General features: G+C 62.8%; 50 protein-coding genes (1 of these 50 cut by a window edge). 28 read left to right on the plus strand and 22 right to left on the minus strand.

Going from position 1 to position 57,671, the window contains the following annotated elements:
- Positions 1-20, plus strand: partial view of a hypothetical protein gene (locus I2H31_RS06035; RefSeq protein ID WP_196292099.1) — the 3' portion only. It extends 559 nt beyond the left edge of the window; the window shows 20 of its 579 coding nt (coding positions 560-579); its start codon lies off the left edge, out of view; it ends in the stop codon at positions 18-20.
- A gap of 123 nt (positions 21-143) precedes the next feature.
- Here the strand turns inward: I2H31_RS06035 and I2H31_RS06040 are convergent, their stop codons facing one another.
- Positions 144-2,333 carry a glutamine synthetase III family protein gene (locus tag I2H31_RS06040; RefSeq protein ID WP_196292100.1) on the minus strand — a complete coding sequence of 730 codons (2,190 nt, stop codon included), beginning with the start codon at positions 2,331-2,333 and terminating at the stop codon, positions 144-146.
- A 244-nt stretch (positions 2,334-2,577) separates the two neighbouring features.
- On the opposite strand from I2H31_RS06040, the gene I2H31_RS25620 reads away from it, so the two are divergent.
- On the plus strand, positions 2,578-4,437 hold the full coding sequence (locus tag I2H31_RS25620) for an LTA synthase family protein (RefSeq protein ID WP_196292101.1): 1,860 nt from the start codon (positions 2,578-2,580) through the stop codon (positions 4,435-4,437).
- Positions 4,438-4,589: 152 nt separating this feature from the next.
- Positions 4,590-5,924, plus strand: coding sequence for a tRNA (N(6)-L-threonylcarbamoyladenosine(37)-C(2))-methylthiotransferase MtaB (gene mtaB / locus I2H31_RS06050; RefSeq protein ID WP_196292102.1), 1,335 nt, complete (start codon positions 4,590-4,592; stop codon positions 5,922-5,924).
- Between the two features lie 3 nt (positions 5,925-5,927).
- Here the strand turns inward: mtaB and I2H31_RS06055 are convergent, their stop codons facing one another.
- The 4 genes from I2H31_RS06055 to I2H31_RS06070 all read right to left on the minus strand — a co-directional run bounded on the left by I2H31_RS06055 (position 5,928) and on the right by I2H31_RS06070 (position 8,922).
- Positions 5,928-6,698 (minus strand): helix-turn-helix transcriptional regulator, encoded by a 771-nt coding sequence (locus I2H31_RS06055; protein WP_196292103.1) that lies wholly within the window; start codon positions 6,696-6,698, stop codon positions 5,928-5,930.
- Positions 6,699-6,947: 249 nt separating this feature from the next.
- Complete coding sequence (locus tag I2H31_RS06060) at positions 6,948-7,187, minus strand: hypothetical protein (protein ID WP_196292104.1); 240 nt, start codon at positions 7,185-7,187, stop codon at positions 6,948-6,950.
- A gap of 48 nt (positions 7,188-7,235) precedes the next feature.
- Positions 7,236-8,474 carry an ABC transporter permease gene (locus I2H31_RS06065; protein WP_196292105.1) on the minus strand — a complete coding sequence of 413 codons (1,239 nt, stop codon included), beginning with the start codon at positions 8,472-8,474 and terminating at the stop codon, positions 7,236-7,238.
- Positions 8,475-8,520: 46 nt separating this feature from the next.
- The gene (locus I2H31_RS06070; RefSeq protein ID WP_196292106.1) at positions 8,521-8,922 is read right to left on the minus strand and encodes a hypothetical protein; all 402 of its coding nucleotides are present in this window, start codon (positions 8,920-8,922) and stop codon (positions 8,521-8,523) included.
- A gap of 138 nt (positions 8,923-9,060) precedes the next feature.
- Between I2H31_RS06070 and I2H31_RS06075 the strand changes: the two genes are divergently transcribed.
- The 3 genes from I2H31_RS06075 to I2H31_RS06085 all read left to right on the plus strand — a co-directional run bounded on the left by I2H31_RS06075 (position 9,061) and on the right by I2H31_RS06085 (position 13,379).
- Entirely contained in the window at positions 9,061-10,338 is a 1,278-nt protein-coding gene (locus I2H31_RS06075; protein WP_230687501.1) for an asparagine synthetase B, read from the plus strand.
- A gap of 179 nt (positions 10,339-10,517) precedes the next feature.
- Positions 10,518-11,288, plus strand: coding sequence for a phosphatase PAP2 family protein (locus I2H31_RS06080; RefSeq protein WP_196292107.1), 771 nt, complete (start codon positions 10,518-10,520; stop codon positions 11,286-11,288).
- A gap of 237 nt (positions 11,289-11,525) precedes the next feature.
- The gene (locus tag I2H31_RS06085; RefSeq protein WP_196292108.1) at positions 11,526-13,379 is read left to right on the plus strand and encodes a glycoside hydrolase family 2 protein; all 1,854 of its coding nucleotides are present in this window, start codon (positions 11,526-11,528) and stop codon (positions 13,377-13,379) included.
- A gap of 23 nt (positions 13,380-13,402) precedes the next feature.
- Here the strand turns inward: I2H31_RS06085 and I2H31_RS06090 are convergent, their stop codons facing one another.
- Positions 13,403-13,687, minus strand: a complete 285-nt coding sequence (locus tag I2H31_RS06090; RefSeq protein ID WP_196292109.1) for a hypothetical protein — start codon at positions 13,685-13,687, stop codon at positions 13,403-13,405.
- A gap of 198 nt (positions 13,688-13,885) precedes the next feature.
- On the opposite strand from I2H31_RS06090, the gene I2H31_RS06095 reads away from it, so the two are divergent.
- The 4 genes from I2H31_RS06095 (at position 13,886) to I2H31_RS06110 (ending at position 17,169) form a co-directional block, all read left to right on the plus strand.
- Positions 13,886-14,989 carry an Mrp/NBP35 family ATP-binding protein gene (locus I2H31_RS06095; protein ID WP_196292110.1) on the plus strand — a complete coding sequence of 368 codons (1,104 nt, stop codon included), beginning with the start codon at positions 13,886-13,888 and terminating at the stop codon, positions 14,987-14,989.
- 47 nt (positions 14,990-15,036) lie between these two features.
- Positions 15,037-15,252, plus strand: coding sequence for a NifU family protein (locus tag I2H31_RS06100; protein WP_305014419.1), 216 nt, complete (start codon positions 15,037-15,039; stop codon positions 15,250-15,252).
- 186 nt (positions 15,253-15,438) lie between these two features.
- Positions 15,439-16,725, plus strand: coding sequence for a fumarylacetoacetase (fahA, locus tag I2H31_RS06105; protein WP_196292112.1), 1,287 nt, complete (start codon positions 15,439-15,441; stop codon positions 16,723-16,725).
- A gap of 51 nt (positions 16,726-16,776) precedes the next feature.
- Positions 16,777-17,169, plus strand: a complete 393-nt coding sequence (locus I2H31_RS06110; RefSeq protein ID WP_196292113.1) for a hypothetical protein — start codon at positions 16,777-16,779, stop codon at positions 17,167-17,169.
- A 37-nt stretch (positions 17,170-17,206) separates the two neighbouring features.
- On the opposite strand, the gene miaE is transcribed toward I2H31_RS06110, so the two are convergent.
- From miaE to lpxK, 3 genes are read right to left on the minus strand one after another with little or no spacing between them, the layout of a single operon-like run.
- Positions 17,207-17,803, minus strand: coding sequence for a tRNA-(ms[2]io[6]A)-hydroxylase (miaE, locus tag I2H31_RS06115; protein ID WP_196292114.1), 597 nt, complete (start codon positions 17,801-17,803; stop codon positions 17,207-17,209).
- Between the two features lie 9 nt (positions 17,804-17,812).
- A complete protein-coding gene (locus I2H31_RS06120) occupies positions 17,813-19,867 on the minus strand; it encodes a putative porin (protein ID WP_196292115.1) in 2,055 nt (684 codons plus the stop codon).
- 55 nt (positions 19,868-19,922) lie between these two features.
- Positions 19,923-21,014, minus strand: coding sequence for a tetraacyldisaccharide 4'-kinase (gene lpxK, locus I2H31_RS06125; RefSeq protein WP_196292116.1), 1,092 nt, complete (start codon positions 21,012-21,014; stop codon positions 19,923-19,925).
- A gap of 54 nt (positions 21,015-21,068) precedes the next feature.
- Here lpxK and I2H31_RS06130 point away from each other — a divergent pair, with 54 nt between their 5' ends.
- The 16 genes from I2H31_RS06130 (at position 21,069) to I2H31_RS06205 (ending at position 39,937) form a co-directional block, all read left to right on the plus strand.
- The gene (locus I2H31_RS06130) at positions 21,069-21,755 is read left to right on the plus strand and encodes a uracil-DNA glycosylase family protein (protein WP_196292117.1); all 687 of its coding nucleotides are present in this window, start codon (positions 21,069-21,071) and stop codon (positions 21,753-21,755) included.
- 51 nt (positions 21,756-21,806) lie between these two features.
- Positions 21,807-22,928, plus strand: a complete 1,122-nt coding sequence (locus I2H31_RS06135) for a Nif3-like dinuclear metal center hexameric protein (RefSeq protein WP_196292118.1) — start codon at positions 21,807-21,809, stop codon at positions 22,926-22,928.
- On the plus strand, positions 22,918-23,679 hold the full coding sequence (locus I2H31_RS06140) for a zinc ribbon domain-containing protein (RefSeq protein ID WP_196292119.1): 762 nt from the start codon (positions 22,918-22,920) through the stop codon (positions 23,677-23,679). Before I2H31_RS06135 ends, I2H31_RS06140 begins: the two co-directional genes overlap by 11 nt.
- Before the next feature lie 92 nt (positions 23,680-23,771).
- Positions 23,772-25,343 carry a DUF3808 domain-containing protein gene (locus I2H31_RS06145; RefSeq protein WP_196292120.1) on the plus strand — a complete coding sequence of 524 codons (1,572 nt, stop codon included), beginning with the start codon at positions 23,772-23,774 and terminating at the stop codon, positions 25,341-25,343.
- A 63-nt stretch (positions 25,344-25,406) separates the two neighbouring features.
- A complete protein-coding gene (locus tag I2H31_RS06150; protein ID WP_317192184.1) occupies positions 25,407-26,705 on the plus strand; it encodes an anthranilate synthase component I family protein in 1,299 nt (432 codons plus the stop codon).
- Between the two features lie 204 nt (positions 26,706-26,909).
- Complete coding sequence (gene miaB, locus I2H31_RS06155) at positions 26,910-28,346, plus strand: tRNA (N6-isopentenyl adenosine(37)-C2)-methylthiotransferase MiaB (protein WP_196292122.1); 1,437 nt, start codon at positions 26,910-26,912, stop codon at positions 28,344-28,346.
- Between the two features lie 53 nt (positions 28,347-28,399).
- On the plus strand, positions 28,400-29,692 hold the full coding sequence (locus I2H31_RS06160) for a sigma-54 interaction domain-containing protein (protein WP_196292123.1): 1,293 nt from the start codon (positions 28,400-28,402) through the stop codon (positions 29,690-29,692).
- On the plus strand, positions 29,673-30,260 hold the full coding sequence (gene lptE, locus I2H31_RS06165) for an LPS assembly lipoprotein LptE (RefSeq protein WP_230687503.1): 588 nt from the start codon (positions 29,673-29,675) through the stop codon (positions 30,258-30,260). Before I2H31_RS06160 ends, lptE begins: the two co-directional genes overlap by 20 nt.
- A gap of 193 nt (positions 30,261-30,453) precedes the next feature.
- A complete protein-coding gene (locus I2H31_RS06170) occupies positions 30,454-31,938 on the plus strand; it encodes a hypothetical protein (RefSeq protein WP_196292124.1) in 1,485 nt (494 codons plus the stop codon).
- A 26-nt stretch (positions 31,939-31,964) separates the two neighbouring features.
- On the plus strand, positions 31,965-32,375 hold the full coding sequence (gene secG / locus I2H31_RS06175; protein WP_196292125.1) for a preprotein translocase subunit SecG: 411 nt from the start codon (positions 31,965-31,967) through the stop codon (positions 32,373-32,375).
- 240 nt (positions 32,376-32,615) lie between these two features.
- Positions 32,616-32,906, plus strand: a complete 291-nt coding sequence (gene groES / locus I2H31_RS06180; RefSeq protein ID WP_035563022.1) for a co-chaperone GroES — start codon at positions 32,616-32,618, stop codon at positions 32,904-32,906.
- A 68-nt stretch (positions 32,907-32,974) separates the two neighbouring features.
- Entirely contained in the window at positions 32,975-34,621 is a 1,647-nt protein-coding gene (gene groL, locus I2H31_RS06185) for a chaperonin GroEL (RefSeq protein ID WP_196292126.1), read from the plus strand.
- A 258-nt stretch (positions 34,622-34,879) separates the two neighbouring features.
- Positions 34,880-36,637 carry a histidine kinase gene (locus I2H31_RS06190; RefSeq protein ID WP_196292127.1) on the plus strand — a complete coding sequence of 586 codons (1,758 nt, stop codon included), beginning with the start codon at positions 34,880-34,882 and terminating at the stop codon, positions 36,635-36,637.
- A 114-nt stretch (positions 36,638-36,751) separates the two neighbouring features.
- A complete protein-coding gene (locus I2H31_RS06195) occupies positions 36,752-38,092 on the plus strand; it encodes a sensor histidine kinase (protein WP_196292128.1) in 1,341 nt (446 codons plus the stop codon).
- The gene (locus I2H31_RS06200) at positions 38,089-38,847 is read left to right on the plus strand and encodes a LytR/AlgR family response regulator transcription factor (RefSeq protein ID WP_196292129.1); all 759 of its coding nucleotides are present in this window, start codon (positions 38,089-38,091) and stop codon (positions 38,845-38,847) included. The genes I2H31_RS06195 and I2H31_RS06200 overlap by 4 nt, the downstream gene beginning before the upstream one ends.
- Before the next feature lie 139 nt (positions 38,848-38,986).
- On the plus strand, positions 38,987-39,937 hold the full coding sequence (locus I2H31_RS06205; RefSeq protein ID WP_196292130.1) for an FG-GAP-like repeat-containing protein: 951 nt from the start codon (positions 38,987-38,989) through the stop codon (positions 39,935-39,937).
- 394 nt (positions 39,938-40,331) lie between these two features.
- Here I2H31_RS06205 and I2H31_RS06210 read toward each other — a convergent pair whose 3' ends face one another.
- From I2H31_RS06210 to I2H31_RS06220, 3 genes are all read right to left on the minus strand, one after another.
- Positions 40,332-43,172, minus strand: coding sequence for a nidogen-like domain-containing protein (locus I2H31_RS06210; protein WP_196292131.1), 2,841 nt, complete (start codon positions 43,170-43,172; stop codon positions 40,332-40,334).
- A 383-nt stretch (positions 43,173-43,555) separates the two neighbouring features.
- Complete coding sequence (locus I2H31_RS06215) at positions 43,556-45,127, minus strand: peptide MFS transporter (RefSeq protein WP_196292132.1); 1,572 nt, start codon at positions 45,125-45,127, stop codon at positions 43,556-43,558.
- 194 nt (positions 45,128-45,321) lie between these two features.
- Positions 45,322-46,215 (minus strand): AraC family transcriptional regulator, encoded by an 894-nt coding sequence (locus tag I2H31_RS06220; RefSeq protein ID WP_196292133.1) that lies wholly within the window; start codon positions 46,213-46,215, stop codon positions 45,322-45,324.
- A 228-nt stretch (positions 46,216-46,443) separates the two neighbouring features.
- Between I2H31_RS06220 and pckA the strand changes: the two genes are divergently transcribed.
- On the plus strand, positions 46,444-48,078 hold the full coding sequence (gene pckA, locus I2H31_RS06225; protein ID WP_196292134.1) for a phosphoenolpyruvate carboxykinase (ATP): 1,635 nt from the start codon (positions 46,444-46,446) through the stop codon (positions 48,076-48,078).
- 91 nt (positions 48,079-48,169) lie between these two features.
- Here the strand turns inward: pckA and I2H31_RS06230 are convergent, their stop codons facing one another.
- The 3 genes from I2H31_RS06230 to I2H31_RS06240 form a co-directional block, all read right to left on the minus strand.
- Complete coding sequence (locus I2H31_RS06230) at positions 48,170-48,760, minus strand: macro domain-containing protein (protein WP_196292135.1); 591 nt, start codon at positions 48,758-48,760, stop codon at positions 48,170-48,172.
- Between the two features lie 101 nt (positions 48,761-48,861).
- A complete protein-coding gene (locus I2H31_RS06235) occupies positions 48,862-49,902 on the minus strand; it encodes an SDR family oxidoreductase (RefSeq protein ID WP_196292136.1) in 1,041 nt (346 codons plus the stop codon).
- Positions 49,903-49,964: 62 nt separating this feature from the next.
- Entirely contained in the window at positions 49,965-50,393 is a 429-nt protein-coding gene (locus I2H31_RS06240; protein WP_196292137.1) for an SPW repeat domain-containing protein, read from the minus strand.
- A 122-nt stretch (positions 50,394-50,515) separates the two neighbouring features.
- On the opposite strand from I2H31_RS06240, the gene I2H31_RS06245 reads away from it, so the two are divergent.
- The gene (locus tag I2H31_RS06245) at positions 50,516-51,220 is read left to right on the plus strand and encodes a 16S rRNA (uracil(1498)-N(3))-methyltransferase (RefSeq protein ID WP_196292138.1); all 705 of its coding nucleotides are present in this window, start codon (positions 50,516-50,518) and stop codon (positions 51,218-51,220) included.
- Positions 51,221-51,229: 9 nt separating this feature from the next.
- Here I2H31_RS06245 and I2H31_RS06250 read toward each other — a convergent pair whose 3' ends face one another.
- The 7 genes from I2H31_RS06250 to I2H31_RS06280 all read right to left on the minus strand — a co-directional run bounded on the left by I2H31_RS06250 (position 51,230) and on the right by I2H31_RS06280 (position 57,668).
- Positions 51,230-52,336: a hypothetical protein gene (locus I2H31_RS06250; RefSeq protein WP_196292139.1), complete on the minus strand. Its 1,107-nt coding sequence runs from the start codon at positions 52,334-52,336 to the stop codon at positions 51,230-51,232.
- A 123-nt stretch (positions 52,337-52,459) separates the two neighbouring features.
- Entirely contained in the window at positions 52,460-53,902 is a 1,443-nt protein-coding gene (locus tag I2H31_RS06255) for an RtcB family protein (RefSeq protein WP_196292140.1), read from the minus strand.
- A 110-nt stretch (positions 53,903-54,012) separates the two neighbouring features.
- Positions 54,013-54,762, minus strand: a complete 750-nt coding sequence (locus I2H31_RS06260) for a hypothetical protein (RefSeq protein ID WP_196292141.1) — start codon at positions 54,760-54,762, stop codon at positions 54,013-54,015.
- 68 nt (positions 54,763-54,830) lie between these two features.
- On the minus strand, positions 54,831-55,700 hold the full coding sequence (locus tag I2H31_RS06265) for a cation diffusion facilitator family transporter (RefSeq protein ID WP_196292142.1): 870 nt from the start codon (positions 55,698-55,700) through the stop codon (positions 54,831-54,833).
- 57 nt (positions 55,701-55,757) lie between these two features.
- On the minus strand, positions 55,758-56,216 hold the full coding sequence (locus I2H31_RS06270; protein ID WP_196292143.1) for a hypothetical protein: 459 nt from the start codon (positions 56,214-56,216) through the stop codon (positions 55,758-55,760).
- 35 nt (positions 56,217-56,251) lie between these two features.
- Positions 56,252-56,980 carry a hypothetical protein gene (locus I2H31_RS06275; protein WP_196292144.1) on the minus strand — a complete coding sequence of 243 codons (729 nt, stop codon included), beginning with the start codon at positions 56,978-56,980 and terminating at the stop codon, positions 56,252-56,254.
- Positions 56,981-57,053: 73 nt separating this feature from the next.
- A complete protein-coding gene (locus I2H31_RS06280; RefSeq protein ID WP_196292145.1) occupies positions 57,054-57,668 on the minus strand; it encodes a Crp/Fnr family transcriptional regulator in 615 nt (204 codons plus the stop codon).
- Positions 57,669-57,671 lie beyond the last annotated feature (3 nt).

Raw genomic sequence — 57,671 nt, forward strand, 5'->3', positions numbered from 1 at the left:
AAGCATCGGAAGAAGATTGAACTTCCCGCAATCGTTTGCGGAGGACCTTCAAAAAAAGGCACCCCACGGAGGCACCTCTTTCCCAATCGGGGCGCGGCGAGAATTCCCACCCAACACCGGACCCGATTCCGTCCCGAGCTGATTTACCGGCTGAACAACAGTTCGCGGTACTTCACCAGGGGCCAGTCCTCGTCGGCCACCATTTGCTCCAGCTTGTCTACGGCGCGGCGAATGGGGTCGAATTTCGGTTTTACTTCTTCGCAGTACGCCACAGCTAGTTCGCGGGCGTCTGCGATTTTATTGGCTTGTTTGCGGGCCGCCGTCATGGCGTCGGCCGTGGTTTTGATGGTTGAAACGTGACGCGAGATGGATTTAATCATCTCCACGGTTACCTGGCTGTGGTCGTCGTCGAGACCAAGTTCGCGCAAACCGCGCACATTATTGATAAGCTTGGTCTGGTATTGTAACGCAGTTGGGATTATGTGGTTGATAGCCAGGTCGCCCAGCACGCGGCTTTCAATCTGGATTTTCTTCATGTACTCCTCCAGTAGGATTTCGTGGCGGGCATGAAGCTCGACTTGGGAGAAGATGCCGTGGCGGGCAAAAAGTTCCTCCGCGTCTTCGCGAATGAGGGCATCCAGCGCCTGCGGCGTGGTGGCGATATTGTTCAGGCCGCGGCGGGCCGCTTCCTCCTTCCACTCGTCGGAATAGCCATTGCCCTCGAAACGGATGTTTTTGGAGGAAATAACGTACTCGCGCAGCACTTCCACGATGGCCACTTCTTTCTTCTTGCCCTGGTCAATCAGCGCGTCCACCGACTCTTTGAAGTCGATGAGCTGGTCGGCGACGATGGTGTTGAGCACCGTCATGGCCGAGGAGCAGTTGGCCGACGAGCCCACGGCGCGCAGCTCGAACTTGTTGCCGGTGAAGGCAAAGGGCGAAGTACGGTTGCGGTCGGTGTTGTCGAGCAGGATGGGCGGAATCTTATCGATACCCAGCTTGAGGTAAATGTTGTCGCCTTTGTCGAGCGGCAGCTTCGCCGTGCGCTCCAGCTCATCGAGCACCGAGTCCAGCATCGAGCCTACGAACACCGACATGATGGCCGGCGGGGCTTCATTGGCACCCAGGCGGTGGTCGTTTGAGGCCGAGGCAATGCTGGCGCGCAGCAAGTCGGCGTAGCGGTGCACCGCTTTAATGGTGGTGATGAAGAAGGCGAGGAATTGTAGGTTTTCCTTGGGCCGGCGGCCGGGGGCGAGCAGGTTCACGCCGGTGTCGGTGCTCATGGCCCAGTTGTTGTGCTTGCCGCTACCATTCACGCCGGCGAAGGGCTTCTCGTGCAGCAGCACCTTGAAGTTGTGTCGCTCGGCCACGCGGTCCATCACGTCCATCAGCAGCTGGTTGTGGTCCACGGCCAGGTTGGCGTCCTCGAAGGTTGGGGCGCACTCAAACTGGTTGGGGGCCACCTCGTTGTGACGAGTGCGCAGCGGAATACCGAGCAGGTTGGCTTCTTCCTCAAACTCCAGCATGAACCCGTGTACCCTGGCCGGAATCGAGCCGAAATAGTGGTCGTCGAGCTGCTGGCCCTTGGCCGGCGTGTGGCCAAAGAGGGTGCGGCCGGTCATCACGAGGTCGGGGCGGGCGTCGTACAAAGCCTTGTCAACCAAGAAGTACTCTTGCTCAATGCCCAGCGTAGTGTTCACGCGGCTCACGTCTTTGTCGAAGTACTGGCACACCTCCACGGCGGCCTTCTCCAGCACGCCCAGCGACTTTAGCAGCGGGGCTTTGTAGTCGAGCGCCTCGCCGGTGTAAGCCACAAAAATGGTGGGGATGCATAGGGTTTTGGCGCCAACGGTTTCGATGATGAACGCGGGCGAAGTGGGGTCCCAAGCGGTGTAGCCGCGGGCCTCGAAGGTGTTGCGAATGCCGCCGTTGGGGAACGACGAAGCATCGGGCTCCTGCTGCACCAGCGCCGAGCCTTTGAAGTTTTCAATTGGCCGACCGTCGGAGTTCAGGTCGAAGAAGGAGTCGTGCTTTTCAGCGGTGGCGCCGGTCAGGGGCTGAAACCAGTGCGTGTAGTGCGTGGCGCCCTTGGCCATGGCCCAGGTTTTCATGGCCGAAGCCACGGCGTCGGCCACGTTGCGCTCCACGGTAGCGCCTTGCTTGATGGCGGCCTGCAGCTTCTTGAAATAGTCGCCGGGCATGGTGGCCCGCATGGCCTCTAGGTTGAACACGCTTTGCCCGTAGCTATCGGAGCGGCGGGCGGCAGCGGGCACCACGGTGATGGGGCGGCGCTGATTAACGAGTTCGAGGGCTTTAAAGCGAAGGGTGGCCATAGACGAAAGTACCGACGGAAGATTTAGGAAGTGAGTAACTAATCTGCAGGCAAAGGTAAAGCAAGAATGAGTTTTGAAGCGAATCGCCCCTAAAATTCAATGCCTTTTTTCGACAAATCCACCAATTCTCTAGCCAGTCCCTCTCTTTTCAAAGGGTCGCCGCACACTTTTGACTCATGAAATTTCAAATCAATAGTCGGTAGATGCTCTGCGGGCCCGCAACTGGCTGGTTTATCTTTGCGAGGTGAAAAACCGCTTTGCGTTCCAGCCGCGCTACTATTTGTTCTGGCTGCTGTTTTTTGGGTTGGGTCGGGCCTTATTTCTGGGGTATCAGCATGCGGCATCGGCGCAACTGCCATTTAGCACCCTGCTCGGCACGTTTGGCTACGGCCTGCGGCTGGACGCCTCGGCGGCGGCCTACGTGGCGCTGATTCCTTTTCTGCTTCTGCTAATTGGCAGCTTGGGGCCGCGGCTGCCGGTTGGGCGCCTGATTGGGGCGTATTCGGCGGCGGTGGGGGCGTTTCTGGCTTTTCTGATGGTGGCCGACTTGGAGCTGTACCGCGCCTGGGGCTTCCGGCTCGATGACACGCCGCTGCAGTACCTGAACTCGCCCAGAGAAATGGCGGCGTCGGCCGGCAGCGCGCCGCTGCTGCTGCTGGCACTGCTGGCCGGGCTGCTGGCGGGCGGCTGGTGGCTCTACCGCAGGGTGGTGGGCCGGCTGGCCCCGCTGCCGGCCTGGTTTGGGCGCGGCCGGGCGGCCCTGGCCAGCCTGCTCTACGCGGCGCTGCTGATAGTGCCGCTGCGGGGCGGCACCCAGCAGATTCCGGTCAACCAAAGCGACGTGTACTTCTCGCCCATTCCCTTCGCCAACCACGCCGCCCTGAACGCGCCCTGGAACCTGATGAGCGCCCTCGTGCTGCGGGCCGCCGAGCAGCCCCTGGCGCCCTTCATGCCCGACAGCACCGCGCGCCGGCTGGTGGCCGGGCTGTACCCGGCGGCCGTGGGCGCGCCCACGCCGCCGGATTCGTCCACTTTCATTCTGGCCGAGCCCCGGCCCAACGTGCTGTTCATCATCCTCGAAAGCTTTACGGCCAAGCTGGTGGGCAGCGTGGGCGGCGAAGCGGGCGTAACGCCTACGCTGGACAGCCTGGCGCGCACGGGCGTCCTCTTCAACCACATCTACGCGGCCGGCGACCGCAGCCAGAAAGGACTGGTGGCCCTGCTCTCGGGCTACCCCAACCAGCCCACCACCAGCATCATCAAGTTTCCGCGCAAAACCGAACGCCTGCCGCACCTGTGCCGCACCCTGAAGTCAGCCGGCTACCACTCGCGCTACTACTACGGCGGCGAGCTGGCCTTCGCCAACATGAAAAGCTACCTGCAAACGGCCGGCTACGAGCACCTCACCGAGCGGGCCGACTTTGCCGCCGCGGAGCAAAACTCTAAGTGGGGCGCCCACGACGGCGCGCTCTTCGGCCGGGTCCTGCGCGATTTGCGGCAGACGCCGTCGCCGTTTTTTGTAACGGCTTTCACGCTCAGCAGCCACGAGCCGTTCGATGTGCCGATGAAAACCCGATTTCCGGGCAAGAATGAGGAAGCCATGTTTCGCAACTCGGTGTATTACACCGACCACGTGCTGGGGCAATTTTTGCGAGCGGCCCGGCAGCAGCCCTGGTACGCCCACACCCTGCTGGTGCTGGTGGCCGACCACGGGCATCCTTTACCGGGCTACTCGTCCAACCAGAGCCCGGGCAAATTTCAGATTCCGCTGCTGCTGGCCGGCGGTGCGCTCCGGCCCGAAAGCCGCGGTCGGGTGGTTTCCACTATTGGCTCCCAAACCGATGTAGTTGCCACGCTTTTGCACCAGTTGCAACTGCCCGCCACGCCTTACGTGTGGAGCCGCAACCTGCTGGCCGCGCACCCGGTGCCGTTTGCCTTTTACACGTTCAACAACGGTTTTGGGGCTGTTTCGCCGGCCGGCGCGGTGGCGTTTGACAACATCAGCCGCCACACCTGGGAGCGTGACCCCACCGTGCCGGACGCTCAGGTGAAGCTGGGCCAGGCCCTGGAACAGGTTTCGCTGGACGACTTTGCCAAACGGTAAAGCAGTAGGCCGGCGGCTGCACAGTGTCCCCGGAACCGCCGGCCCGACAAACTCACGGAGGCAGCAATGGCGCGTGGAACAAAGCCGCCCGCGAGCGGGTGTTAGCTCACGCTGTCTATTCCCAAAACCATCTTTTGTACCTTTGCCGGGCCATGCCTACCCCTCAATCCGTTGCCTTTTATACCCTCGGCTGCAAGCTGAACTTCTCCGAAACGTCGGCCATTGGCCGGCAATTTGAAGAGCGGGGCTTCCAGAAAATCGCCTTTGAAGCCGGGGCCGACTTATACGTTATCAACACCTGCTCCGTGACCGACCACGCCGACCGCAAGTGCCGGAAAGTGGTGCAGCAGGCCCTCAAGCACAACCCCGATGCCTTCGTGGCCATCGTGGGCTGCTACGCCCAGCTCAAGCCCCAGGAAATTGCCACCATCCCCGGCGTGAGCGCCGTGCTGGGCGCGGCCGAGAAATTCCAGCTCGTCGACATTCTGGCTGATTTCCAGAAGCCCGCGGCCGGTCAGCCGGGGGCGGTGCACGCCTCGCCCATTTCCGAAGCCACCGAGTTTGTGGCCGCGCACTCGTTTGGCGACCGCACCCGCACCTTCCTCAAAGTGCAGGACGGCTGCGACTACTCCTGCTCGTTTTGCACCATTCCGCTGGCGCGGGGCGGCAGCCGCTCGGGCAGCGTGGCCAGCGTGGTGGCGCGCGTAGAGCAACTGGCCGAAACCGGCGTGAAGGAAATCGTGCTCACCGGCGTCAACCTCGGCGACTTCGGCCTGCAAGGGCCCGAGCGCGAGCGCCGCGAAGATTTTACCCAACTGGTGAAGGCGCTGGACGAGGTGAGCGGCATTCGTCGCTTCCGCATCAGCAGCTGCGAGCCCAACCTGCTCACCGACGAGATTCTGACCACGGTGGCGGCCTCCGAGCGGTTCATGCCGCACTTCCACATCCCGCTGCAAAGCGGTTCGGACAAGATTCTGGGGTTGATGCGCCGCCGCTACCGCCGGGCACTCTACGCCGGGCGCGTGGCCCGCATCAAGGAACTGATGCCGCACGCCTGCATCGGCGTGGATGTGATAGTGGGCTTTCCGGGCGAAACGGATGCCGACTTTCTCGACACGTACAACTTCCTCAACGAGCTGCCCATCAGCTACCTGCACGTATTCCCCTACTCGGAGCGGCCCGATACGCTGGCACCTACCCTGCCCGGCCGCGTGCAGGACCGGGTGCGGCACGAGCGCACCACCCAGCTGCGCAGCCTTTCGGAAAAGAAAAAGCGGTTTTTCTACGAGCAGCACCTGGGCCTGGAAACCGAAGTGCTGTTTGAAGACGACGTGACCGACGGCCGCATGGAAGGCTTCACGCCCAACTACATCCGCGTGGCCGCCAAGTACGACCCCCTACTGGTGGGCGAAATGAAGACGTTGCGCCTGACGGGCGTAAATGCGCTGGGCCTGATGGAAGCCGAAGAAGTCGGAATTTTCGCCTAAAATTTAAACCATCGCCTGCCGGGCCATGGCCAGCATTTCGCGCAGCATCTGCTGCTGCTCCAGCAGGTGCTGGTTGCGCATTTCGGCCAAGGCCAGCTGGTGCTGCAAATGTTGGGCATGCAACGCCGCCGCAATGTAGCCTTCCGGATTCGCCGGGGCGGCGGCAGCCGGAACCGGGGCTGACTCAGCAACCGGCGCCGGGGTGGGCATTGCCAGGGCGGGCTCGGCCAACTGGCTAGGGCTTGGCGCTGGCGGGGCTTTGGGTTCGGGAGCAGCCGCCACTTCTGCAGCGGCTTGGGGTTGTTCTGACTGTGGGGCGTGCGCAAAGCCGTTGAGCACCGACGCGGCGGCGCGGGCCGGCTGCTGGGCCGCGGCGGCCAGTGCCAGCGTAGCGGCGATTTCCGTGGGCTGGAGCCGCGAACCGGCTACGCCCGGGCTGGCGCGGCGCGGGCTGGGCGCTTCGAACTCTGATAGGTCGATGGGCTCCAGGGGCGGCTCAGGGGCGGCAGTAGCGGGGCGGGGTGCCGGCCGGGCAATGGGCTCGCCGCCCACCAGCATGGGTCCACGGCCGAGGAGCAGCCAATCCCTTGAAACATTTGGGTAGACCTCAAACACCTTGCACAGCAGGTCGTAGCCCGGCTTGTTGCGGCCTTCGATGAGGTGCTGGACCACGCTGGCGGTTTTGCCCAGTGAAATGGCAAAGCTGTTTTTGGTGAGCCCAAACTGCTGAATGAGCTGGGCAAAGCGCTGGTCAATGGTTTCGGAAGCGGGCACGGCCACCATGTTTGCACAAATGAGGTTTGCGCAAATGTATAAGAATTTGCCGCTAGCCCGGCATCAGGCGCCTTTTGCTTGCTCTCGCTTATTCCATTCCCAAACCGCGGCAGCCAATTGTTCTACTGTTTCCGGCGAGGCTGCGGGCGGCCCAAACTACAGGCTTATTTCCTGCTGCAACAGCGCGCTTATCCTCTCAAACGTGTCGACGGACTCGAACTGATAAAGTAAGGTGCGGGCCAGTTCAGGTTAATACGGGCTGCCAGCGGCCAGCTTCTGCAAGTGAGCAGGGTCGTGGGCCACCAGCAGCGCTTGTAATTCTTCGAAACGTGCGCCAAAGGCTGTGCGAGCGGCGTACACGTCGGGAATATTCTGGTGCAGCAACTGACGCCGCCGATGAGCCAGCAATTCGCGGCGCAACTGCGTTTCGTCGGCACGCCCCCGAAAGTAGCGGTTGAGGCCAGCTGTTAATAACGAAAAAAGATTCATCCCAGGTGTCCTTTACTCATTAGTGGTAGCCACGCAGCAACCGCCCGCCTACTCGTAGCGCAAGGAATCAATCGGGTCCAGAGCGGCGGCTTTGCTGGCCGGGTAGTAGCCCGAAGCCAGCCCCACGCCCACGCAGATAATCAGGCCCAGCAGCATCCAGAACCAAGGCACGAAGAACGAGCCCGCCCCGATGAGCGCCGCCACGCCGTTGCCACCGAGCACGCCCAGAATGATGCCCAGCGTGCCGCCCAGCAGGCAAATCACGATGGCTTCGATGAGAAACTGCTGCCGGATTTGCAGGGCCGTGGCCCCCAGCGCCTTGCGAATGCCAATTTCGCGGGTGCGCTCCGTCACCGACACCAGCATGATGTTCATGAGCGCAATGCTGGCGCCCAGCAGCGTGATGAAGGCCATGACGCTGCCGCCAGCCTTCACCTTGCCGGAAATGGCGTCGAGCGTGGAAGCCAGCGACTCGCTGCTTTCCACCGTGAAGCTGTCTTCCTGGCCCAGGCGGTCGTGGCGCACGGCGCGCATCTTGCCGGTGGCCTGGCCCATGAGGAAGGCCAGGGTGCCGGGCTTGTCGGTGGCGGTTTTGATGTCGTAGGTGAGGGCGCGCTGGCGGGGCATCTGGTTGCCGGTTTCCAGGGGCAGCAGGGCCAGGCGGTCGGAGCCGCCGCCGCCCATGCCGCTGCCGCTTTTTTCGAGCAGGCCCACTATCAGAAAACGGCGGCCCAGGGCCGACACGTACTGGCCCACGGGGCTTTGCTTGGGAAACAGCTTCTGCTTGATTTCGTCGCCCACCACCATCACGTTGGCGCCGCTGTTGAGTTCGGTCTGCGAGAACACGCGGCCTTCGGCGAGGTTATAGCCCTGGATTTTCAGGTAGTTTTCGTCGCCGGCGGTCACCTGCATGTTGGGGTTGGTTTTGGTGCCGTTGGCTTTCATTTCGGCCGCGCCGGAGATGAACGCCGACACGCCCACCTGGGCCTCGTCGCCCATGGCTTTTTTGTAGAGCTTGGCCTGCAGAAAGTCGATGGGCGGGTACTGCTTGCCCTGCACGCCGCCGCGCCGCGAGCGGTTGGTGTAGCCCTTGGCGTGCAGCTCAAACGAGTTGGCGCCGAGGCTGGCGAAGGTTTCGGACAGCGAGTTTTTCATCGCGTCGATGCTGGTGAGAATGCCCACCAGCGCAAACAGCCCGATGCTCAGAATCAGGGCCGTGAGGACGGTGCGCAGCAAATTGGCGCGGATGGAGCGGAAAGCTTCGCGGACGTTTTCGAAAGGACTCATTGACTGTTTACTAAACTGTTTTTGCAGAATTCAGGCACGCCGACTTTTACATCACGTGAATATCCTGAAGAATAAGGTGAATTCGTTCGCCGCGCTTTTCCAGGTTGAAGGTGGCGGTTAAGTCTGAACCCAAGCCGTTGATGTTCAAATCGTACCACACGTCGCCCCGGTCCGCGTCCGCCCAGCTCACCTCTTTGCGCTGCCGGGCCGCTTCCACCTTGCCGGCACCGTCTAGCGCCGTCCCGTTGTTGCGCAGCGTTACCCGGTTGTTGGCTTCGTCGCCGTAGGCCTCGATGATTTCCTTGAGTACCTCCGCGGACCAAGAAGGGTCAGTTTCCAGAAACGCGTGGGCGTCCTCGTATCGTTCCTGCTCTAATAAACTGACCCATTGGTCGATAAGGCCAATAATTTCATCATCAGAAGCGGTGGCAGCTACGGTTGCAGACATGGTATTCCGATTTATGAGTTGACCCCGGCCACCACCCTTCGGCGGGCGCCGGCCGCCAAAGTTCGGCGGCCGGCGCCTAACTTGAACCACCGGCGCCGCAACCTCGTTGCGGAGCTGCGTTTCTTTTGCTAAAATCTTATGCTGTTCAAGCGTTTTCTGCTGTTTTGGCTCCTGGCCGCGGCCGGCGTGGCCGCGCCCCTGGCCGCCCGCGCCAACCACGTGTTCATTCCGATGGACAACACCCAAAAAGAGGCCCTGAAGGCCTACGGCGTGGCATTCTGGCTGCTCCAGCGCGAAGTGCCCGTCGACTGGCTGCTGAACTACCGCGGCGGGGCCTTCGCCTTCGAAACCAGCTCGGCGGCCGAGAACGAACTGGCCGTGCGCGGCGTCACGTTCCAGGTCATCAGCGAGGCCCAGTACACCGGTATCCTCCAGGAAATAGCCGACCCCAACGCCAACATGGACGTGATGAAGCTGGAGAAAGTGCCCAAAATTGCGGTGTACACGCCCAAAGGCAAGCAGCCCTGGGACGACGCCGTGACGATGGTGCTCACCTACGCCGAAATCCCTTACACCCAGATTTACGACGACGAAGTGCTGAAGGGCGAGCTGCCGAAATACGACTGGCTGCACCTGCACCACGAAGATTTCACCGGCGAATACGGCAAGTTCTACGCTTCCTACCGCAGCTACCCCTGGTACCAGCAGCAGGTGCGCGACGCCGAAGCCGCCGCCAAGCGCAACGGCTTCGGCAAAGTGAGCCAGATGAAGGGCGCCGTGGCCACCAAAATGCAGGAATTCATCGCCGGCGGCGGCTTTTTGTTCGCCATGTGCTCGGCCACCGACAGCTACGACATCGCCCTAGCCGGCCTGGGCATCGACATGGTGGAAAGCATGTACGACGGCGACGGCGCCGACCCCAACGCGCAGTCCAAGCTGAACTTCAACCGCTGCCTGGCTTTCCAGAACTTCCAGCTCAAGACTAACCCGTTTGAGTACGAGTATTCTAACATTGACATGCAGCCTGGGGAGCGCGGCCTGGGTGAGCAAAACGACTACTTCCAGCTCTTTACCTTCTCGGCCAAGTATGACCCGGTGCCCACCATGCTGTGCCAGAACCACGAGAAAACCATTCACGGCTTCATGGGCCAGACCACGGCCTTCCGCAAAAGCCTCATCAAGCCCGACGTGGTGATAATGGGCGACACCAAGCAAACCGGCGAGGCGCGCTACGTGCACGGCTCCCTTGGCAAAGGCACCTGGACGTTTTACGGCGGTCACGACCCCGAAGACTACCAGCACCTTGTGGGCGAAGAGCCCACCGACCTGGCCCTGCACCCCAACTCCCCCGGCTACCGCCTCATTCTGAACAACATTCTTTTCCCGGCGGCCAAGAAGAAGAAGCAGAAGACCTAAGCCGAACTATGGCAGTCATCGAGCCCCAACCCGCAATGGTTGGGGCTTTTTTATTGCCCTGTTCGCTTCGCCGGACTGGATTCTGCGCTCAGGGGGTGCAGCCTTCCATTCACCGTTTCTTCTGCTTTTCTCTCGGCAAGTCAACATAATTTTAGAACGCACCAGTACGTCCGGCCCTTATGTTGATTCGACTACGCTTGTTTTTACTGCTTTTGGCCGGCGGCCTGGGCCTTCGGGCGCAGGCGCAAACTGTGACCGATTCGCTGCGCACGGCGCGGGTGCGGGCAGCCGTGTGGCGCGTGGCCATTCCGTCGGTGGCCATTGGCGTGGGCGTGCTGGCCCACAAGCCCACCTTCAACGAAACGCTCTGCAAGGCGAAGCAGAACATCCAGGAAGAAACCCAGGAAGTATTCCGCGGCTTCGATTCGCACGGCATCGACGACTACAGCCGCCACGCGCCCCTGGCCCTAGCCTACGGCCTGATGGCCACCGGCCACCGGGGCGAGCGCACGCCGCTGGGCTTCACGCTCATCTACCTGGTGGCGCACGAGCTGGACGGGGCCGTGGTGAGCAACCTCAAGCGCATCACGGCCGAGCCACGGCCCTGCAACGCGCAGGATTTGAGCTCGTTTCCGTCGTCGCACACCTCGCAGGCCTTTCTTACGGCCACGCTGCTGCACGAGCAATACGGCCGCCAGTACCCCTGGGTGAGCGTGAGCGGCTACGCGGTGGCCGCCGCCACGGGCACCATGCGCGTGCTCGGCAACAAGCACTGGGCCACCGATGTGCTGGCCGGCGCGGCCATCGGCTTTCTCTCAGCCGAAACCGTGTGGCACGCCTACCCCGCCCTCACCAAGCTGCTGCCGGAGCGGGTGGCCCACAAGCTGCTGCTGGTGCCCACGTACAGCCCGGCAGGCGGCGCCGGGTTCGCGCTGGGCTTTCAGCCGTAAGCTGGAAGTTTATAGCTACCTGTCATCCTGAGCACCGCGAAGGACCTTCTCCCGTTGGCACACAATTATGCCAGTGTAAGAAGGTCCTTCGCGGTGCTCAGGATGACAGACGAATAAGGCTGGAACCCTCGTTACTTCGCCGTTTGACGGCCTTCCTGCATCATTCTGGCGCCGATGCCCGTTAGCAGGGAAAGTCTGGCTCAGCTTAATGGCGCTGCGCTGCTTACCCCTGCCCGCATGGAGGACCTGAACCAATCCAATTACTCGCTCTCGGCCAGCCGGCCCGCTGAAGAGCAGCCCACCGAAGAATTCTCGAACCCTCTGCCCCGCGCCGTGCTGCGCATGAACAGCCACGTGCTGCTCGACGGCGAATGGAAATTTGCCCACGACGTGGAAGACGTGGGCCTGCGCGATGATTGGGCCCTGGGCCATGCCTACGAGCACCGCGCCCACTGGCCCGGCTCGGTGGAAGAGCACCTGGCCGAGGCCCGCGGGCAACAGGGCGGCGCCACCTGGCACGACAAAGTAGTGGTGTGGTACGAGCGCGAGTTCAACCTGCCCGAAGTGGCCGAGCCCCAGGCCCGCTCCCTCATCCAGCTCACGTTTGGGGCCTGCGGCTACGAAACCCGGGTGTGGCTCAATGGCCAGCTGCTGAAAACCATTGAAGGCGAAGAGGTGCATTTTGGCGAATACACTTCCTTCAGCTACGAGCTGGACGAGGAAAACCTGCACCTCGTCAACCGCCTCACCGTGCGCATCGTGGACACGATGGACGCCGAAACGCCCCGCGGCAAGCAGGAATCGCACGTGTACAAGCGCGGCGGCATCTGGTACCAGACCTACACGGGCGCCGTGCGCAGCGTGTGGCTCGAAACCGTGGAGCGCAACCGCCTGCGTTCCCGCGTGGGCGTGGTGAGCGTGGTGGAAGACCACCTGGTGCGCTTCAACCTGACGCTGCGCATCCACGACGCGGGCGACTACCTCATCCGCTTGCAGATTTTCGACCCGCTCACCACCGACCGCACGGCGCCGCTGGCCACTTCCGATTTTCCGGTGCGCGTGGCGGCCGGGCAGTGGCAGCAGCGCGTGGTGCTGGAGGTGCCCGGCGCCGAGCTGTGGAGCCCCGAAGCCCCGAACCGCTACCGGCTGGTGGCCTGCCTGGTGGACAGCGAAGGCTACGCGGCCCAGATTGAAACGCTGTTTGGGCTGCGCAAAATCGAAGCCCGGGGCCGCTACGTGTACCTCAACAACCAGCCCACCTACCTCGACGGCATCCTTTACCAGCCCGGCCAGGCCACGCTGGAAGAAATGCAGCGCCACATGCACGCCATGAAGGCGCTGGGCTGCAACCTGGTCCGCGTGCACATCGCCGGCGTCGACCCGCGCATCTACAACCTGGCCGACGAGCTGGGCCTGCTGCTGTGGGTGGAAGTGCCGAGCCCGCACAGCTCCACCCCGCGCAGCCGCGAAAACCACCGCGCCGAACTGCTGCGCCTCGTCACGCTGAGCGAAACGCACCCCAGCATCGTCATCTGGAGCCTCTATAATGAGGACTGGGGCGCCCAGGACATCGCCACCAACCCCGAAACGCGCGAGTACATCGTGGAAACCTACCACTTCATGCAGATTGCCTACCCCCAGTTTCTGGTGGTGGACAACGACGGCTGGCACCACATTTCCTACACCGGCCGCTTGAAGTCCGACCTGCTCACGGCCCACCTCTACACGCCCGACCTCACGCGCTGGAAAGAGTTGCTCGACCGGCTGGTGGGTGGCGAGATGGAAGGCACCGCCGCCTTCCCGCTCGTGGTGGGCGACCCGTTCTTTTACCGCCGGCAGGTGCCGCTCATCGTGAGCGAGTGGGGCGGCTTCGGCTTTTCCGACTACGGCGGGCCGCAGGACGCCGAAGCGCGCACCAACAGCATCAAGGCCTTCAAGCAGGAGTTGCGCAGCCGCCCCATCGCGGGCGACGTCTACACCCAGGCCACCAACATCGAAGACGAGCGCAACGGCCTCATCGACCCGCACACCGGCGCCCTGAGCGTGCCGGAAGACCTGCTGGCCTCCCGGCAGCTCGAATACTTGCAGTAGGCCTCTGCGGCGGCGCGGGCCCGCTAGCGGCGCGGGGCCTTGAGCGTGGCGGTGGCGCTCCAGGAAATGCGGCGGGCGGTGTCGCTCACTTGGAGGTCGGCCAGGATTCCGCTTGATACCGTGCTGCTTACCGACGACTTGTGGACGATGAGCGGCGCTATTTCCAGGTACTGGCGAATGGGCGGCACCTTGGACGCGCCGGGCACCAGCAGCTCAAAAACGACTACTTCCTCGGCTTCTTCGGGGCCATCGGGGAAGGCGTGGGCTTCGGCGGTTAAGGAACGAATTGCAGGGTCGAGGTTCAACATAGAAAAGGGCTTGAAAGGCAAAAACGGAATAATCAGGGGTGGGACGTGTTTGTAAATATGTGAGAAAATTGCCGAATAATCACAACCCAAAAAGGCAGATTTTTTGATAGTTACAAGGCCATTCTTGCATCTTCCGAACCGCTCCGGCGCTTCCGGGGTTATCTTTGCAGCCCGCCCTTCCGGCGCCTTGCCCACCCCATGATGATGACCAAAGAAGCCGTTCTCAAAGCCCTGAGCTACGTGGAAGAGCCCGACCTGGGTCAGGACCTCGTCACGCTCAACATGATTGAGAACATTGAGATTGACGGCCTTACCGTCGCCTTTACCGTGGTGCTCACCACGCCCGCCTGCCCGCTCAAGCAGCTCATTCACGACGCCTGCGAGCGCGCCATCCACACGATGGTCGACAAAGACGCCAACGTGGTGATTACGATGACTTCGCGCGTGACCACCGGCCGCCACAACCGCGGCGACCTGCTGCCCGGCGTAAAAAATATTATTGCCATCGCCTCCGGCAAAGGCGGCGTGGGCAAAAGCACCGTGACGGCCAACCTGGCCGTGGCCCTGGCCGCCACCGGCGCCAAAGTGGGCCTGGTGGATGCCGACATTTCGGGCCCCAGCATGCCCGTCATGTTCGACGTGGAGAACGAGGCCCCGCACGTGTTCCAGGGCCCGAACGGCAAAAACCTTATTCAGCCCATCATCAAATACGGCGTTAAGCTAATGAGCATTGGCTTCCTGGCGCCGGCCGAAAGCGCCATTGTGTGGCGCGGGCCCATGGCCTCCTCGGCGCTCAAGCAGTTCATCACCGAAGTGGATTGGGGCGAGCTCGACTACCTGCTGCTCGACCTGCCGCCCGGCACCTCCGACATCCACCTCACGCTGGTGCAAACCGTGCCCGTGACGGGCGCCGTCATCGTGACCACGCCGCAGAAAGTGGCCCTGGCCGATGCCCAGAAGGGTTTGCAGATGTTCCGCCAGCCCCAAATCAACGTGCCGGTGCTGGGCGTGGTGGAGAACATGGCCTGGTTTACGCCGGCCGAGCTGCCCGAAAACAAGTACTTCATTTTTGGCGAAGGCGGCGGCCAGCGTCTGGCCACGCAGCACGACATTCCGCTGCTAGGCCAGCTGCCGCTGGTGCAAAGCATCCGCGAAAACGGCGACCAGGGCCAGCCCGCCGTGCTCGACCCGGAGTCCGAGGTCGGCCAACGCTTTGCGGACCTGGCCGAAGCCGTGGCCCGGCAAGTAAGTATCCGCAACAACGTGGCGCCCAAAACGGCCGTCGTGCAGATGAACTCCTAATGCCCGTGGAAACGACAACTCTTGCCCCCACCTTTGACCACCCGCTGATGCCCCGCATCGAGGCGGCCCTCGACACCCTGCGCCCTTACCTGGCCACCGACGGCGGCAACGTGCGCGTGGCCAACATCACGCCCGAAGGTGTGCTCCAACTGCAGTGGGAAGGCGCCTGCGGGGCCTGCCCCATGTCGCCGATGACCCGCGCCGGGCTGGAAGACACCGTGAAAAAGGCCGTGCCGGAAATTACCGCGGTTGAAGCGCGGTAGGCCTCTTTTTCTGTTATTTGACTCATCACAGCACGTCATGCTGAGCGTAGCCGAAGCATCTCGCGTGGGGTAGTAATCACAATCGTTCTACCGGTTGAGTTTACTATTGCACGCGAGATGCTTCGGCTACGCTCAGCATGACGTTCTTTTTTGACCTGCTTTCCCTAAATCACCCTGCCCTCCGCCATGGCCACCTCGCCCAACTCGCCCGCCCTCCGCTCCTGGATTGACATTGCCCCCGGCTCCGACTTTCCCATCCAAAACCTGCCCTTTGGCGTGTTCGAAACCGAGGAGCGGGGCCCGCGCCTGGCGGTGGCCATCGGCGGCTACGCCCTGGATTTGTACGCGGCCAGCCAGTTCGGCTTTTTCGAGGACCTGACCGAACTGGGCGACGCGCAGCCCAAGGTGTTTCGCCGACGCTCGCTCAACGCGTTTTTGCGGCTGGGACGGCCGGCGTGGCGCGCGGTGCGCCAGCGCGTGAGCGAGTTGCTGCGCCACGATGAGCCCCGCCTGCGCGACCACGAGGAGGCCGTGCGCACCTGCTTGGTACGCCAGTCCGAAGTGCGCATGCTGCGCCCGGTGAAGCCCGCCAACTACACCGATTTCTACAGCAGCATCGAGCACGCCACCAACGTGGGCACCATGTTCCGGGACCCGGCTAATGCCCTGCTGCCCAACTGGCGCCACCTGCCCATCGGCTACCACGGGCGCACCAGCAGCATCGTGGTGTCGGGCACCGACATTCGCCGGCCCAACGGCCAGCGCAAGGCTCCTGACGAAGCCGCGCCCACCTTCGGGCCCAGCCGCCAGCTCGATTTTGAGCTGGAAATGGCCTTTGTGGTGGGCACCGGCACGGCGCTGGGCTCCACCGTGGACATTGCCGCGGCGGAGGACCACATTTTCGGCCTCTGCCTGTTCAACGACTGGAGCGCCCGCGACCTGCAAAGCTGGGAATATGTACCGCTGGGGCCTTTTCTGGGCAAAAACTTCGGCAGCAGCGTGGCGCCCTGGGTGGTCACGCTGGACGCGCTGGAGCCATTCCGCGTAGCCGGCCCCGCGCAGGAACCCACGCCCCTGCCCTACCTGCAGCACACCGGCGCGCACAACTTCGACGTGCGCCTCGAAGTGGCTCTCACGCCCGCCGGCGGCTCCGAAACCACCATCAGCCGCACCAACTTCGGCCTCATGTACTGGAGCATGGCCCAGCAGCTGGCCCACCACGCCTCCAACGGCTGCAACCTCGAAGCCGGCGACCTCTACGCCTCCGGCACCATCTCGGGCCCCACGCCGGATTCGCTGGGCTCGATGCTGGAGCTGGCCTGGCGCGGCACCCGCCCCGTGCCGCTGCCCGATGGCTCGGAGCGCAAGTTTTTGCTGGACGGCGACACGGTGGTGATGCGCGGCTACGCCGAAAAAGAAGGCGTGCGCATTGGCTTTGGCGAAGTGCGCGGCACCGTGCAGCCGGCCCAGTAACGCTTTAGCTGACTTGATTCAATCTACTTCTCACCCCCACTGCCTGTTTTCGTGAAAAACCTTTTTCTCCTGGCCTTCGGCCTTTTACTCAGCCAAACTGCTTTTTGTCAGGACATTGTTTTCAAGAAGGATATTGTGTCCGTCGACGGCAAAGATTGCCTGAAAGTGAATGACCGGGACCCCAATAATGTGTCCTTCATGGACCTGGAAGGCAACGAAATCTTCTTCCTGAAATTCATTCACAACAGCAAATACGGTCCGCTCTACACCAAAACCACCTTCCTCAACCAGAAGCTGACCATGACGGCGATGTCGTACGGTTTCACGAAGAAGCTGCTGCTGAAAAAGCTGCTGATGGACGGCACCCTGACCAACTGCGCGCTGGTGCCGGCCAGAGTGGAGAACTTCGTGCTGAAATACGACGAGAAAGTGGAAGATAAGTAAGCCAGTTGTCCTGCCCGCTTCGCTCGCTTGTTGAAAATCAGTGCATCCGGTCGTCGCGCACCGGCAGGTTGGTGATGATTTCGCCTTCGATTTTCAGCAGCTCCTGCAGGCGCTCATCCACCAGTTTGGGGTCGCAGTATTCCTTGGCCAGGTCCACGTAGCTCACGAAGTGCGCGGCTTCGGACACCATCAGTTCGTAGTAGAATTTGCTTAGCTCCTGGTCGGCAATGTTTTGCCAGAGCAGCTTGAACCGCTCGCAGCTGCGCGCTTCGATGAGGGCCGACACTAGGAGCTGGTCCATGAGCTGGCGCTCGCGGGCGCCGCCTTTGCGCACGTGGGCCAGCAGCTGCACCACGTACTCGTCTTTGCGCGGGCGGCCCAGCGCGAAGCCGCGCTTGCGCAGCTCCAGCAGCACGCGCTCGAAGTGGCTCCACTCCTCGGCCACCAAGTCGGTGAGCTCGTCCACGAGGCGGGTTTTCTCGGGGTAGTGAATAATCATGCTGATGCCCGTGCTGGCGGCTTTTTGCTCGCACCAGGCGTGGTCGACCAGGATGTCTTCGATGTTTTTTTCGGCGATGTCGACCCAGCGCGGGTCGGTGTTCAGCTTGAGCTTGAGGATGGTTTTCTCTTTCATGCCGGCTTGCTAGTTAAAGAAATTCCACTTCACGCCGAACTGGAAGCGGCGCGGGTAGCCGGTGTAGTACGGCGTGGTGAAATAGCCCGCGGCCAGGATGCCCTGGTTGATGTAAGCCATTTTCAGGAACACCGAAACCGCTTTGATGTCGGCCGTGAAAAACACGTTGGCCACGGCGTAGTTGCGGATGGTGAAGTGGTGTTGCTCGTAGAACTGCTGGGTGCTGGGGCTGTAGTCGAACGCTTGGTAGCGCGACTGGTAATACAGCTCGGCGCCGACCTGGCTGAACAGCGCCCGGCGGAAAATGTAGCTTTCGTAAAACACCCGCGAGTTGGTGACCAGCGCGGGAATGCGCAGGCCGCCCACGTCGCCGCCGCGCGTGTAGGTGGCTTGGTTGTCGAACCCCACGCGGCCCAGATGCACGAGGTGGCGCGCCGCAATTACTTGCAGATTGCGGGCCACGGCGGCCTGCGTGGGCGTGGCCGTGGTGTCGTAATACACCAGATTGCCGACGTTGACCAGGCTGGCGCTGGCCTCGAAGCGCTGGGCGGTGAGGGCGCCCAGGTCGGGCAGCTTCAGCCGCAGGCGGCCGGTGAGTTGCGTGGTGTTGGTGTTCTTGAACTCGGCGGCGGTGCCGGGCAGGTGGTGCCACTCGTAGTTGTTGCCCACCAGCTCCTGCTGCGTGAGCGTGGGCGCGTAGGAAGAGCGCAGTGCCTCGGCCGACAGCGGCCCGGTGCGCACGGCGGCCCGCAGCCAGTATTCTGGCCCGTTTTGGTTGGGGCCGAAAGAAACAGGATGAATTTCGCCGGCGGTTTCGACGGCGTAAATCGTGCGGTAGTTGAACGCCGCCGTGCCCCCAAAAAACACTTCGTTGAAAGCGCGCCGCGGAGCCGCTTCCACCAGGCGCAGGCCCGTATTCGCGGGTGTAGCCGAGAATTGGTTGATTTCGAGCGCCTGCGACACCAGGCTGGCCGTGCGGTAGCGGCCGTAGAGGCGGTATTCCACCACTTTGGTGCGCCCGAGCACGCCAAACGTGTTTTCCACCTGCGCAAACTCCACGCGGTCGAGGATGGCGTTCGTGTTGCGCAGCACGCGTGGGTAAAACCGCACCCGCGGGTAGTAGATTTCGGCCGGGTTGAGGCGCTGCAGGGCCAAATCGGAGTAGCTGTTGTACTGGCGCTTGGCGTCGAAGGTGTGGTACACGGTGAGGCCGCGGCCCAGCAGCCGGTAGGTTTGGGTGAAGTACAGCTCGTCGCGGTCCTCGTTGTTGGCGGCCTGGGTCAGGTACACGCGCTGCTGCTCGTACTTGAACAGCAGCCCGGGCTTGGACTCGCCCTGCGTGACGCTGTCGCCGTTTGCGCCGCGCGCGCGGGTGGTGATGGGCCAGATGCCGCCCTGCTCCACGCCCCGGTGGCGGGCATTGCCGATGTTGAACAGCAGGTGGTAGCGCTCATTCTCGGTTTGGTAGCGGCCGAAGAACAGCAGGTTGGAATGCTCCACCAGGCCCGCGCGCGAGCTGGTGGTGCCCAGAATCTTGTTCGACGCAATGCGCTCGTAGTCGATGCCCACGCTGAAATTTTTCTGCAGGCTGCGGCTGTAGCTGAACTCGAACACCTGCTCGCCGGACCCCGACTGGATGTAGCGGAAAAACGAATAAGGCGAGCGCGAATCGTAGTACGGCACCCGGGAGGCGTCGCGGGCGTATTTGTCGAACACGTTGCGCCCCAGGCGGGCGCCCAGTTGCAAGTTAGGCTGGTACAGCAACGGCCGCGACGCCGTGCCCAGGGCGCCCAAGTCCTGCTGAAACGTGGTGTCGTGCGTCCAGAACCGCTCCTGCGGGAAGCGCGTGAGCGTGGTGTCGAGCAGGGTGCCGGCGGTGGAGTCGCGCAGCACGTCGGCTTCGTAAATGACGCGCGTGGTTTTGGGCCCGTACAGGACTTTGGTGGAGTCGTCGAGCACTTGCGCGCGGGCCGCGGGCGCCCCAGCCAGTACCAGCAGCAAGGCCGCCAAAGCGCCCCGCCAGGGCCCAAGCGCAAGGGTGAGGCGGAAAGTGAGTGAATTCAAACAGCTAGCGAATGGGCCGGACAGGCAACGCCTCCGGCCGGGTCAAAACAAAAAATCAAGCCGCGGGCCCTGGCGGCAACAACCGCCGCAACGCCTCGGCGCCACCGCCCAAAAACGCCACACGCACCGGAATGGTATAGGTTTTCAGACGCATCTGGGGCCGCCCCGCCCACAAATCGGGGCGTTGCAGGCGCGTCGCGTCCTTTTCAGTCGTAAAAATAGGCCAGCCCGGCTGCCAATGCGCCTGCAGGGCTTCCAGGTCGGCCGGCTGGAAGGCGTGGTGGTCGGGCAGTTTTTCGTGATATCGCATCACATAGCCCTGGCTCTCAAGGTACTCCCACAGGGGTTGGGGCTGCGCAATGCCCGTCAGCAGCAGCGCAGGTCCCATATCCAGGGCTTTGGGCGGGCCGTCAATTATTTCGCTGCCCTCGATTTCCAGCTCGGCGGCCAGGGCGCGGGGGGCGCCATACTCATAAACGGAAAACAGCACCGGAACATCGGGCCGGCCGTAGCGCCGAATGCGCCGGGCCACGGCTTCCTGTGCGGCCGGGCCCAGGTCTGGTGGGCACTTGGTCACGATAACGACATCGGCCCGACGAGCGCCGCGGCGGCTTTCGCGCAGGCGGCCGGCGGGCAGCACGTGGTCCTGGTAAAAGGGCCGGGCGTGCTCCGTGAGTAGCACATTGAGCGTGGGGCGCACGGTGCGGTGCTGGTAGGCATCGTCGAGCACGATGACCGTAACGTCCGGGTGCAGCTGCTGCAACAGTCGCACGCCCAGGCGCCGCTTTTCGGCCACGGCCACGGGCACCGCCGGCCCGGCAAACTGCTGGTAATACTGCCAAGGCTCGTCGCCCACCGTGGCGGCCGAATCCTGGGGGCCGGTCAGGCGCGGGCCCTGCGTCTGACGGCCGTAGCCCCGGCTCAGAATGGCCGGCCGGTGGCCCTGGCGCAGCAATTCCTCCACCAGCCAGGTGACGTGGGGCGTTTTGCCGGTGCCGCCCACCCGCAGGTTGCCCACATTGACGAGCGGCACCGCGAAGGCTTCGGAAGTTTTCCACCCGAAGTCGAAGAGCCGGTTGCGCACGGCCATAACGCCAGCGTAGAGCCAGGAAAACGGCAGCAACAGAAAAAGCAGCAAACGGGCCATTAGTGCCCAAAATTACGTCGGGTTTGGCCGGCGGCCGGCGCGTACTTTTGGGCCATGCCCACCCTGGCCGACCAATTGCTCCATTTTCTGACCACCTTTCCGCTGCCTCCAGCCTTGCCGGCGGGCGTGGAGGCCCTCAGTCCGTTCCGGGAGCCGCCCGTGCGGGAGCTGCTTGCCCGCTTCGCCCAAAAATATTACGCCGACAACAAGCCCCGCGTGGCTCTGCTCGGCATCAACCCCGGCCGCCTGGGCATGGGCCGCACCGGCGTGGCCTTCACCGACCCCACCGCGTTGGCCGAACACTGCGGCATTGCCAACGACCTCCCGCGCGGCCGTCCTGAAACCTCTACGCAGTTCGTGTACAAATTCATCACCGCCCTGGGCGGCCCGGCCGAATTTTATCAGCACTTCTATGTAAGCTCGCTCTATCCATTGGTACTGCTGAGAAACGGCTTGAACTACAATTACTATGACTCGCCCGCCCTCATCAAGGCCCTTTGGCCGGACATTCAGCTTTCCTTGCGCCGGCAAGTGGAAGAACTCGGCTTGCGGCGTGATGTGGCCGTGAGCCTGGGCAAGCGCAATGGTGAATTCTTCAAGCGCTTGAACGCTGAGTTGGGTTTGTTCGATAAAATTATTGTCCTCGACCACCCGCGCTACCTCATGCAGTATAAAAGCCGCGACGAAGCCGCCAACGTGGCGAAATACGTGGAAACGTTGGGCAGCCTTTTGTCTGAATAAACTGAACGTCGTGCTTCCCCTCAGCATGACGTTCTCACTCCTCATTAAATAATGCCCACCGTTCAAGACCTCGCCCGCCTGCTCGAAGCCGCCGCGCCCCTCGCCTACCAGGAAAGCTACGACAACGCCGGCCTGCAATGCGGCAACCCGCAGGCCGAAATCACCGGCGTACTCATCACCCTCGACTGCACGCCCGCCGTGGTGGCCGAGGCCCTGCGGCGCGGCTGCAACGTGGTGGTGGCCCATCACCCGGTCATTTTCCGGCCGCTCAAGCGCCTCACCGGGGCCAATGAAGTCGAGCAAACCATCATCGCGGCCCTCAAAAACGACGTGGCCATCTACGCCGCCCATACCAACCTCGACAACGTGCGCGGCGGCGTCAACGACAAGCTGGCCGAAAAGCTGGGCCTGCTGAAAACCCGCGTGCTGGCCCCGCAAAGCGGCATTTTGGGCCGCCTCATCACCTACGTGCCCAACCGGCCCGAGGACCAGCAAGCCGACGTGGCCGGCCGCGTACTGGCCGCACTTTACGCCGCGGGCGCGGGCCAAATCGGCAATTATTCGGCCTGTAGCTTTCAGACTGAAGGCACCGGCACGTTCACACCCGGCGCGGGCACCCAGCCGGCTATTGGTGCTGAAAACCGGCCCGAAACCGTGGCCGAGCGCCGGCTGGAAGTGCTGCTGCCTTTGCATCGGCAGACGGCGGTGCTGCGGGCGCTGCGGGCCGCGCATCCGTACGAAGAGGTGGCGTATGAGCTGATTAAGCTCGAAAATGTGCACCAGGAAGTGGGTGCCGGCATGGTGGGCGAGCTGGCTGAGCCGCTGGCCCCAGCCGCGTTTCGGCAGATGTTGAAGCAGCAACTGCTGGTGCCCATGGTGCGGCACACGGCGTTTGAGAAGCCCATCAAAACGGTGGCCATTTGCGGGGGGGCGGGCGCGTTTCTCATTGGTGCGGCGCGGGCGGCGGGGGCCGATGCCTACGTGACGGGCGACGTGAAATACCACGAGTTTTTTGGGGCCGAGGGCCGGCTTATGCTTTGCGACGTGGGCCATTTTGAAAGCGAGCAGTTCACCGGCGAGGTGTTCCGGGATTTGCTAACGGCCGGATTTGGACGTACTTTTGCGGTCTTAATCGCTGAAACCCCTACGAACCCCGTTCAATATGACTGCTAAAAGTGCCGCCGTGTCGCCTGCCGACGTTCCCGTAGCCGCCAAGCTCGAAGCCCTGCTCACCCTGCAGCACCTCGACTCGCAGCTCGACGAAATCCGGCGCGTGCGGGGCGATTTACCCGAAGAAGTGCGGGATTTGGAAGACGAAATTGCGGGCTACGAAGTGCGCGTGAAGAAATTTGACGAAGAAATTCAGGCCCTGAACGACTTCATCAAGAGCCGCAAGCAAGCCAGCAAAGACGCCGAAAGCCTCATCAAGAAGTACGACGAGCAGCAGCAGAATGTGCGCAACAACCGCGAGTTCGAAGCCATTGCCAAGGAAATTGAGTTGCAGCGCCTGGAAATCCAGATTGCCGACAAGAAAATCAAAGAAGCCCAGTACCAGATTGACGTGAAGAATGCCGAAATCAGCGGCACCAAGTCGAAGCTGGACGAGCGCCGCAAGGACCTCGACAACAAGAAATCGGAGCTCGACACCATCGTGGGCGAGAACGAGGAGGAAGAGCGCACCATCATGGCTCAGCGCGAGGACGCCACCAAGCCGGTGGAAGACCGCCTGCTGACTGCCTACACCCGCATCCGCGGCAACGTGCGCAATGGCCTGGCCGTGGTGCTGGTGCGCCGCGACGCCTGCGGCGGCTGCTTCAACACGGTGCCGCCCCAACGCCAGGCCGACATCATCTCGCACAAGAAAATCATCGTGTGCGAGCACTGCGGCCGCATTCTGGCCGATGTGGAAGCCCGCGCCGTTTAAGCCCGGCTTGTAAGCAGCTCCCCCATCTGACTTGCTGAATGAAATCGTAGAAAGGAACGGCCCGGTGCCGTTCCTTTTTTGTTAAAACGGATATGGCATCATTGGCCGGCATTTTTCTTCGCACTGCGCACTCGGCGCGCCGGGCTGCTCTTCGGTGGGCGGGTGGGGTGGCGGGGTGGCTGCTGGTTTCGGGCTTTGCTGCGCCGGTGCAGGTTGGCTCGCCGGCGGGCCAGCCCAGCGCCAGCGTGGCGGCTACCGGCGAGCTCACGCCGGCCAGCCGCCGGGCCTATGCTGAGGTGCTGAAGCTGCGGCTGGGCCCGGCCCGGGAGTTGTTGCGGGTTGAATTAAGCAGTACGCCGAAGTCGCCCTCGCCCCTGCTGGTGGCCAATTGCATTGACTTTGCTGAATTAATCCTCACGCAGGACGCTACGCGCTACGAAGCGGCGGAAGACGCCCAGGAAGCCCGCCTGGCGGTGCTGGACAAGCTGCCGGCCAGCGCCCTGCGCGACTATGCCCGCGCCGAAATCACGCTGCATCTGGGCCTGAGCCAGCTGCTGTTTAAGCACGTGGTGATGGGCGGCTACCATTTGCGCAGCGGCTACCACCAGATGCAGGACGTGGTGAAGCGCTACCCGAGCTTTCTGCCAGCACGCAAGACGCTGGGCATCTGCCAGTTTGCGGTGGGCTCATTGCCCGAAGGCTACCACTGGCTGCTGAGCTTGCTGGGCCTCACGGCCGATTCCAACGACGGGTTGAAAAACCTGGCCCTGGCCGCGGCCCAGCCCCACGATTTCCAAACCGAAAGCCAGATTTACCTGAGTTTGATTCGGGAAGGCTATTACAAAAAGCCCGAGGAAGCCCTCCGGCTGGCGGAGCACCTGCACGCCCAACAGCCCGATAACCTGCTGTTTTCCTATCTGCTCATCAGCATCAACAAGCGCCAGCACCACGGCGAGGCGGCGCTGGCGGCTTTCCGGGCCCGGCCCACCGGCGCGGGCTACCAGCCGGTGTCCTACCTGCGCCACATGGCCGCCGACCTGCTGCTGTACCAGGGCGACTACGCGGCGTCGGAGCGCGAGAATCTGGCCTTTTTGCGCGAGTACAAAGGGCTGCACTACCGCAAGGATGCCGCCTTTAAGCTCTACCTGGCGGCGTGGCTGGGCGGGGCGCCGCCGGCCGCCGTGGCCCGCTACCGCGCCCAAATCAACGAGCCCGGCCCCACCGACGTGGAGGAAGACAACTACGCCCAGCACTACTACCACGAAGCCCAGGCCCTGAACCCCATTCTCACGCGCGCCCGCCTGCAAACCGACGGCGGCTACAACCAGCAGGCCCTGGCCACGCTGCGCACCTTTCGGGTGACGCCGAACACGCTCTGGCGCGACCGCATTGAGGAGCCCTACCGCCGGGCCCGCGCCTTCCAGGGCCTGGGTCGGCTCGATTCGGCTTGGTTCTATTTCGAGCGCACCCAAAGCGTGGCCGGCCCGAAGGCCCCCTATTATTTTGCGCCCCAGGCCGCGCTGCAGCAAGGCTACCTGGCCCAAGAAGCCGGCAAAAAGGCGCAGGCCCGCTTTTATTTCGAAAAAGCCCTGCACTACCCCTGGCACGAATACAAAAACAGCACCGACGCCAAGGCCACGCTGGCGTTGCGCGAGCTGAAATAATAGCCGACGTATTTGGAGGCTATTGCAGCAGGCCAGTGGCTGGTTATTAATTGAATGTTTCCCGTGGCTATTTCCGCAGTTTCTCCTTGCCTGATTCCTCTTGCCGACCTGCCGGCCGACTTTCGGCAGCGGGCGTTGCAGTGGGCCGCGCAGTTTCCGCATTGCACCTACTTTGAATCCAACGACGCGCAGTACCCGCAAGGCCCTTTCCAGCGCCTGCTGGCCGTGGCCCCCACCGGGGCCCCGGCTGTGGACTCACTGGCGGCGCTCGACCAATTGCGCAACGAGAATTCGATGCCTGAATTTCGTTGCGGGTTCATCACCTACGACGTTAAAAACGACATTGAAGCGCTTTCCAGCCAAAACGCCGACGGCATGGGCTGGCCGGAGCTTCACCTTTTCAGGCCCCAAACCTGGCTGTGCTGGCAAGCTGAAACGGTGGAAATCCACGGGGAAGCTACCGGCGTTTTAACCCAGATTCTGGCCCAGGTGATGCCGTCGGCAGCGGCGCCACTGGTGCCCGTTTTGCGGCCGCGCCTGCCCAAGGCGGACTACATGCGTGCCGTCGACGCCGTTCGGACCGACATCCTCAACGGAGAAGTGTATGAATTGAACCTCTGCCAGGAATTCTACGCCGAAAACGTCTCCCTGAATCCAGTGGACGTGTTTTGGCGGCTCATGGAAGCCTCGCCCGCGCCGTTTGCCGGCTTCGTGCGCTGGCACGACAAATTCCTGCTCTGCGCCTCGCCCGAGCGGTTTCTGGCGCGCCGCGGCCCCCGGCTCTTTTCCCAGCCCATCAAGGGCACCATCCGCCGCGGCGCCACACCGGCGGAGGACGAGCAACAGCGCCAGGCGCTGCTACACGACGAAAAAGAGCGCGCCGAAAACCTGATGATTGTGGATTTGGTGCGCAACGACCTCGCCCGCGTGGCCCAAACCGGCAGTGTGTGCGTGCCCGAGCTTTTCGGCCTCTACCCCTTTCGCCACCTCTGGCAAATGATTTCGACGGTGGAAGCCACTGTTCGGCCCGCAGCCGACCTGGCCGAAATTCTCCGCGCCACCTTCCCCATGGGCTCGATGACGGGTGCGCCAAAAATCCGCGCCATGCAGCTCATCGAGCACTACGAAACTGCCCGGCGCGGCCTCTACAGCGGCAGCATCGGCTGCGTATGGCCCACCGGCGACTTCGATTTCAACGTCGTCATCCGCTCGCTGCAATACCGGCAAGACACTGGCTACCTGAGCTTTCAGGTGGGCTCCGCCATTACATTTGATTCCGAGCCGGAACGCGAGTACGAGGAGTGCTTGTTGAAAGCGAAAGCGCTGCTGGAAGTGTTAGGCACGACAATCGGAGAACGATAATCCCCTGTCATCCTGAGTGTAGCGAAGGACCTTCTCCCGTTCGCATCGGTGGAAACAACCCCAACTGTTCAACGATGACAAGGTGCTTCGCTGCGTTCAGGATGACAGGAAGTTATTCGCAAAAACAGGACGGCCAGCTCTGCCATTCTGTCATTTTATGCGGCAAAGGCGTATCTTTGTATTCCGCCGAAACGCGCTATAATTATGCCCCAGCCCTTATTAACGCTTGATTTTTTAGATACTGCCGCCCCAGCTGCCGAGGCCACGCCCAGCGGCGAGGTGCGCATCACGGCCGCCACCCGCACCGGCCGCCAGCGCAAGCTCTACATCGAGAGCTACGGCTGCCAGATGAATTTCTCGGACTCCGAAATCGTGTCGAGCATTCTCTTCGACGAAGGCTTCGACACCACCGACGACCTCGCCAACGCCGACCTCGTGCTGCTCAACACCTGCTCCATCCGTGAGAAGGCCGAGCAGACGGTGCGCATGCGCCTCAAGCAAATCAACTCGCACAAAAAGCGCAAGCCCGGCATGCTGGTGGGCGTGCTCGGCTGCATGGCCGAGCGCCTGAAAAGCAAGTTTCTGGAAGAAGAAAAGATTGTCGACCTCGTGGTGGGCCCCGACGCCTACCGCGACCTGCCCGGCCTCATCAGCCAGGTGGACAGCGGCCAGAAGGGCGTGAACGTCCTGCTGAGCCGCGAAGAAACCTACGCCGACATCACGCCGGTGCGCCTGAACTCGAACGGCATCACCGCCTTCATCAGCATCATGCGCGGCTGCGACAACATGTGCTCGTTTTGCGTGGTGCCCTTCACCCGCGGCCGCGAGCGCAGCCGCGACGCCCACAGCATCGTGCAGGAAGCCCAGGCCCTGGTGGCCGCTGGCTACAAGGAAGTGACCCTGCTGGGCCAGAACGTGGACTCGTACAAGTGGGCCAGTGCCGACGGCCTGGAGTTCGTCAACTTCGCCCAGCTGCTGGAGCGCGTGGCCCTCATCAGCCCCGAGTTGCGCGTGCGTTTCTCCACATCGCACCCCAAGGACATCACCGACGAGGTGCTGCACACCATGGCGCGCCACGACAACATCTGCAAATACATTCACCTGCCCGCCCAAAGCGGCAACACCCGCGTGCTGGCCCTCATGAACCGCACCTACGACCGGCCCTGGTACGAGGAGCGGGTGCAGGCCATCCGCCGCATTCTGGGCGAAGACTGCGCCATCTCGACGGATATGATTTCGGGCTTCTGCTCCGAAACCGAAGAAGAGCACCAGGACACGCTGAGTCTGATTGACTTCGCGCAGTACGACATGGGCTATAACTTCTTCTACTCGGAGCGCCCCGGCACCCTGGCCGCCCGCAAGCTGGCTGACGACATTCCGCTGGAAGTGAAGAAGCGCCGCCTGCAGGAAGTTATCGACCGCCAGCAGGTGCACGCCCGGGCCCGCTACGCCCGCATGGTGGGCAAAGTGCACCAGGTGCTGGTAGAAGGCCCGTCGAAACGCTCGGCCGAGCACCTGAGCGGCCGCAACAGCCAGAACCAGGTCGTCATATTCCCAAAGCAAAACTTCAAGAAAGGCGACTACGTGAACGTGCTGGCCACCAGCACCACCGGCGCGGCTTTATTGGGAGAAGCAGTTTAGCTTCTTCTCGAGCGTGCAGTAGTGTTTCCGCATTCTTTAAAAAGTTATTCGTCTTGACCACCCAAGAAATTCAATCCATCAAGCTCCGCTTCGGCATCATCGGCAACGCGCCGGCGCTGAACTACGCCATTCAGGTGGCCGCGCAAGTCGCGCCGACCGACATGACGGTGCTCATCACCGGCGAAAGCGGGTCGGGCAAGGAGTCGTTTTCCAAGATTATCCACGCCTTGTCGCCGCGCAAGCACGGGCAGTTCATCGCCATCAACTGCGGCGCCATACCGGAAGGCACGATTGATTCCGAGCTGTTTGGCCACGAAAAAGGCTCCTTCACCGGCGCCAACGAGGCCCGCAAGGGCTACTTCGAGGTCACCAACGGCGGGACCATTTTCCTGGACGAAATCGGCGAGATGCCGCTGGGCACCCAGGCCCGCCTGCTGCGCGTGCTGGAGAATGGCGAGTTCATCCGGGTGGGTTCCTCAAAAGTGCAGAAAACCGACGTGCGCGTGGTGGCTGCCACCAACGTGAACCTGCTCGACCGCGTGCAGGCCGGCACTTTCCGCGAAGACCTGTACTACCGCCTCAACACGGTGCCCATCACAGTTCCACCGCTGCGTGAGCGAGGCGAGGATATCTACCTGCTTTTCCGCAAGTTCGCTTCCGATTCGGCCGAGCGTTACCGCACGCGCCCCATCACGTTGCTGCCCGATGCGGTGCAGGCGCTGACGCGCTTCCGCTTCCCCGGCAACATTCGCCAGCTCAAAAATATCGCCGAGCAGATTTCGGTGCTGGAAACCGAGCGCGAGCTGGATGCCCGGCGCCTAGCTCCCTACCTGCCGCAGGACCAGACCAGCCGCCTGCCCATGCTGCTGGGCCCCGGCGCGCCGGAGGGCTCGGCGGCCGGCTACTCGGAGCGCGACTTGCTCTATAAAATTCTGTTCGACATGCGCCGCGACATGACGGACCTCAAGAAAATGGTGCTGGAGCTGGCCACCGGCCAGCGCCCCCACGAGGCCCAGGAGCTGCTGCGCCAAAACAGCCACCTCTTCAGCAATACCGGCAGCGCCAGCGCGTTTGAGGGCAGCGCGGGTTCGGAGTATTTCCTGCCGCCGGCGCCCATTGCCTACAACAACGAGCCGGCTACGGACTACCACGACGAAGCGCCGGTGGAGGACATTCCGCACGAAACCGAGGAGGAAACCCTTTCCCTCGACGTGAAGGAGCGCGAGATGATACTCAAAGCCCTGAAAAAGCACAACAACAAGCGCAAATACGCCGCCCACGACCTGGGCATCTCGGAGCGCACGCTTTATCGCAAACTCAAGCAATATGACCTGGAGCAAGTTTGATTTAGCCGCTGGCTATAAGCTGTTAGCCATTAGCTTTCTCTGGCTCTTTGGCCGAAGAGCTATCGGCTATCAGCTAGTAGCCAGCAGCTTGCTGCTGAGCGGCTGCGGCATCTACTCCTTCAATGGCACCAACATTGACCCGGCGGTGCGCACCATTTCCATCTCCACCATTCAGAACAATGCGCCCACGGGCCCGGCCTTCCTCACGCAGCGCTTCACGGAGGATTTGAAGGACTATTTCCAGCGCAACACCAACCTGAAACTGGTGCCGCGCGACGGCGACCTGCAATTCGACGGCAACATCATTGCCTACGATTTCGCCCCGGCGTCCATTCAGCAGGTGGGCGGCGTGAGCCAGGCCGGCTCCAACCGCCTCACCATTCAGGTTAAAATCCGCTTCACGAACAACAAGGACGACAAACAGAGCTTCGAGCAGGTGTTTCAGAACTTCGACGACTACCCCGCCGACCGCAACATCGCCACGATTAACAACGACCCGAACGCCGTGCGCACCACGACGACCAAAATCATCACCGATATTTTCAATAAATCGGTGGCCAACTGGTAAGCGGTGGCCAAGAGCCGTTTCGGTAAGGGCCGACGGTTGAGCCAATTGCCGAAAGCGAACGGCAGTTCCCTGTAACTGAGCGGCCCCGGAGCGGGTGGGTATTTGCGTAAATTGGCGTAATGTTGCGGCCCCATTCTTCCGCCCACCGTGCAGATTTTAGGAATCGGGCTGCTTTTAATCTTCGTTTACTCCCGTGACCCGTGCCACGCTCCTGCAAGTTCTTGCCCGTCCCACGGCCCTCGGCCCGGCGGAAGTGCGCGAGCTGGAACAGCTGGCCCAGGCGTTTCCCTACTGCCAAACGGCCCACCTGCTGCTGGCCAAAGCCGCACACGACCAGGGCACCATGCTGGCCGGCCAGCGCCTGCGCCGCGCCGCCACCTACGCCGCCGACCGCACGCTACTGCGCCGCCTGATTGAGGAAGTAGAGCCAGCGCCCGTTTCAGAACCCATTGTAGCGGTTAACGAAACTTCTGCCGACGCCGCACCAATTCCGAACCCACAACTCGCTGCACAACCAGCGCATTATGAAGAAGTTGGCACCCTAAAATCTATAGCAGAAGTTGAAGTAGATGAAGCTCCTGCTGTGCAGAGCCGGGCAGCTCCTGTGGTTGAGGTCCAAGAGTTCACTGCGGCGGCTACACCTGCCGAAGCTGAAGAAGCGGTTGCAATCGAGCCAGCAGCGGAAGCGGCGCCCAATGACGCCGAGCCTGTCGCGGAAGCATCGCCGGAACAGGAGCCCACAGCTCCGGAAGCAGCAACCGAGCCCGTCCCGGAAACGCCGACAGCAGCCGAAGCAACATTGGCGCCCGAAGAAGCGCCGGCAGCCCCCCAAGAAGTTGAAGCCGAACTTTTGCCGGTGCTGGTTGACCAGGAAGACGCATTTGTGCCGGCCGTTTCGCCGGTCCCGGAGCTAGCCGAGGCCGTGCAGCTGGCAGAGGAGCCGGACTTGCCCGCGCAGGCGCCCGCCATTCGCCCGCCGGTGGAAGTGGGCGAAGCTCGCTTCGAGTTCGGCTTGGCCGAACCTCCCCCGCCCGCCTACGAGCTGCCGGGCCTGGTAGACGAGTGGGCCGCCGCCGCCGTCACGCTCAGCCTGGGCAGTCCGGAACCAGGCGCTGGCTTTCTGGCGCTCAATCCCGGAGCGGCCGCAGAGGAGCCCGAATGGACCCCGGCCGCTTTCACCGGCGACGAAACCATTGGGTACGGCTTTGGCGAAAGCAGCCGCCTGGGCTTCTCCCTGCAGCTCCTGAACTTGCTGACCGACAAAGCCGAAGCAGCTGACAATGCTTCGGTGGAAGCAACGGCGCAGCCGGCGGTGACGCTGCCTCCGCCCGGTGCTTACTTCGAGCCCGACCCGCTCCTGCTCGACCACTGGGCCACGCACCGCCCGCCGCCCCCGGCGCTGCCCTCGTCGCTCGACCTGATTAACAACTTCCTGAAACGGCAGCCGCGCCTCACCCGGCCGGCCATGCTGCCGCCCGCGCCCGGTGGCCAGGCCGACCTGAGCGTGCGCAGCACCCGCGCCGAACCCGACCTCGTGTCCGAAAACCTCGCCCGCATCTTCGTGCGCCAGGGCAAAACCGCCCGAGCCATTGAGATTTATGAGAAGCTGATGGTGAAACAGCCGGAAAAAATGGCGTACTTTGCGGCCCAAATACAATCTTTGCAACCTCCGGCGTAATTCGCCTTTTTGTTTTATTGCTCATCATGTACATCGCTCTCATCGTTCTCATTCTTCTTGTGTGCTTTCTGCTGGCCCTGGTGGTGCTGGCCCAAAACCCCAAAGGCGGCGGAATTTCGAGCCAGTTCAGCGCCGGCGGCGCGGCCAGCATGATGGGCGTGAAGCGCACCGGCGACCTGCTGGAGAAACTGACCTGGGGCTTTGCCATTGGCCTCGTGGTGCTGTCGCTCGGCTCGCACATGCTGACTTCCACCGGCGGCGGCCCCGCTCGCAGCGTCAACCAGCAGCGCGCCCTGGAAACCAAGCTGCCCGCTTCGGCCCCGGCGCCCACCGCCCCTGCTCCCAGTGGCGCTCAAGCTCCGGCTGGCGGCGCCACCACGGCGCCCACCACGGCCCCGGCAACACCTGCGGATGCTCCTGCTACGCCTGCCAAATAAACTCGCGCTTCCCGCGTCCCAATCTTCAAAAGCCGGTGCTTCCACGCGAAGCACCGGCTTTTTTGTTGGCCGTGTGGTCGAGCTGTCGCATTCTTGTCAACTTTGACCCGCTGATTCGTTCCTCTGCCACGAAAGTTCCCGAAAACTGCCCATTTTGTCAGGTTTCCGGGGCTGGCACGGGAAATGACGAGGGGGCGTAGACTCTGATTTTCCACCTTACATAACCCAAACACACACAGAATGGCACTTAGCATGAAACCGCTGGCCGACCGCGTCATTGTTCGCGCCGCCGCCGCCGAGGAGAAAACCAAATCCGGCATCATCATCCCCGATACGGCCAAGGAGAAGCCCCAGCGTGGCGAAGTAGTGGCCGTAGGCGAAGGCAAAACCGCCGACAGCGGCTCGCTCATCAAGCCGCAGGTGCAGGTAGGCGACCAGGTGCTCTACGGCAAATACGCCGGCACCGAAATCACCGTCGATGGCGAAGACCTGCTCATCATGCGCGAGTCGGACATTTTCGCCGTGCTCTAAGCCGTCAGGCTTGGCCCCGCGAAAATTCCAAAATACCTCATTATCCTTACTTACTTCAGTTCCCAGAAATGGCTAAGAACATCCAATTTGACGTTGAAGGCCGCGCCCGCCTGCAGGCCGGTGTCAACAAGCTCGCCAACGCCGTAAAAGTGACCCTCGGCCCGAAAGGCCGCAACGTCATCATCGACAAGAAGTTCGGCGCGCCGAGCATCACCAAGGACGGCGTGACCGTGGCCAAAGAAATCGAGTTGCGCGACCCCATCGAGAACATGGGCGCCCAGCTCGTGAAAGAAGTGGCTTCCAAAACGGCCGACCAGGCCGGCGACGGCACCACGACGGCAACGGTTTTGGCCCAGGCCATCTACACCGCCGGCTCGAAGAACGTGGCCGCCGGTGCCAACCCCATGGATTTGAAGCGCGGCATCGATAAGGCTGTGCTGGCCGTGGTGGCCAACCTGAAGTCGCAGTCGAAGAAGATTGAAAACTCGGCCGAAATTGCCCAGGTGGGCACCATTTCGGCCAACAACGACGCCGAAATCGGGAAGATGATTGCCGATGCCATGGAGAAAGTGGGCAAGGAAGGCGTCATCACCGTGGAAGAAGCCCGTGGCACCGAGACCGAAGTGAAAACGGTGGAAGGCATGCAGTTCGACCGCGGCTACCTCTCCCCCTACTTTGTGACCAACCCCGAGAAAATGGAGGTTGAGTTCGATAACCCTTACGTGCTCATCTACGACAAGAAAGTGAGCACCATGAAGGAGCTGCTGCCCGTGTTGGAGCAAGTGCTGCAAACCGGCAAGCCCCTCGTCATCATCTCGGAAGACGTGGACGGCGAAGCCCTCGCGACCCTGGTGGTGAACAAGCTGCGCGGCTCGCTGAAAATTGCTGCCGTGAAAGCTCCTGGCTTCGGCGACCGCCGCAAGGCCATGCTGGAAGACATTGCCACCCTCACGGGCGGTACCGTTATCAGCGAAGAGCAGGGCTACAAGCTCGAAAACGCTACGCTGGAATACCTCGGCACGGCGGAGAAAATCATCATCGACAAAGACAACACGACCATCGTGAACGGCAAGGGTTCGAAAGACGCCATCAGCGGCCGCGTGGCCCAGATTAAGGCCCAGATGGAAACCACCACGAGCGACTACGACAAGGAGAAGCTGCAGGAGCGCCTCGCCAAGCTGAGCGGCGGCGTGGCCATCCTCTACATCGGTGCCAGCACCGAAGTGGAAATGAAAGAGAAGAAAGACCGGGTGGACGACGCCCTGCACGCCACCCGCGCCGCCGTTGAGGAAGGCGTGGTGCCCGGCGGCGGCGTGGCCCTGGTGCGCGCCCTGGAGTCGCTGGCCGGTGTGGACACCATTAACGCCGACGAGCGCACGGGGGTGAACATCATCCGCACGGCCCTGGAAGCCCCCCTGCGCACCATCGTGGCCAACGCCGGCGGCGAAGGCTCGGTAGTGGTGCAGAAAGTGGTGGAAGGCAAAGGCGACTTTGGCTACAACGCCCGCGAGGACCGGTACGAAAACCTGGTGGCCGCCGGCATCATCGACCCCACCAAGGTGACCCGTCTGGCCCTCGAAAACGCTGCGAGTATCGCCGGCCTGTTGCTGACGACCGAAGCCGTGATTTCGGACGAGCCCGAGCCCAAAGAGTCCGGCCATAGCCACGGCGATGGCGGCATGGGCGGCATGGGTGGCATGGGCGGCATGATGTAAGACCGCAGATTATAACGGATTTGACGGATTACGCAGATTCGTTATAACTGCTAACAGAGAGCCCCGCTGGCGTTGCCGGCGGGGCTTTTTTTATTGGCGGAGGCAACGCTTAGGCATATTTACAAGGGTTTGTTTTGGGTGCAGGAGCAGGCAAGCCGTTAAGCCAAAAGCGGTATTCCTCAACTCAAACCCGCTGCTGGTAAACCCGGGGCGGAAAATTGAGCCGGCAGTAGTAGGTTCGGGTGAACTTGCCACCGTATGCGACGTAGCCTCTTGATTTTGCTGGTAAGCCTGTGGGCTGGCGCCGCGCGGGCGGCCGTGCCAGCGCGGCTGCCTGCCGACAGTTGGGCCACGGTGCAGGGTCGCAAGCAGGGCACCGTGACGGCGCTGTGGAACGCGCTCGACCCGTTTCTGTTTCGGGAGGCGGGCACGGGGCGGCTGCGGGGCGTGGAATACGAGGTAATGGAGTCATTTGCCGCGTACGTGCGGCGGCGCTACGGCGTGCGGCTGCGGGTGGAGTGGCGCGAGGTGCCGGTGTTCGACGAGCTGCTGCCTTACGTGGCCCATAGCCGGCAGGCGGGGGTGTTTGGCTGGGGCAGCTTTTCGATAACGGACGCCCGCGAGCGGCAGGTGCGCTTCACTCCGCCGTATATGCCCGACCTGAACGTGCTGGTGACCCACGAGCGGGTGCCCACCGCCGGCAGCGCCGCCGAGCTGCTGCGCGCCCTGCGCGGCGACGGCGTGGCCTACACCATGCAGGCCACCACGATGGCCGACGACGTGCGGGCCCTACTGCCAGCCAGCGGCCCGGAAACTCCTACCCGCTTCACGGCCGACGATTTTGACATTCTGGAACGCATTGCCGGCGACGAGCGGGTGTTTGGCTACGTGCCGCTGTCGGTGTACGTGGTGGGCCTGCAGAAAGGACTGGCCATCAAGCGCCACCCGGCCCTGACCCGGCCCCGGCGGGGCTGCGCCGGCATTTACCCACCGGGCAGCGACTGGCAGCCGGTGGTGGACGAGTACTTCGGCAGCGCCGAATTTGGCCGCGTGAGCCAGCAGCTGCTGCAAAAGTACCTGGGCACCTACATGTCGGCGCTGGTGGCGGCCCCGGCCCAGGGCAGCCGGCCTGCCGACGACCGGGAGCTGTTGCGGCTGGAAAAGGAAATTGTGTCGCAGCGCTTCGTGGACGCCGCCTTGCAGCACCAGCAGAGCCGCACCTACCTCAACGGGTTCATCCTGGTGGGGCTGCTGGTGCTGGTGCTGGCCGGGGCGCTGCTGGGCCGGGCCGTGCTGGTGGGGCGCTTCAACCGCCAGCTTCAGGCGCGCAACGCCGTGATTGGCGAGCAGAACGAAGCCATTGGGCGCATGAACCGGCAGCTGGAGCAGAAGGTGCTGCAGGGGCAAATGAACCCGCACTTCATCTTCAACTCGCTGAACGCCATTCAGTATTTCGTGAGCCTGGACGAAAAGCGGCAGGCCCTGCACTACATCGCCGCGTTTGCCCGCTTCATGCGGCAGCTGCTGGCCAACGCGGCCAATCCCACCACGGCCGTGGCCGACGAAATCCGCCTGTTGGAGCAGTACCTGGCGCTGGAGCAGCAGCGCTTTGCCCACAAGTTCACCTTCAGCGTGGAGGCGCTGGCGCCCGGCCCGGAGCTGCTGGCGGCCCGGCTGCCCTCGCTGCTGCTGCACCCCTTCGTGGAAAACGCCCTCTACCACGGCGTGCTGAACCGGCCCGATGCCGGCGGCCACATCCGCGTGCGCTTCGAGCACACCGGCACCGAGCTGCGGGTGGCCGTGGAAGACAACGGGGCCGGGCGCCAAACGGCGGCGGCTCAGCAAACCCGCCAGCGCAGCGCTCACCTCACGCCCTTCGCGCAGCTGGCCCAGGAGCGCCTGGCCTTGCTCAACGAGGACACCGCCACCTCTATACGGGTGCAGACCGTGGACCTGGCCGACGAAGCCGGCGGGCAGGGCACCCGGGTGGAATTTGCGTGCCCGGCCACCGCGTGAGCGGCGGGCGGGAAATCCCAGCCCCGGGTAGGACAACTGCATGGCTATGCCTGATTATTCAGTATCATTGAGTGTTGGCCGCCCCGTGCCCGTCTTCCCATTTCCCGTTTGCTTATGACCGCCGCGACTTTTTGGCACCAGCTTTCGCACCTGGGCGTGGGGCCCCACCTCCCGCGCGAGCTGCGCAAGAAAGTGGTGCTGTGCAACCGCATCAGCGCCACGGTGTTTGTGGCCATCGGGGCCACGGGGTTTCAGTTTTTCCGGTTGCCGCCGCTGTTTGCCCTCTACGCCCTGGCAGCTTTCTGCTACGGCACTCCGCTGCTCTTCAACCTGTTGGGCCGGCACACGCTGGCGCGGGCCGTGCTGGTATGCACGCCGCCGGTGTTCATCGTGCTGGTGTCGGGGCTGTCGGCCGACGGCCCCTCGTTGAACCTCAAGTTTCAGCTGCTTTCGGTGCTGATTACGCCGGTGGTGCTGTTTCAAATCACGGAGGGGCGGTGGATGTGGCTGGGGCTGGCCTGGGTGGCGCTGACGTTTGTGCTGTTCGACCCGTTGTCGCGGGCCATTCCGCGGCTGGCCGAAATCCCCAACGACCAGGCCTTCGACAACCCCGCCACCCAAAACCTAAGTTTGGCGCTCAGCCTGCTGCTGTTTGTGGTGGCTTTTGTGTACTTGCAATGGATGAACCGCAGCACCGAGCGGCAGCTGGCCGCGGCCCTGGCCGGCGCCGAAGCCCAGACCCAGGTCATCCAAGCCCAGCACGCGCAGCTGCAGGACCAGTACGAGGCCATTGAGCGCCAGAACTCGGCCATCGAAACCATCAACCACGAACTGCGCCTGCAAGCCCTGAAGGCCCAGATTAACCCGCATTTCGTGTTCAATGCGCTGAATTCCATCCAGCACTTCATCATGCAGAAAGAGCCGCTGGAAGCCATTGGCTACCTGGCCAAGTTTGCCAAGCTCATCCGGCAGGTGCTGGAAAACTCGGTGAACGAGCGGGTGCCCATTGCCGACGAGCTGAAGGCCCTGGGCTACTACCTGGAGCTGGAAAAGCTGCGCTTCGGCGAGGCCTTCACCTACCGCATTGAGGTGGACGAGCAAGTGGACGTGCACAACACCGAGGTGCCGGCCATGCTGCTGCAGCCCTACGCCGAAAACGCCATTTTGCACGGCCTGCGCCACCGCGCCGCGCCCGGCGGCCAACTCACCATCTGGGTGCTGCACCAGTTCGACCATTTGCTGTGCGTGGTGGAAGACAACGGCATTGGGCGGGCCGCGGCGGCGGCACTGGCCGCCGGCCGGCCCCGCACCCACGTGTCGCGCGGCACCGGCGTCACCGACATGCGCCTGCGCCTGCTCAACCACGAAGTGGGCGTCGTGATGACGGACCGCCCCCCCACGAACGGCGTGCCCGGCGGCACCCGCGTAGAAATTACCATCCCCCTTGTAGCATGAAAGCGGTTATTATTGAAGACGAGCTGCACAGCCGGGAATTCCTGAAAAACGTGCTCCAGGAGCTGTGCCCCGAGGTGGAGCTGCTGGGCACGGCCGAATCGGTGCCGACCGGTGTGGCCCTGCTCAACCGCACCCGGCCCGATTTGGTGTTTTTGGACATTGAGATGCAGTCGGGCACCGGGTTCGATTTGTTGCAGCAGGTGGGCCGCGGCGATTTTGCGGTGGTGTTCACCACGGCCTACGACCACTACGCCCTGCAAGCCATCAAGTTCAGCGCCATCGATTACCTGCTCAAGCCGCTGGACCTCGACGAGCTGCAGGCCGCCGTGGGCAAGGTGCGCGACCGCCTGGCCCGCCCCGCCCCCGCCGGCCCCACGGCCCTCGACCAGCTGCTGGCCACCCTCAGCCAGCCCGCCCGCGTGCCCCAGACCATCACCCTGGCCACGTCCGACGGCCTGGAATTCGTGCCCCTGAGCAGCATCGTTCGCATCGAGGCCGCCGGCGCCTATTCCACTTTTTACCTGAAAGGGGAAAAGAAAATCGTGGTGAGCAAAAACCTGAAGGAATACGAAGGCATGCTGCCGGCCGGCCAGTTTTTTCGGGTGCACAACTCCCACATCATCAACCTGGCCGAAGTGCGGCGCATGGTGCGCACCGACGGCGGCTACGCCGTGATGAGCGACGGCGCCACGGTCCTGATTTCACCCAAAAAGAAAGACGAATTCCTGCAGCTGATGACGGGCCGCGAGGCCTAGAAGCAGGCGGGTAGACAGGGTGAAAAGCTGCCGAGCGAAGCGGCAGAAGTGCCTGGTATTGGGCAGTAGTCGAAACACTGGGGAGGGAATGTGAGCGGACGTCACCTTTACCCTGTTTTCCACCGTTCCGGTTGGCTCCTTGCCCAATGCCTTGCTGCTCGGCGACTTGGACGGCGATGGCGACCTGGACGCCGTCACGTTGGATACCGACAGCCAGACCGTGTCGGTGCGCTTCAACAACGGCGCGGGCCAGCTCAGCGGCAACGCCACTTACGCGGTGGGCAGTGGCGGCTTCGATGCGGCGCTGGGCGACCTCGACGGCGACGGCGACCTTGACGTGGTAGTAAGCCACGCTTCCGTGGACAACACGTCGACGGTGTTGCTCAACAATGGCACCGGTACTTTCGTGGCCGGCACTCCCATCAACACTCTGAATACCCAGACCCTGGCCCTGGGCGACCTCGACAACGACGGCGACCTGGATGCGCTGTTCGTAAACACCACTGGTAACTCCATCAGCGTGCGCCTGAACAACAACGCGGCCCCCCTGCCCGTCGAGTTGGTGGCCTTCACCGCCACGCGCCAGGGCGCGGCCGCCCGCCTGCAGTGGGCCACGGCTTCGGAAAAAAACAACGCTGGCTTCGGGGTAGAGGCTTCGGTGGACGGGCACTCGTTCCGGCAGCTCGGCTTCGTGCCCGGCCAGGGCAACAGCAGCGGCCCCCGCACCTACGAGTTTCTCGACGAGGCCCTGCTGCGCCACGGCGCCGCCACGGCCGTCTACTACCGCCTGCGCCAGCAGGACGCCGACGGTACGACCACCTATTCATCGGTGCGCTCGGTGGCCGTGGACGCCGCAACGGCCGCACCAGCCCTGTACCCCAACCCGGCCGCGGCCGGCACCGGGCTCACCCTCACCGGGGCGCGGCCCCGCCAGCCCCTGCCCCTGCTCGATGCCCTGGGCCGCGAGGTGCTGCGCGTGGTGCCCGACGAAGCCGGCCGCGCCGAGCTGCGCCTGCCCGCCGGCCTGGCTCCGGGCGTGTACCTGCTGCCCACGCCCGGCCGGGCCCTGCGGGTGGTGGTCACGGAGTAAGGCAGCAAGCCCGGCCACAACGGCCGCCGCATCAACCATAGAAAAGCCCCGCTGGCAATGCCGGCGGGGCTTTTTTGTGCGCGTAAGGTTTGTGGTTCGGACCGCAGGTTTGCGCTTCGGTCCGAAGGTTTGTGGTTCGGCGGGAAGGTTTGTCGTTCGGAAGCGGTTGGCGGACGTCTAGACGGAAGGTTTGTTGTCGGAAAACGGTTGGCGAGGCTTCGGAAGCGGTTGGCGGGCGTTCGGAAGCGGTTGGCGGGCATCCGGACACAAAGGTTCGTGGTTCGGAAACGGTTGGCGGGCGTCCGGAAGCTTGGGAACGTGCTTAGGAAGGAGCTGGCGGGGAGCGGGGTGGCACCACGAGTTGCCCGCTAGGCTTCGTGGTGCCACCCCTTCCCTATTCAACAACCAGGCGCTTGGTCACCACGCCTTCGGGCAGGGCCACGCGCAGCGTGTACACGCCGGGCGCCACGTTGCCCACGGCCAACGCCTGAGCGGCCGTCCCCCGCTTGGCGGGCAGCTCCTGGCGCAGCACCTGCTGGCCCAGCGAGTTAAATAAGACCACCCCGACGGCTTGCCCATTTGCCGGCACGGCCAGCCACAGCTGCTGATGGGCGGGATTCGGAAACACCGAAACCTGGGCGCCCAACGGCGGGCGGGTAGCCAGCGCCTGACCAAGCTGGAAGACAAGCGAGAAGCGTGGCCCGGCCAGCGAGGCATCGGCCGTAAAGGTGTAGGCAGCCTGGGGCGTCAGCGGCGTGGAGGTGCCGGTGAGGGCGTCGCGCAGCTGCACGGTGGCGCCGGCGGGCAGGTTCAGCAGCTCATCGGCGCGGAGCGTGTAGGTGCCGGTCTGGGCCACACGCACGGCCAGCGGTACCGTCAGCGGCACATTACCGAGCAGCGGCAGGCCGCTGATGGCCAGGGGGGCGGCCGCGTCGTCGAAGGCGAGCTGCACGCGGTGGCCGGCCGCGAGCTTGGGGGCATCGAAAGCGGCGTCGAAGCCCGTCGTGGCCCCGCTTTCGAAGTACACGGCGGCCTGGTCGGTGGTCCCCGCGCCGCTCAGGCTCAGCTGGAGCAGCAGGCGGGTTTCGGAGGTGCCGCGCTGCGGGGCGGCCGTGGCGTAGGTGCTGAGGCGGGCGGCGTTGGTCAGATTAAGGCGGGCGGTGGTCCCGGGGGTGCTGGCGCGCACAAAGAACCCCTGCCCCAGCCCGATGACATCGGTGCCGCCGTTGGTGCCCACGCGGTTGACGTAGCTGGCGTAGGTGCCGGCGTACTGCCCGCTCGACTTATAGACGTGCACGGCATTGTCGAGCCCCGAAGCCCCGGCAAACGCCTGCGTCCAGCCGATGGGCGCCGGGTACGGGTTGCCGAGCAAATGCCAGCCGGCTTCGGCCGGCGCGCCGCGGCCGAGGCTGCTGATGGCCACGGCTCCATTGCCCAACGTGCCCACGAAGTCGACGGTCTGGTCAGCGACCAGGTTCACGGTGTAGCCCCGGCCGGGCGTCATGGCTTCTGCCGTGGCATTGGGCGACACCCAGCCCTTGTCGAAATCGGCCGTGGCCCCATTGCCGGTGGTGGCCACCAAGGCTTGGTTGTAAGAAAAAATATTGGGGAAAGGCGTTGCCTGGCCGGGGTTGGGGCCGTTGTAGGCCGGGTTCACCACGGGCGTGAAGCCGGCCGTGCCCAGGTCGGCCAGCGTGGTGTTGGCCACCGGGGCGGCCAGGTGGCGGTAGCCCAGGCCCCGGTTCAGGGCGGGGTCGAGGTAGCACTGCACGGTGGCGGCGCCCAGCACGGCGGCCGCGCCGTTGTTTACCACCATGGCCGTGCCGCTGGCGTCGGCCGCCAGGGTCAGGTTGCCGTTAGATGTCAGGTTGCCGTTCAGCGTCAGCAGGCGCGTCACGGCCAGCGGGCGGCCGAGTTGCACGCCCGCGCTGCCCACCGTGAGGTTGGCGATGCGCAGCCCGTTGCTGCCGCCAAAGCTCTGCGCGGCGCTGCCAGTGGTGAGCAAAGTGCCCGCCCCGCCGAGGGTGCCGTTGTTGGTGAGTGCCCCGCTCAGGCTGAGGGAACCCCCGCTGGCCACCGTGAACGAAGCGCCAGTGGCCACGGTCAGGCTGCCAACGGCGGCGCTGGAACTCAGCACGGGCATGTTGGGCACGCCGGCCGGGATGGTCACGTTGTCAGTGGCGCCGGGCACCGCGTTGTTGTTCCAGTTCGCCGGGTTGGTGTAGGCGGGGCTCGCAGCCCCGGTCCATTGCCCGTTGGCCGGGCTCACCACCACAGTCAGGGTAAAAACCGACTGTGCGGGCGCGGGCAGGCCGTTGTCGGTGGCGGTGAAGGTGATGGTGCGGGTGCCCGCGTTGCAGGCCGCGCCCGTTACCGTCAGCGTCAGCGTGGGGTTGGTGCCGCCGTTGCCCGTCGTGGTCAGCGAAGCGTTGCAAAACGTCCCGCTGCTGAAGTTCGACGACACGGAAACCGTCTCGTCGGGTTCCGGGCCCGAAAACTGGAGGGGCAGCACCACGGTCTGCCCCTGGTTCACGGTGAGCACGCCGCCGGGCAGGCCGGCCACGGCGGGCGGCACGTTGCCGGCGTCGCGCACCCGGTAGCCCAGGCACTGCCCGTCCAGCCAGTCCACGCCGCCGGGGTTGCCCGCGAACGAGGCGTTGGGTGCCAAGCTGCCGCTAAGGTTAAATCTTCCGGTCTGGATGTAGTCGACGTTGTTGCCTTTGTTGACGCCCACAGACGCCGGAATCCCACCGAAGCCGCCCGTGCCGCTATCGGCGTCGCTGGTGGTCCACTGCATGTCGTCGTAGGCAAAGAGCACGTCGTTGCCGGAAAAGCCGGGCGCCGTGTTGGCCTTAATGACCAGTTGGAAAGTATTTTTCTTATCGGCTTTGCGATTGAAATAGCCCACCTTGTTCCATACCACCACCAGTCGGTCCGGAAATACCTTGTACCACACGGTGCCGCTGGCGGGGTTTTGGGTGTCCACGTCCGCCCAAAACGGCGCAATCATGGGCCTGGCCAAGGGAAAGCCCTGGGCGTTAAAGGAACCGTATGGCGCATCGAAGGTGATGTTGCCGTTGTTGTTGATGTACACGTCGCTGTACCGATTGCCAAACAGGGAGAAATTCCACCCCAGGCTAACCGGCCCGAAAGAAGCGTCGTCGTTGCGGCCCAGGCTGGTCCAGCCCCCGGCGGCCGTGGTGTCGAAAGGCTCGAAGCAAGCGGGGCGGGCCACAGCCGCGGCGGCGCCTTGTTGGGCGCCAACGGCAACCGCTGTCCGTCTGGCTGACGAGGCGCTTAGCTGGCGCTTCCGAGCCTCATAGTGGGGGTTGGTACTGGCGGAATTCCAAAAGCGCGGCGCTTGGCCGCGAGCACCCATAGCACCCAGCCACAGGCAGCAGAAAAATAGCAATTGTTTCATAGGAGGAGTAGGTTAAACAGCACTGCAAAATAAATATTCATCGTCTTACCCCTATGTCCTCCGGCCAAACGCTTCGAAGCCCGGGAATGCAGGCCCGAAAACTGGCCGGGTAACTACACGAAGAAGCCCCCGACGCCAAGGCACCGAGGGCTTCTTTGTGAGACGAAAATCTTTGTGAGACGAAAAGCAACGTTGCTCTACGCCTGTGCTACCGGCGCGGGGTAGTTGCGGGCGTCCATCATCTTGGCCAGCTTGCCGCTGATGAGGAACAGGATGGCCGCGGCCACCGCAGCCGAAATCACGAACACCATGAAGAAATCGTAGAGGTTGGTGATGTGGAAGCCGAGCAGCTCCGGTGCGGGGGCCGTCGATTTCGGGTCCGGGTACAGGCTGCTCATGTAGCCGGCCAGGTAGTTGGCGGCGGCATTGGCGAGGAACCACACGGCCATGAGCAGGGAGGCGAATTTCACCGGCGCCAGCTTGTTCACCAGCGAGAGGCCGATGGGCGACAAGCACAGCTCGCCCACGGAGTGCAGGAAGTAGAGCGCCACCAGGAAGAACATGCTCACCTTCACACCGGGCTGCAGGTTGTGCACGCCGAAGCACATCACCAGGTAGCCAGCGGCCAGGCAGGCCAGGCCAATGGCCATTTTGAGGGGAGACGGCGGCTCGGCGCCGCGGCGGCCGAGGGCCGTCCACACAGCAGCCATGATAGGCGCGCCCACCACCACGAAGATGGCGTTGAGGTTCTGGAAAATACTGGCCGGCAGCGTGAAGCCGAAGATGGTGCGGTTCATCTGCTCATCGGCGAAGAAGGTGAGCGAAGCCGGGGCCTGCTCGAAGGCCGCCCAGAAGAACACCACAAAGAACGACACGATGAAAATGACCATGATGCCCTTCACGTCGGCCCCGCTCAGCGATTTATCGCTGAAAATCATGAAGCCAATGCCCAGCACGGCCACGCCCAGCAGCGGCGCGATGGTGGGGAATTTGGCCGAATCGAGCCATAAAATGCCGAGGATGATAGCCAGCAGCACCGGCAGCAGGGCGTAAATGCCCATCACGCCGCCCGAATGCACGGGCGTTTCGCCCACTTGCGTGCCGTCTGGGGTGTGCAGGTATTTCTCCTTGCCCCAGTTAAAAATCACGGTACCCAGCAACATGGCAATGCCGCAGGCCAGAAACGCCCAGCGGAAATCGGCCGCGTTGCCGGTGTCGCCGATGAGGCTGGTGATGGTGTTGCCGATGAACGAGCCCAGGTTGATGCCCATATAGAAGATGGTGTAGGCGGCGTCCTTGCGCTTGTCGGCCGGCGCGTAGAGCGAGCCCACCATGCTCGAAATATTGGGCTTGAAGAAACCGTTGCCCACAATCATCACGCCCAGGCCCAGGTAGAGCAGCCAGTGGCTGAGGGCGTGGCTCTCGGCCGGGCCGTAGTTGGAGGCCGAGAAAAACAGCGTGAACTGCCCCAGCGCCATCAGCAAACCGCCCGTGAGAATGGAGCGCCGGTTGCCCCAGTACCGGTCCGAGATAAAGCCGCCGATGAGCGGCGTGAGGTACACCAAACTGGTGTAGCCGCCGTAGAACTTGGACGCGAAGGCCTTGTCCATCATCATGGCCTTGGTGAGGAACAGCACGAGCACGGCGCGCATGCCGTAGTAGCTGAACCGCTCCCACATTTCGGTGGCGAACAGCAGGTACAGCCCGCGTGGGTGACTCGTGGATTCCGCGGCGAGCGGCTGCTCGGTCTGAGCGGGGACAGTTTGCATAGAGGGAACTAGGGGGTGAGAAATGAGATGAAGCAGGAGAAAATCGTGGCCTTTGCGCAGCTAATGCAATGCGGGCACGGTAAATCTAGGAAAGTTTTGGGATTAATCGGGCTGAGCGAGTAGTAGCGCGGACTTTGTAGTCCGCGTCCCCGAATGGCTTTTACGGCGCGGGGACGCGGACTACAAAGTCCGCGCTACTTCCCTGCCGCGTCGTTCCGGTAGGCTTTGGCCCGGTAAGCGGCCGGCGCCAGCCCGGTTTGCTTGCGAAAAAACCGGGTGAAATACCCCGGGTCGACAAACTGTAATTCGTAGGCGATTTCGGCCACCGAGAGCGAGGTATAGAGCAAATAGTTGTGTGCCCGGCGGATGGTGTGGGCCTGCACGATTTGCTGGGCGGTTTTGCCCTTCACGGCCTGGCAAATGCGGTTCAGGTGCACCTGCGTAATCTTGAGCTCTTGCGCAAACTGCGAAATCTTCTTCTCGAAGGGCGCCGTTTTCTCAATGGCTTTCTGGAATTCGCGGAAGTAGTGCAGCGCGCGGTTGGGGCTCTCCTGCTGACGGCGGTTGTGTTGCAGCAGGCGGTAAATTTTCACGAAGAGCAGCTTGAAATAGCCGTTCAGGGCCAACTGCTTGCCAGACAGGTCGGAGTTGATTTCCTCGTGAATCTGCTGTTCCAGCGCCTGCAAGTCGGCAAAGCGAACTTCAGAATTGAAGTCGGACAGGATGTGCACGGTGTTCAATTCAACCAGCACGCCAGGCGTGGCTTGCAGAATGGTATCGAGCAGGGCCTCGGCCAGCGTGAGGGTGCGGCCTTTCACCTGCGGGCTGAAGGTGAAGCCGTGCACCGTATTGGCGGGGATGATGACCAGGCAGGGCGTGCGCAGCTCCACGGGCTCAGGCGCCTCAAAAGAGGCCCGGCCCGCTTCCAGGAAAAAAAGTTGGAACAGGTTCTCGTGCAGGTGCGGCTTCAGGCCCCAGTCGGTGGCGCGGGGCCGGGGCATGATGAGCTGGCTTTGCAGGTAATCGTGCGAAATCCGGGCCTTGTGGTCGCCGTAGATTCCGTTGTAGCGGGCAATATCCGTGGCCATCGTGCGACAAAAAACAGGGACAAAGAAAACCTTTTGCGAACCGGGCGTTTACTTATTTACACTCACAAGGCCCCGTTTTGCCGGTTGTGGTAGCCAAATGTAAAGCGCAACGGCGACATGGTTTAATTTGTCCCGTTAAAGAAATGAATTGTTTCAGTCCGCTTGGGCCCGGCAATTCTACCTTTGTACCCTCTCTCGCAAGAACCTCCCCCTAACCCCTTTATCGCCATGCCACAAGCTCCCACCCTTGCCGCCGCGGCCCACAATCGTTTGCAGCCCCTGGGCCTTACCCAAACGGGCACCGTCCACCTCAACCTCACGCCCGCTGAGCTCGTGGAGCACGCCCTGCGCAACGGCGAAGGCCACCTCACCGACACCGGCGCCCTGATGGCCGACACCGGCAAGTTCACCGGCCGCTCGCCCAAAGACCGGTTCGTGGTGAAGGACGAAAACACCGCCGACAGCGTGTGGTGGGGCGACATCAACATCCCCTTCGCCCCCGAAAAATTCGACCAGCTGCACCAGAAAATGGTGGCCTACCTGGCCGACAAGGACGTGTACGTGCGCGAAGCCTACGCCGGCGCCAACCCCGACTACCAGCTCAAGCTGCGCGTGGTGAACGAACAAGCCTGGCACAACCTGTTTTGCTACAACATGTTCCTGCGCCCCGAAGAAGGCGCGGACACCAGCTGGATGCCCGATTTCAGCATCATCTGCGCCCCCGGCTTCGAGGCCGACCCGGCCGTGGACGGCACCCGCCAGCCCAACTTCGCCATCATCAACTTCACCAAGAAGATGATTCTGATTGGCGGCACGGGCTACGCCGGCGAAATGAAAAAAGGCATCTTCGGCGTGCTGAACTACCTGCTGCCCCACGAGCACAACACCCTGAGCATGCACTGCTCGGCCAACGTGGGCAAGGACGGCGACACGGCCATCTTCTTCGGCCTGTCGGGCACGGGCAAAACGACACTCTCGGCCGACCCCAACCGCGGCCTCATCGGCGACGACGAGCACGGCTGGACGCCCGACGAAGGCATCTTCAACTTCGAAGGCGGCTGCTACGCCAAGGTCATCGACCTGAGCAAGGAGAAGGAGCCCGAGATTTACGACGCCATCCGCTTCGGTTCCATCGTGGAGAACACGCGCTTCATCCCCGGCACCCACACCGTGGATTATGCCAACAAGTCGGTGACCGAAAACACGCGCACCGCCTACCCCATCAACTTTATTCCGAACGCCATCGAGCCCGGCGTGGCCGACGCGCCGAAGAACATTTTCTTCCTCACGGCCGATGCCTTTGGCGTGATTCCGCCCATCAGCAAGCTCGACAAGTCGCACGCCATGTACCTGTTCATGTCGGGCTACACGGCCAAGGTAGCCGGCACCGAAATGGGCGTGACCGAGCCGCAGACCACGTTCTCGGCTTGCTTCGGCGCCGTGTTCCTGCCCCTGCACCCCACCAAGTACGCCGAGATGCTGGGCCAGAAAATGGACGAGAACCCCGACATCAACGTGTGGCTCATCAACACCGGCTGGACCGGCGGCAGCTACGGCACGGGCTCGCGCATGAAGCTGCCCTATACCCGCGCCATGATTACGGCCGCGCTGAACGGCCAGCTCGACGACGTGAAGTTCACCAAGCACCCCGTCTTCGGCATGATGGTGCCCGGCGCGGTGCCCGGCGTGCCCACCGAAATCCTGGACCCGCGCAACACCTGGGCCGACAAAGCCGCCTACGACAAAACCGCTTCGGACCTGGCCGATAAGTTCGTGGCCAACTTCAAGAAGTACGCCGAGTACGCCAACGAGGAAATCCTAGCCGGCGCGCCCAAAGTGGCAACCGCTGCGGTGGAAGCGTAAGCTGCTAAGTAGTTCACTCACCAAAAAGCCCCGTCGGTTGCAGCCGACGGGGCTTTTGCTGTTCGGTTGGCGCACCCTTATTGCAATGCACCTAAATTGCGGCGAAGACTTCTCTGGAAATTTTTGCCGCCGACTCCCAAGTAATTTCCTGGGGCGGCTTCTTGTAGTATTCGTACGCCAGCGCCATTTGCGCAGCAGCAGCTTCGGGGGCTACTCGCCCTGTAGCCGTACCTAACCCAGGGCAAAGCACGATTTGAATCCGGGCAGTCTGTGCGTTGAAGCTTTTTACTGCCTGCAACATTGCTTTCATGGCCAAATACACATTATCGGTGCCATTAATGGACATGGGCACCCGCATGGTGGGGGTATGGGCTAAATAAGGATGGGCAGCGTGACTGGTCCCAATGATAAAACTTGAACCAACTGGCTGCTCCCCGTTGTAATTGGCCATAATATGCGCCTGCACCCGACTCTGCAGCCCATTACCAAAGTATTTGGTGATGGCTAAATCAACGCCGCCGTCCATCAATCCGAAGGAATTTGCTGCGCTGACCATGCAATCATATTCTTTAACTGACTCAAATACATTGTTGACTATTTTCACTTCATCGTGCATTTGAAATGCAGATTGCCAAGCTTCGCATAGCGCTTGATTGGGGTCAACGAGAATCAGCTTATTCATAAAATACGTCGGTTACGAGCCAATATAGAATGAAAGCGCTGAGCAGTTGCTGGTTTGAGTACCAGCCGTTGCCCAGCGCTTTCATCTCGCTTCTTCGACCGCTATTGCCGCCGCTTACCCAACTGACTTTTGATGGTGGAGCGGTTCAGCCACGCGGCCAGGGCCACGCCGGCGCCGGCCAGCAGCGCCGTGCGCAGGGCGGGGCTGCCGGCCGTCACGGCTTCGGTGTAGAAGCTGGTTTCGCGGGTGTAGCCGGGGTAGTTGCCGCGCTCCCGCAAACTGCCGGCGGCGCGGTCGAGGCCGTTTTGGGCCAAGGGGCGCGGGGCTTCATCGGCGTGCTCCTGCTTGGCGAAGGCTTTTTCCATGTACTGGTCGAACAGGATGGGCGTCCAGCGTTTCATGCCGATGAAGGCACGGCCGCCCCCGCCCACCACGATGTCGCGCTCCGGCGTGACGGCGGCGTGCAGGATGGCACGGGCTACCGTTTCGGGCGCGTAGGCGGGCGGGCCGTGCTTGGCTTCGCGGTCCATGTAGTTTTTGGCGTGCATCGTGTAGGGCGTGTCGATGGACGAGGGCTGAATGAGCGTGACGGACACCGGTGCGCCGTCCATTTCCAGCTCCATGCGCAGGCCGTCGTTGAAGCCTTTCACGGCGTGCTTGCTGGCCGAGTAGATGGTTTGGAGGATGGCGGTGACGTCGGACAGGATGCTGCCCACGTTGATGATGGCACCGCCCTTATTCTTGAGGTGCTGCGCGGCTTCCAATGAGCCGTAAACGACGCCCCAAAAGTTGGTTTCGAACAGCTTGCGCATGTCTTCGATGGGCACTTGCTCCAGCTTGCCATAAATGGAAACACCGGCGTTATTCACCCAGGTGTTGTAGCCGCCAAAACGTTGCTCGGCGGCCTGGGCGATGCGTTGCACATCAGCCGCTTGGCTCACGTCGGCCACTTCGTAAATGGCCTGGCCGCCGTTTTGATTGATTTCTTCGCAGAGCTGACGCAGGGCGTCCTGGCTGCGGGCGGCCAGCACGAGCTTGGCGCCCTGCTCGGCGGCCTGGCGCGCCGTGACGAGACCGATGCCCGACGAAGCGCCGGTGATAACGATGACCTGGTCCTGGAGCGGCTTGAGTTTGACTTTCATGGATAAAAAGTAAGTGGAAAAGAAGTCGTGTGGAAACACCTGCTGTGCGCGGAGACGCTGGTTTACGAAGCGGTAGAAGTTGACAGCGTACCGGGGGCTACGGGCTCCGTTTCGGCGGCCGGCATTTCTTCGGCGCCGCCAAACACGCCCGACAGCAACCCCGCCGTCACGCTAATGGCCCCGATGGTGAGGAAAGTGTTGCGCGCCGCGCGGTTGCGGGCAAAGCCGGCCAGCCAAGGCAGTGCCATGGCGCCCAGGCCCGAAACGAAATCGAGCAGCAAATGGGTTTTGTAGGGCATGGCTTTGAACACACCCCACTCGGCGCGGGTGACCAGCGTCGAAACCAACACGCCCCCGCTGATGAGGCGAGCCAAGCGGGCCGGGGTGCGGTCGTGCGCGAAGCCAAACAAGGCAGGCGCTGCGGCCACGGTGGGCACGTAGAGGTAGTCGGCCAGGCCGTGCAGGGGGCGGGGAATTACGGGGTTGTTCATCGGATTGGGCGGTTGGAAAGTGGAGTTTTAGCCTACGCCGGGCCCCGACGCCGCGTTATGGCTCAGCTTACCCTGAAAGGCTGCAAACTCGCTTTTGGGCCCCGCTGCCGTTCTTTGCGCCCATGCATACTTTCTTCGCGCCCGACCTCGCCGGCCCCACCTACACCCTGCCCGAAGACGAAAGCAAGCACGCCGTGCGGGTGCTGCGCCTGAGCGCCGGCGACGCCGTGGAGCTGCTCGACGGCCGGGGCGGGCGCTACCAGGCCGCCGTGGCCGACGCCAACCCCAAGCGCTGCCAGTTGCGCATCACCCACCACGAAGCCGTGGCGCCCCGCCCCTACTTCACCCACGTGGCCGTGGCCCCCACCAAAAACATCGACCGCATGGAGTGGTTCGTGGAGAAAGCCGTGGAAGTGGGCGTGGAGCGCATCAGCTTCCTGCGCTGCGCCCGCTCCGAGCGCCGCGAGTTGAAGCTGGAGCGGCTGGAGAAAATTGCTATCAGCGCCATGAAGCAGTCGGGCCAGGCGTGGCTGCCGCAGCTGGATGAGTTGACGGATTTTGCTGCTTTTGTGGCTGGGGTGGCGCCGGAAACTACGTTCATCGCCCATTTGGAAGAAGGCGAGCGCACGGCCCTGGCGCAGGTGGCCGGCACTGGGTCGGCGTGCTGCGTGCTCATCGGGCCGGAGGGGGATTTTACGCCGCCGGAAATCGAACTGGCGCTGGCGAAAGGCATCCGGCCGGTGACGCTAGGTGCCTCGCGGCTGCGCACCGAAACGGCGGCGCTGGCGGCCGTATTTACCGCGCAGCTGGTGCGTTCGCAAGCGTAAGGCGTTAGCCTAAACGACCGTAGCGCCGGCATTTTGCGGCTGGGCCGGGCGGGGGCGGGCGCCGCAGGTGGCGCAAAAAGGCAGGTGGCTGAAGTTTTTGCTGCCGCAGTTGTAGCAATTGGAAAAAAGCTCCAACCCGCAATGCCGGCAAGAATCCGTCACCAATTTATAGGTGGCGTCGGCCGATGGCGGGAACTCCCACTTCTTCAGAATAAAATCCTTGCCGCAGGAAGGGCAAAAATGGTTTTCTAGCGCTTTTTCGGCCACTTCCAGCTGCACGTGCTTAGCTCGCTCCTGGCTGGAGGCCTGCAGCTCCTGCTGCTTGCGCTCCATGTAGGTCCGGAAGGTTTTGATGGCGTAGTAGCCCAGCCCAACCGACAGCGCCACGCCCACCGCCGAGCGCACGTAGCCGCCGTAGCTGGGCAAATACGGTACCAGGCCGAAGAAGAAAGCGTAGAGCGAAAACAGGGTAAACCCCATGTACAGCGGCCAAAACTTGTGCCGGCGGTAGCGGATGAAAAAGAAGATGCCCACGCCCAGCACCGGCCCCACGAACAGCAGCCGAATCAGGAACACCTTCAGGTCGTAGCCCTTCAGCGCGGCCTCGTACTTCTCCTCGGCCCGCCCATTTTCCTGCTCCAGCTGCAGCTGGAGTTGTTCCTGCTGGCGCGTTTTGGCATCAATGGCTGCTTGCCGGGCCGCCAGCTGCGCCCGCCACGCCTGCTCCACCTTGTAAAACTCATCGAGCCGGGTGGCGCGGCTCACCACTTCCGCGTCTTTGTCGGACGAGCCCAGGGTTTTCCGGGTTTTCACCCAGTTCTCAAACGACTGCTTTTCATTGGCGTAGTTCTGCTGGGCGGTGAGCATGGTACGTTCCACCACCGCGTTGCGGTCGCGCAGGCTTTGCACCTCGGCTTGCAGGCTGCTTTCGCGGCGCTGGAGGCCCGCCACGGCGTCGGCGTTCAGAAAGCTTTCGAGTTGCGGCCGGGCGGTGGCCGTGTCCAGGTCGCCGATGAGCTGATTGGACAGCAGAATCAGGAAAGCGCACAGAATGAGTGAAATGGCGTAGTACACCAAGCGCGAGGTGCGCTCCAGTTTCTTGCTGTTGAATTCCATGAGTCTGTTTTTCGTGGCGGCCGGCTAAGGCGCAGGCAATGCGTGGTTTTGCAATAGTAACCAGAACTGCCTAAGCACCCTCATTTCACCGTTTCGCCGAGCTTATCCCTTGCGTATTAACCATTACTCCTCCGCCAACGCCGACCCGTCCGCCTGCGAATCGGCCGCGCCCTGCGCTTCTAAGGCCGCCGCAGCTTTGGCCAGCTTCTTCTTGCGCCAGGGCGCGTCCTGCTCCCAGTCGCCGGCCATGATGCAGCCGTAGGGCCGGATTTCGTCGAGGACGGTGGCCAGCTTGAAATCGGTGATTTGCTGCTTCACGTCTTCGGCGTTTTTGTAGGCGCTGGGCAGCTCGGAAATGTCGATGCGGTTGAAGAAAAAACGCGCGTCGATGCCCTGCGTTTCTTCGGCGAACAGTTGCTCGTCGGTTTGGCCGATTTTGCTGTATTTGTGCCTGGTGCGGCTGAGGTTGCGGCCGGCGCCGTGCGGCGCGAAGCCCAGGTTGCTTTCGGTGGTGGCGCCTTCCACGATGAGGATGGGCTGGGCCATGTTCAGCGGAATGATGCGCGGGCCGGTGATGTCGGGCATAAACTTCGGGTCGAGCGGCGTGGCGCCTTTGGCGTGGTAAAACACGTCGCCGTCGCGGAACACGAAGTTGTGCTCATTCCAGCAGCGCTGCTGCACCGACGCTTGCAGCGCGGCGGCAATGGCGTCGTGCAGCACCAGGTGGTTTTGCTTGGTCCAGCGGCGCACGGTTTGCAGGGCGTTCCAGTAGTTCACGCCTTCCGGGGTTTCGCTCGGAATCCAGGCGTTGGCCGGGTCGGTTTCGGGCGAAAGCTCGCGCCGGAAAAACTCCGCCACTTTCATCCCGTGGCCGTAGAGCACGGCGCCCACGCCCCGCGAGCCGTGGTGCGTCACGAGCACCGTGTCGCCGGTGTTGCGCGACACGCCCACGTACAAAAAGTGGTTGCCGTCGCCCTGCGTGCCCAGGTGCTCGCGGGCCATTTTCAGGCTGCGCTCGGAGTTCAAAAACGGGTTGGCACGCATTTCGGCCTCAATTTCGGCCGGCAGGGCAAATTGCTTTTCGGGCTCGCGGCCGCCGGGGCCAAAGTGCGTTATCTGCTGCGCGGCATCGAGCACGGTTTTGGGGTCGGTTTTGCCCAGGTTGGTGAGCATCACCGAGCAGCAGATGTCGGCCGAGTGCATGCCGGGGTGAATGGCATTGCGCGCGGCCACCACCCCGCCCACCGGAATGGTGCCCAGCGGGCCGGCCGGGCAGGCATCGGGCATGATGGCCCCGGCCACCACCGTGGGCGTGCGCATGAGCCGCTGCATCGACTGCTTCACGTAGTCGATGTTGGCCTGCTCCACGGCCGTATCGGCGCGGATGTTTTCGTGGAAGGCCACCGGCTGGGCCAGCAGCGGCAGCTCCGGCGCCGGCTTCACGGTGTCGAGGTAGGCGTGCAGGGCGTCGCCGGTGAGGTCGTTGGAGTTGATGTGCTCCAAGGCGTCTTTAAACCATTTGCCGGGTTTCAAACCCAGTTCCAGCAAGTCTTTGCCCGTTACCATTGGTCGTTTGATTAAGAAATCAGGGCACGCAAGCCCCAATCGTTTTCATTAAATAGCAAGCGCATTTGCCCGCCGCCTAAAGTACTCCACGGCAGCCCACGAGCCGGCAATTACGCTTCCGGCTCGTAGTATTTGATGGAAGACTTACCCTTCAGTTCCTCGAAAATAAAGCAGTCGAATACAATTCGGGCCAGCATGCTTTTCACGTCCTGGATGGCGGCCACTTCACCGAATGGCACGAAAAGCAGCAGCTGGTCGCCCTGGTCATACGGCCGAAACCCCAGCCCGCGCAGGAACCGGACGTGGCGTTTTTGCAGGGTATATGCAGCGCGGTGCCGCCGCACCTCGGGCAGCATGATGAGCAGGGTTTTGCGGAGGCGTCGGAAAGTGAGCCGCAGCCGCTTCGGCCCGCTCAACTCCAGCGTGAAAGCGGCAATCCGGGCATCGAGCAGCCTGGCCAGGGCGTTGTGCAGGGTGGTGGCTGGCGGCGCGGTGTTTTCCGCCGGAACCCGCGCTACCAGGGCCGCCAGCTTTTTCTTTTCCGTGGCTATTCGCTCCCGATAATAGTCCAGAATTCGCCCGGTTTCGGCGGTGCTCAACTCCTCAAGCCCCTCGATGTGCTTAGAGGTGCTCAGCTTCTCAAGCCCCTCGATGTGACGCTTGGTCATTTCCTTCTCGCCGTGCAAAGGGTCTTGCAGAGTCATCAGTACTTGCAGCTTCCGTTGCACCCGCCACAGGCCTTTGGCCAGGCGGTTGGCGGTGCCGTACTCGCTTTCGGCCACGCATTCATCTACGGCGGCCGTCAGGGTGCGGCGCTCGGCTTCGTAGTGAGAAATAAGCCGTTTCAGCCTGACGCTCATGCTTGAAAGAATTGCCCGGAACCGGTGAAATGGCGGCCCAACGGCAAGTATAGGCATTAAATGGGGCTCTATTCCTGCGGCTCGACGTGAATGAGGACGTGGCTGAGCTGCGGCAGCTCCTGTTGCAGCCGGGCCTGCAGCTCGTGGGCTATTTCGTGGCCCCGGCGCACGCTGATGTCGCCGCTCACGGTGGCGTGCAGGTCGGTTTGGTAGGACATGCCGGCTTTGCGCACGAAGCATTTTTCAGTGCCTAGCACGCCGTCCACCGTCAGGGCCACGCGGCGGATGTCGGCCACGAGGTCGTCGTGCACGTTTTCGTCGAGGATTTCGCCGAGGGCGGGCCGGAAAATGCGGTAGCTGTTGTAGAAAATCAGCCCCGTAGCCAGCAGCGCGGCCCAGTCGTCGGCCGCCTCGTAGCCCGGGCCCATGAGCAGCGCGAACGAGATGCCCAGAAACGCGGCCACCGACGTGAGGGCGTCGCTGCGGTGGTGCCAGGCATCGGCTTTGAGCGCGGAACTGTTGGTTTGCTCGGCCTTCTTCATCACCGTGCGAAACGACCATTCTTTCCAGGCAATGATGCCGCCCAGCACGAGCAACGTCCAGGCTTTGGGCAAGGCGTGCGGCGTGCCGATGTTCTGAATGCTTTCGTAGGCAATTATCGTGGCCGAAGTCATCAGAAAGCCCACCACCAGAAACGTCACCAACGGCTCGATGCGGCCGTGGCCGTAGGGGTGGTTTTCGTCGGCCGGCCGGTTGGCGTACCTAATGCCCAGCAGCACCAGCAGCGACGAAAAGATGTCGGCCGTCGACTCAATGGCATCGGCCACCAGGGCGTAAGAGTTGCCGAAATACCCGGCCGCGCCTTTGAGCAGCGCCAGGGCGGTGTTGCCGGCAATGCCGAAATACGTGGCTCTGACGGCGGTTTCTTCGTTGGTCATGCGGGCACAAACGACGGGCAAACATCGGACAAAGAAGCGAGGGCCGGCGCGGCTTCCTTATTTCAGGTAATACGACCGCAGCAGCTGCATGGCTTCCTTTTCGTCGGCGGCGCACTCCCGGCAGAACGTGCCGACGCCGTTCACCGGGCCTTCGTATTTCCAGGCGAAGGTTTTGGGCGTGCCCTTGGCCGAGTCGGCCACCTTTAGCTGGCTACCGCTGGGAATGACGGTAAGCACGCGGTTGTCGGCCAGCCGGACGGCAAAGCTGGCGCCGTTGGCCATGCCCGTTTTGGGCAAATAGCTGCCTTTTATTTCGTTGCGGTCTTTGCCCCGGGCGTAATAAATACCCCCGCGCTTGCCGTCGTTCACCCAGAAACTCAGTTCCTCGTACTGGTCCGTGCCCGGTTTGCCGGCGGCGTAGGAGGCCACTTTCATTTGGGCGTGCGCGGCGTTTCCGCTCAGGAGGGCCAGGGCCAAAGCGGCGGCTTGCGCAAGGATGGTCGGGTGGTTTTGCATGGGAAAGGGTTTAGCAGGGAGCTTGGTGAAGCTTACTAAATCGGGCGGCGAAAAGTTGCTGCGGGGTTCCGGGCCCCGGCCGGCTCGCTGCTGGCCGCCACCAGCAGCTGCCGGATGGCCGCCACGTGCGCCAGCAGCACCAGCGGCACCACCACGGCCGGCAGCCAGTTGAACGGGAAGTGCAAAATGGCCACGTTTGGCTGCTCAAAACCAAACCGTTGGAAGACGCTTGGAGCCGAAAGCAAAGCATTGACCACGATATTGAGCAGCAAGGCCAGGCCGAGAAAATTCCAGACCAGCAGCCACCCGCGGCTCAGCACTTTCCTGTGGAATAGGAAGTAATACATGACGGGCGCCGTCAGACCGGACAGAATGTCCCAGTTGCGACCCGCAAACGTCATGAGTTCGGGCACTGCCCGGTGCACAAACAGGCCATACAGCACCAGCTCGACGGGAATCCGGACGACGTGCAGCAAGGTCAGTTGGGCTAGGTCGAGGCGGTCGAGGTAGCGCCGGCCGCGCGCCGTGGCCAACAACAACCCAATCAGCAGCACGGGCGGCCCCACCAACCCCAGCGCGTGCGGCGGCCGGGTGGTGGTGACGGCGTAAAAACCGCTCAGGGCCACGGCGCCTTGCAGCGCCAGCCACCCCAGCAGCAGGCCCAGCGTGGGCCGCGAATAGCGGGCGGCCCTAACGAAGAGGACAACGGTCAGCAAGGCGATAATTCCGAAAGCAACGCCGAGGGCGGCAGGTACGTGTTCCATGGTTTGGGCTTGATGATGACCCTGCAAAGGAACCCCTGGCAACCAGCGAAACCACTTGCCAAATGGCAGGAAATCAGTCGTGCGCCGGGCCCTTGCCACCGGCCCTGATTCGGCTCAGGGAGGTATCCGTCACGCCCAGGTAGGTGGCGATGTGCTTCAGCGGAGCGTGCCGTAGCACTTCGGGCGAGCTTTTGAGCAACTGCTCGTAGCGCTCGGTGGCCGAAGCGGTAATCATGGCCAGCATCCGGCTTTTGAGGGCCGCAAAGCCCTGCACCAGCACCGAGCGGCCGAACTCCCGAAACTCGGGCCGGGCGTGAAACAGGGCATTGAGCTGCGCGAAGGTGATGCACCAGCCCGTGCAGTCGGTCAGGGCCTGCAGGTTTTCCTGCGAGGGCGTGCGGGTGAAAAACGACGACACCTCGAACACGACCTGCCCGCTGGGGTAGAAGGCCGTGGTGACGTCGTTGCCATCAGGGTCGGTGGCGAAGGCCCGCAGCAGGCCGTAATCGAGAAAAAAATACTCGTCGCTCACTCGGCCTTCGCGGAGCAGGAACTCGTGGCGGGCGACGGCTTTGGGGCTGAACTGCGCGGCAATTTCCACGGCCTGTGCCGTGTTGATGAGGCCGCGGCTTTGCAGGAACAGAACGAGCTTATCGGGCGAATGTTGGGCGATGGACGGTGGCGGCATGGG

This window comes from Hymenobacter ruricola (assembly GCF_015694525.1).
GTDB lineage: Bacteria > Bacteroidota > Bacteroidia > Cytophagales > Hymenobacteraceae > Hymenobacter > Hymenobacter ruricola.

Bases quoted from the DNA above. Each gene is read 5' to 3' on its own strand.
- fahA (WP_196292112.1), top strand. From the start codon at position 15,439: ATGGCCACCTCGCCCAACTCGCCCGCCCTCCGCTCCTGGATTGACATT.
- I2H31_RS06235 (WP_196292136.1), bottom strand. From the start codon at position 49,902: ATGAAAGTCAAACTCAAGCCGCTCCAGGACCAGGTCATCGTTATCACC.
- I2H31_RS06060 (WP_196292104.1), bottom strand. From the start codon at position 7,187: ATGAATCTTTTTTCGTTATTAACAGCTGGCCTCAACCGCTACTTTCGG.
- I2H31_RS06260 (WP_196292141.1), bottom strand. From the start codon at position 54,762: ATGAGCGTCAGGCTGAAACGGCTTATTTCTCACTACGAAGCCGAGCGC.
- I2H31_RS06145 (WP_196292120.1), top strand. From the start codon at position 23,772: ATGGCATCATTGGCCGGCATTTTTCTTCGCACTGCGCACTCGGCGCGC.
- miaB (WP_196292122.1), top strand. From the start codon at position 26,910: ATGCCCCAGCCCTTATTAACGCTTGATTTTTTAGATACTGCCGCCCCA.
- I2H31_RS06065 (WP_196292105.1), bottom strand. From the start codon at position 8,474: ATGAGTCCTTTCGAAAACGTCCGCGAAGCTTTCCGCTCCATCCGCGCC.
- I2H31_RS06255 (WP_196292140.1), bottom strand. From the start codon at position 53,902: ATGGTAACGGGCAAAGACTTGCTGGAACTGGGTTTGAAACCCGGCAAA.
- I2H31_RS06265 (WP_196292142.1), bottom strand. From the start codon at position 55,700: ATGACCAACGAAGAAACCGCCGTCAGAGCCACGTATTTCGGCATTGCC.
- I2H31_RS06090 (WP_196292109.1), bottom strand. From the start codon at position 13,687: ATGTTGAACCTCGACCCTGCAATTCGTTCCTTAACCGCCGAAGCCCAC.
- lptE (WP_230687503.1), top strand. From the start codon at position 29,673: ATGACCTGGAGCAAGTTTGATTTAGCCGCTGGCTATAAGCTGTTAGCC.
- I2H31_RS06095 (WP_196292110.1), top strand. From the start codon at position 13,886: ATGATGATGACCAAAGAAGCCGTTCTCAAAGCCCTGAGCTACGTGGAA.
- secG (WP_196292125.1), top strand. From the start codon at position 31,965: ATGTACATCGCTCTCATCGTTCTCATTCTTCTTGTGTGCTTTCTGCTG.
- I2H31_RS06195 (WP_196292128.1), top strand. From the start codon at position 36,752: ATGACCGCCGCGACTTTTTGGCACCAGCTTTCGCACCTGGGCGTGGGG.
- I2H31_RS06070 (WP_196292106.1), bottom strand. From the start codon at position 8,922: ATGTCTGCAACCGTAGCTGCCACCGCTTCTGATGATGAAATTATTGGC.
- I2H31_RS06270 (WP_196292143.1), bottom strand. From the start codon at position 56,216: ATGCAAAACCACCCGACCATCCTTGCGCAAGCCGCCGCTTTGGCCCTG.
- I2H31_RS06075 (WP_230687501.1), top strand. From the start codon at position 9,061: ATGCTGTTCAAGCGTTTTCTGCTGTTTTGGCTCCTGGCCGCGGCCGGC.
- I2H31_RS06240 (WP_196292137.1), bottom strand. From the start codon at position 50,393: ATGAACAACCCCGTAATTCCCCGCCCCCTGCACGGCCTGGCCGACTAC.
- I2H31_RS06215 (WP_196292132.1), bottom strand. From the start codon at position 45,127: ATGCAAACTGTCCCCGCTCAGACCGAGCAGCCGCTCGCCGCGGAATCC.
- I2H31_RS06040 (WP_196292100.1), bottom strand. From the start codon at position 2,333: ATGGCCACCCTTCGCTTTAAAGCCCTCGAACTCGTTAATCAGCGCCGC.
- I2H31_RS06250 (WP_196292139.1), bottom strand. From the start codon at position 52,336: ATGGAATTCAACAGCAAGAAACTGGAGCGCACCTCGCGCTTGGTGTAC.
- I2H31_RS06220 (WP_196292133.1), bottom strand. From the start codon at position 46,215: ATGGCCACGGATATTGCCCGCTACAACGGAATCTACGGCGACCACAAG.
- I2H31_RS06275 (WP_196292144.1), bottom strand. From the start codon at position 56,980: ATGGAACACGTACCTGCCGCCCTCGGCGTTGCTTTCGGAATTATCGCC.
- groES (WP_035563022.1), top strand. From the start codon at position 32,616: ATGGCACTTAGCATGAAACCGCTGGCCGACCGCGTCATTGTTCGCGCC.
- I2H31_RS06190 (WP_196292127.1), top strand. From the start codon at position 34,880: ATGCGACGTAGCCTCTTGATTTTGCTGGTAAGCCTGTGGGCTGGCGCC.
- I2H31_RS06245 (WP_196292138.1), top strand. From the start codon at position 50,516: ATGCATACTTTCTTCGCGCCCGACCTCGCCGGCCCCACCTACACCCTG.
- mtaB (WP_196292102.1), top strand. From the start codon at position 4,590: ATGCCTACCCCTCAATCCGTTGCCTTTTATACCCTCGGCTGCAAGCTG.
- I2H31_RS06080 (WP_196292107.1), top strand. From the start codon at position 10,518: ATGTTGATTCGACTACGCTTGTTTTTACTGCTTTTGGCCGGCGGCCTG.
- I2H31_RS06140 (WP_196292119.1), top strand. From the start codon at position 22,918: ATGACTGCTAAAAGTGCCGCCGTGTCGCCTGCCGACGTTCCCGTAGCC.
- I2H31_RS06230 (WP_196292135.1), bottom strand. From the start codon at position 48,760: ATGAATAAGCTGATTCTCGTTGACCCCAATCAAGCGCTATGCGAAGCT.
- miaE (WP_196292114.1), bottom strand. From the start codon at position 17,803: ATGAAAGAGAAAACCATCCTCAAGCTCAAGCTGAACACCGACCCGCGC.
- I2H31_RS06100 (WP_305014419.1), top strand. From the start codon at position 15,037: ATGCCCCGCATCGAGGCGGCCCTCGACACCCTGCGCCCTTACCTGGCC.
- I2H31_RS06130 (WP_196292117.1), top strand. From the start codon at position 21,069: ATGCCCACCCTGGCCGACCAATTGCTCCATTTTCTGACCACCTTTCCG.
- pckA (WP_196292134.1), top strand. From the start codon at position 46,444: ATGCCACAAGCTCCCACCCTTGCCGCCGCGGCCCACAATCGTTTGCAG.
- I2H31_RS06200 (WP_196292129.1), top strand. From the start codon at position 38,089: ATGAAAGCGGTTATTATTGAAGACGAGCTGCACAGCCGGGAATTCCTG.
- groL (WP_196292126.1), top strand. From the start codon at position 32,975: ATGGCTAAGAACATCCAATTTGACGTTGAAGGCCGCGCCCGCCTGCAG.
- I2H31_RS06280 (WP_196292145.1), bottom strand. From the start codon at position 57,668: ATGCCGCCACCGTCCATCGCCCAACATTCGCCCGATAAGCTCGTTCTG.
- lpxK (WP_196292116.1), bottom strand. From the start codon at position 21,014: ATGGCCCGTTTGCTGCTTTTTCTGTTGCTGCCGTTTTCCTGGCTCTAC.
- I2H31_RS06085 (WP_196292108.1), top strand. From the start codon at position 11,526: ATGGAGGACCTGAACCAATCCAATTACTCGCTCTCGGCCAGCCGGCCC.
- I2H31_RS06135 (WP_196292118.1), top strand. From the start codon at position 21,807: ATGCCCACCGTTCAAGACCTCGCCCGCCTGCTCGAAGCCGCCGCGCCC.